53 protein-coding genes and 1 other annotated feature (2 of these 54 cut by a window edge) are annotated in these 57,671 nt (G+C 43.9%); of the genes, 7 read left to right on the top strand and 46 right to left on the bottom strand.

Annotated features, from left to right (window positions below):
* The 14 genes from MKY54_RS22045 to MKY54_RS22110 all read right to left on the bottom strand — a co-directional run.
* Nucleotides 1-87 carry the start of a DUF2273 domain-containing protein gene (locus MKY54_RS22045; protein ID WP_036682825.1) on the bottom strand. The gene continues 147 nt to the left of window position 1, outside the view, so the window shows 87 of its 234 coding nt (coding positions 1-87); it begins with the start codon at nt 85-87; its stop codon lies off the left edge, out of view.
* Between the two features lie 15 nt (nt 88-102).
* Nucleotides 103-642 (bottom strand): alkaline shock response membrane anchor protein AmaP, encoded by a 540-nt coding sequence (amaP, locus tag MKY54_RS22050; protein WP_036682827.1) that lies wholly within the window; start codon nt 640-642, stop codon nt 103-105.
* Nucleotides 643-716: 74 nt separating this feature from the next.
* Entirely contained in the window at nt 717-1,133 is a 417-nt protein-coding gene (locus tag MKY54_RS22055; protein ID WP_076129649.1) for an Asp23/Gls24 family envelope stress response protein, read from the bottom strand.
* A gap of 115 nt (nt 1,134-1,248) precedes the next feature.
* Nucleotides 1,249-2,592 carry an acetyl-CoA carboxylase biotin carboxylase subunit gene (gene accC, locus MKY54_RS22060; RefSeq protein ID WP_036682831.1) on the bottom strand — a complete coding sequence of 448 codons (1,344 nt, stop codon included), beginning with the start codon at nt 2,590-2,592 and terminating at the stop codon, nt 1,249-1,251.
* Between the two features lie 54 nt (nt 2,593-2,646).
* Complete coding sequence (accB, locus tag MKY54_RS22065; protein WP_076098642.1) at nt 2,647-3,156, bottom strand: acetyl-CoA carboxylase biotin carboxyl carrier protein; 510 nt, start codon at nt 3,154-3,156, stop codon at nt 2,647-2,649.
* A 147-nt stretch (nt 3,157-3,303) separates the two neighbouring features.
* Entirely contained in the window at nt 3,304-4,221 is a 918-nt protein-coding gene (locus tag MKY54_RS22070) for a SpoIIIAH-like family protein (protein ID WP_076278399.1), read from the bottom strand.
* A gap of 67 nt (nt 4,222-4,288) precedes the next feature.
* A complete protein-coding gene (gene spoIIIAG, locus MKY54_RS22075) occupies nt 4,289-4,933 on the bottom strand; it encodes a stage III sporulation protein AG (RefSeq protein ID WP_076134498.1) in 645 nt (214 codons plus the stop codon).
* 43 nt (nt 4,934-4,976) lie between these two features.
* A complete protein-coding gene (spoIIIAF, locus tag MKY54_RS22080; RefSeq protein WP_076303985.1) occupies nt 4,977-5,753 on the bottom strand; it encodes a stage III sporulation protein AF in 777 nt (258 codons plus the stop codon).
* 27 nt (nt 5,754-5,780) lie between these two features.
* Complete coding sequence (spoIIIAE, locus tag MKY54_RS22085; RefSeq protein WP_076218779.1) at nt 5,781-7,013, bottom strand: stage III sporulation protein AE; 1,233 nt, start codon at nt 7,011-7,013, stop codon at nt 5,781-5,783.
* A 44-nt stretch (nt 7,014-7,057) separates the two neighbouring features.
* Nucleotides 7,058-7,447, bottom strand: a complete 390-nt coding sequence (gene spoIIIAD / locus MKY54_RS22090) for a stage III sporulation protein AD (protein ID WP_036682847.1) — start codon at nt 7,445-7,447, stop codon at nt 7,058-7,060.
* Between the two features lie 7 nt (nt 7,448-7,454).
* Nucleotides 7,455-7,658 (bottom strand): stage III sporulation protein AC, encoded by a 204-nt coding sequence (spoIIIAC, locus tag MKY54_RS22095; RefSeq protein WP_036682849.1) that lies wholly within the window; start codon nt 7,656-7,658, stop codon nt 7,455-7,457.
* Between the two features lie 13 nt (nt 7,659-7,671).
* Nucleotides 7,672-8,190 carry a stage III sporulation protein SpoIIIAB gene (gene spoIIIAB, locus MKY54_RS22100; protein ID WP_076104383.1) on the bottom strand — a complete coding sequence of 173 codons (519 nt, stop codon included), beginning with the start codon at nt 8,188-8,190 and terminating at the stop codon, nt 7,672-7,674.
* Complete coding sequence (gene spoIIIAA / locus MKY54_RS22105) at nt 8,183-9,184, bottom strand: stage III sporulation protein AA (RefSeq protein ID WP_076220015.1); 1,002 nt, start codon at nt 9,182-9,184, stop codon at nt 8,183-8,185. Before spoIIIAA ends, spoIIIAB begins: the two co-directional genes overlap by 8 nt.
* 82 nt (nt 9,185-9,266) lie before the next feature.
* Nucleotides 9,267-9,509: a YqhV family protein gene (locus tag MKY54_RS22110; protein WP_036683194.1), complete on the bottom strand. Its 243-nt coding sequence runs from the start codon at nt 9,507-9,509 to the stop codon at nt 9,267-9,269.
* Nucleotides 9,510-9,832: 323 nt separating this feature from the next.
* On the opposite strand from MKY54_RS22110, the gene MKY54_RS22115 reads away from it, so the two are divergent.
* Entirely contained in the window at nt 9,833-10,699 is an 867-nt protein-coding gene (locus MKY54_RS22115; RefSeq protein ID WP_081382367.1) for a YitT family protein, read from the top strand.
* A gap of 134 nt (nt 10,700-10,833) precedes the next feature.
* Here MKY54_RS22115 and MKY54_RS22120 read toward each other — a convergent pair whose 3' ends face one another.
* The 5 genes from MKY54_RS22120 to MKY54_RS22140 all read right to left on the bottom strand — a co-directional run bounded on the left by MKY54_RS22120 (nt 10,834) and on the right by MKY54_RS22140 (nt 15,216).
* On the bottom strand, nt 10,834-12,087 hold the full coding sequence (locus MKY54_RS22120; RefSeq protein WP_036682855.1) for an aspartate kinase: 1,254 nt from the start codon (nt 12,085-12,087) through the stop codon (nt 10,834-10,836).
* A gap of 193 nt (nt 12,088-12,280) precedes the next feature.
* Nucleotides 12,281-12,829: a dihydrofolate reductase family protein gene (locus MKY54_RS22125; RefSeq protein ID WP_076302717.1), complete on the bottom strand. Its 549-nt coding sequence runs from the start codon at nt 12,827-12,829 to the stop codon at nt 12,281-12,283.
* 146 nt (nt 12,830-12,975) lie between these two features.
* The gene (gene efp / locus MKY54_RS22130; protein WP_038572538.1) at nt 12,976-13,533 is read right to left on the bottom strand and encodes an elongation factor P; all 558 of its coding nucleotides are present in this window, start codon (nt 13,531-13,533) and stop codon (nt 12,976-12,978) included.
* Nucleotides 13,534-13,579: 46 nt separating this feature from the next.
* Complete coding sequence (locus MKY54_RS22135; protein ID WP_036682862.1) at nt 13,580-14,650, bottom strand: Xaa-Pro peptidase family protein; 1,071 nt, start codon at nt 14,648-14,650, stop codon at nt 13,580-13,582.
* A gap of 74 nt (nt 14,651-14,724) precedes the next feature.
* Nucleotides 14,725-15,216 carry a YqhR family membrane protein gene (locus tag MKY54_RS22140; protein WP_076278402.1) on the bottom strand — a complete coding sequence of 164 codons (492 nt, stop codon included), beginning with the start codon at nt 15,214-15,216 and terminating at the stop codon, nt 14,725-14,727.
* Between the two features lie 156 nt (nt 15,217-15,372).
* On the opposite strand from MKY54_RS22140, the gene MKY54_RS22145 reads away from it, so the two are divergent.
* Both MKY54_RS22145 and MKY54_RS22150 read left to right on the top strand, forming a co-directional pair.
* Nucleotides 15,373-16,371, top strand: a complete 999-nt coding sequence (locus MKY54_RS22145; protein ID WP_036682868.1) for a DUF1385 domain-containing protein — start codon at nt 15,373-15,375, stop codon at nt 16,369-16,371.
* 7 nt (nt 16,372-16,378) lie between these two features.
* Nucleotides 16,379-16,717 carry a hypothetical protein gene (locus MKY54_RS22150; RefSeq protein ID WP_036682871.1) on the top strand — a complete coding sequence of 113 codons (339 nt, stop codon included), beginning with the start codon at nt 16,379-16,381 and terminating at the stop codon, nt 16,715-16,717.
* An 87-nt stretch (nt 16,718-16,804) separates the two neighbouring features.
* On the opposite strand, the gene MKY54_RS22155 is transcribed toward MKY54_RS22150, so the two are convergent.
* The 3 genes from MKY54_RS22155 to mntR form a co-directional block, all read right to left on the bottom strand.
* A complete protein-coding gene (locus tag MKY54_RS22155) occupies nt 16,805-17,734 on the bottom strand; it encodes a patatin-like phospholipase family protein (RefSeq protein WP_076129640.1) in 930 nt (309 codons plus the stop codon).
* Between the two features lie 88 nt (nt 17,735-17,822).
* Nucleotides 17,823-19,511, bottom strand: coding sequence for a family 10 glycosylhydrolase (locus MKY54_RS22160; RefSeq protein ID WP_076134505.1), 1,689 nt, complete (start codon nt 19,509-19,511; stop codon nt 17,823-17,825).
* A 262-nt stretch (nt 19,512-19,773) separates the two neighbouring features.
* The gene (mntR, locus tag MKY54_RS22165) at nt 19,774-20,199 is read right to left on the bottom strand and encodes a transcriptional regulator MntR (protein ID WP_036682880.1); all 426 of its coding nucleotides are present in this window, start codon (nt 20,197-20,199) and stop codon (nt 19,774-19,776) included.
* Between the two features lie 193 nt (nt 20,200-20,392).
* On the opposite strand from mntR, the gene splB reads away from it, so the two are divergent.
* Complete coding sequence (splB, locus tag MKY54_RS22170; RefSeq protein WP_076184169.1) at nt 20,393-21,469, top strand: spore photoproduct lyase; 1,077 nt, start codon at nt 20,393-20,395, stop codon at nt 21,467-21,469.
* On the opposite strand, the gene MKY54_RS22175 is transcribed toward splB, so the two are convergent.
* The 8 genes from MKY54_RS22175 to MKY54_RS22210 all read right to left on the bottom strand — a co-directional run bounded on the left by MKY54_RS22175 (nt 21,466) and on the right by MKY54_RS22210 (nt 30,994).
* A complete protein-coding gene (locus MKY54_RS22175; protein WP_339187953.1) occupies nt 21,466-22,179 on the bottom strand; it encodes a cytochrome c biogenesis protein CcdA in 714 nt (237 codons plus the stop codon). The genes splB and MKY54_RS22175 overlap by 4 nt on opposite strands.
* 136 nt (nt 22,180-22,315) lie before the next feature.
* Nucleotides 22,316-23,119: a metal ABC transporter permease gene (locus MKY54_RS22180; protein ID WP_339187955.1), complete on the bottom strand. Its 804-nt coding sequence runs from the start codon at nt 23,117-23,119 to the stop codon at nt 22,316-22,318.
* A 346-nt stretch (nt 23,120-23,465) separates the two neighbouring features.
* Nucleotides 23,466-24,215: a metal ABC transporter ATP-binding protein gene (locus tag MKY54_RS22185; RefSeq protein WP_339187957.1), complete on the bottom strand. Its 750-nt coding sequence runs from the start codon at nt 24,213-24,215 to the stop codon at nt 23,466-23,468.
* A 34-nt stretch (nt 24,216-24,249) separates the two neighbouring features.
* Nucleotides 24,250-25,248 (bottom strand): zinc ABC transporter substrate-binding protein, encoded by a 999-nt coding sequence (locus tag MKY54_RS22190; RefSeq protein ID WP_076277679.1) that lies wholly within the window; start codon nt 25,246-25,248, stop codon nt 24,250-24,252.
* A 203-nt stretch (nt 25,249-25,451) separates the two neighbouring features.
* Nucleotides 25,452-27,464, bottom strand: coding sequence for a methionine--tRNA ligase (metG, locus tag MKY54_RS22195; protein ID WP_076310099.1), 2,013 nt, complete (start codon nt 27,462-27,464; stop codon nt 25,452-25,454).
* 47 nt (nt 27,465-27,511) lie between these two features.
* Nucleotides 27,512-27,772: a binding site (T-box leader), on the bottom strand.
* Nucleotides 27,773-27,812: 40 nt separating this feature from the next.
* Nucleotides 27,813-28,076 (bottom strand): membrane protein insertion efficiency factor YidD, encoded by a 264-nt coding sequence (gene yidD, locus MKY54_RS22200; protein ID WP_036682893.1) that lies wholly within the window; start codon nt 28,074-28,076, stop codon nt 27,813-27,815.
* 2 nt (nt 28,077-28,078) lie between these two features.
* Nucleotides 28,079-28,540 carry a transcriptional repressor gene (locus MKY54_RS22205; protein ID WP_036682896.1) on the bottom strand — a complete coding sequence of 154 codons (462 nt, stop codon included), beginning with the start codon at nt 28,538-28,540 and terminating at the stop codon, nt 28,079-28,081.
* Nucleotides 28,541-28,759: 219 nt separating this feature from the next.
* Nucleotides 28,760-30,994 (bottom strand): copper amine oxidase N-terminal domain-containing protein, encoded by a 2,235-nt coding sequence (locus MKY54_RS22210; protein ID WP_076306153.1) that lies wholly within the window; start codon nt 30,992-30,994, stop codon nt 28,760-28,762.
* Nucleotides 30,995-31,340: 346 nt separating this feature from the next.
* On the opposite strand from MKY54_RS22210, the gene MKY54_RS22215 reads away from it, so the two are divergent.
* The 3 genes from MKY54_RS22215 to MKY54_RS22225 are packed head-to-tail and all read left to right on the top strand — an operon-like array spanning nt 31,341 to nt 35,669.
* A complete protein-coding gene (locus MKY54_RS22215; protein ID WP_339187961.1) occupies nt 31,341-33,110 on the top strand; it encodes a sensor histidine kinase in 1,770 nt (589 codons plus the stop codon).
* A gap of 12 nt (nt 33,111-33,122) precedes the next feature.
* A complete protein-coding gene (locus MKY54_RS22220; RefSeq protein ID WP_076184175.1) occupies nt 33,123-34,367 on the top strand; it encodes a response regulator in 1,245 nt (414 codons plus the stop codon).
* A gap of 18 nt (nt 34,368-34,385) precedes the next feature.
* The gene (locus MKY54_RS22225; RefSeq protein ID WP_076278407.1) at nt 34,386-35,669 is read left to right on the top strand and encodes an extracellular solute-binding protein; all 1,284 of its coding nucleotides are present in this window, start codon (nt 34,386-34,388) and stop codon (nt 35,667-35,669) included.
* Between the two features lie 73 nt (nt 35,670-35,742).
* Here the strand turns inward: MKY54_RS22225 and MKY54_RS22230 are convergent, their stop codons facing one another.
* From MKY54_RS22230 to MKY54_RS22305, 16 genes are all read right to left on the bottom strand, one after another.
* The gene (locus MKY54_RS22230) at nt 35,743-37,341 is read right to left on the bottom strand and encodes an ABC transporter substrate-binding protein (protein ID WP_076184178.1); all 1,599 of its coding nucleotides are present in this window, start codon (nt 37,339-37,341) and stop codon (nt 35,743-35,745) included.
* Between the two features lie 94 nt (nt 37,342-37,435).
* The gene (locus tag MKY54_RS22235; RefSeq protein ID WP_235219483.1) at nt 37,436-38,398 is read right to left on the bottom strand and encodes a carbohydrate ABC transporter permease; all 963 of its coding nucleotides are present in this window, start codon (nt 38,396-38,398) and stop codon (nt 37,436-37,438) included.
* A 15-nt stretch (nt 38,399-38,413) separates the two neighbouring features.
* Nucleotides 38,414-39,391 carry an ABC transporter permease subunit gene (locus MKY54_RS22240; protein WP_235219484.1) on the bottom strand — a complete coding sequence of 326 codons (978 nt, stop codon included), beginning with the start codon at nt 39,389-39,391 and terminating at the stop codon, nt 38,414-38,416.
* A gap of 253 nt (nt 39,392-39,644) precedes the next feature.
* Entirely contained in the window at nt 39,645-39,821 is a 177-nt protein-coding gene (locus MKY54_RS22245) for a hypothetical protein (RefSeq protein WP_339187964.1), read from the bottom strand.
* Between the two features lie 410 nt (nt 39,822-40,231).
* Nucleotides 40,232-41,023 (bottom strand): response regulator, encoded by a 792-nt coding sequence (locus tag MKY54_RS22250; RefSeq protein WP_036682908.1) that lies wholly within the window; start codon nt 41,021-41,023, stop codon nt 40,232-40,234.
* The gene (locus tag MKY54_RS22255) at nt 41,001-42,854 is read right to left on the bottom strand and encodes a sensor histidine kinase (RefSeq protein ID WP_076129629.1); all 1,854 of its coding nucleotides are present in this window, start codon (nt 42,852-42,854) and stop codon (nt 41,001-41,003) included. The genes MKY54_RS22250 and MKY54_RS22255 overlap by 23 nt, the downstream gene beginning before the upstream one ends.
* A gap of 28 nt (nt 42,855-42,882) precedes the next feature.
* Nucleotides 42,883-43,713: a carbohydrate ABC transporter permease gene (locus tag MKY54_RS22260; RefSeq protein ID WP_036682912.1), complete on the bottom strand. Its 831-nt coding sequence runs from the start codon at nt 43,711-43,713 to the stop codon at nt 42,883-42,885.
* A complete protein-coding gene (locus MKY54_RS22265; RefSeq protein ID WP_036682917.1) occupies nt 43,713-44,597 on the bottom strand; it encodes a sugar ABC transporter permease in 885 nt (294 codons plus the stop codon). Before MKY54_RS22265 ends, MKY54_RS22260 begins: the two co-directional genes overlap by 1 nt.
* Before the next feature lie 128 nt (nt 44,598-44,725).
* Nucleotides 44,726-46,132 (bottom strand): extracellular solute-binding protein, encoded by a 1,407-nt coding sequence (locus MKY54_RS22270; protein ID WP_076129628.1) that lies wholly within the window; start codon nt 46,130-46,132, stop codon nt 44,726-44,728.
* Between the two features lie 439 nt (nt 46,133-46,571).
* A complete protein-coding gene (gene pflA / locus MKY54_RS22275; RefSeq protein WP_036682920.1) occupies nt 46,572-47,309 on the bottom strand; it encodes a pyruvate formate-lyase-activating protein in 738 nt (245 codons plus the stop codon).
* Between the two features lie 217 nt (nt 47,310-47,526).
* Nucleotides 47,527-49,788: a formate C-acetyltransferase gene (pflB, locus tag MKY54_RS22280; protein ID WP_076218917.1), complete on the bottom strand. Its 2,262-nt coding sequence runs from the start codon at nt 49,786-49,788 to the stop codon at nt 47,527-47,529.
* A 254-nt stretch (nt 49,789-50,042) separates the two neighbouring features.
* Nucleotides 50,043-52,664: a bifunctional acetaldehyde-CoA/alcohol dehydrogenase gene (gene adhE, locus MKY54_RS22285; RefSeq protein WP_036682925.1), complete on the bottom strand. Its 2,622-nt coding sequence runs from the start codon at nt 52,662-52,664 to the stop codon at nt 50,043-50,045.
* Between the two features lie 408 nt (nt 52,665-53,072).
* The gene (locus MKY54_RS22290; protein ID WP_076129626.1) at nt 53,073-54,539 is read right to left on the bottom strand and encodes an extracellular solute-binding protein; all 1,467 of its coding nucleotides are present in this window, start codon (nt 54,537-54,539) and stop codon (nt 53,073-53,075) included.
* A 132-nt stretch (nt 54,540-54,671) separates the two neighbouring features.
* Nucleotides 54,672-55,544, bottom strand: a complete 873-nt coding sequence (locus tag MKY54_RS22295) for a carbohydrate ABC transporter permease (protein ID WP_036682930.1) — start codon at nt 55,542-55,544, stop codon at nt 54,672-54,674.
* Between the two features lies 1 nt (nt 55,545).
* The gene (locus MKY54_RS22300) at nt 55,546-56,466 is read right to left on the bottom strand and encodes a sugar ABC transporter permease (RefSeq protein WP_076129625.1); all 921 of its coding nucleotides are present in this window, start codon (nt 56,464-56,466) and stop codon (nt 55,546-55,548) included.
* Nucleotides 56,467-56,583: 117 nt separating this feature from the next.
* Nucleotides 56,584-57,671: the 3' portion of a response regulator gene (locus MKY54_RS22305; protein ID WP_076278412.1), read on the bottom strand. The gene runs 241 nt beyond the window's last position; only the last 1,088 of its 1,329 coding nucleotides appear in the window; its start codon lies beyond the right edge, outside the window; its stop codon occupies nt 56,584-56,586.

Consider the following 57,671-nt stretch of genomic DNA (forward strand, 5'->3'; position numbering starts at 1 on the left):
AATTAAATAAATCAAACCCAGACCAATGCCGAAAGTCACTCCGGCGATTCTACCCCCGTGACTTTCCCATACTTCTTTCCAAGACATAAGGGAAACTCACCTCTATTCCACTCGACTTTTGAAGCTTGGAGACTGCGTGAGGTTAGCAATATATACAGACACATCAGCAACCGGAATGCCGGTTGTCTCCTGCACGAAATCATGCACCTGACGTTGTACTTCTGTGGTAAGCAGCGGTAATGAATGCTCACCGTCCACTACTGCACGAATTGTAATTTCAAGGCCAGCCTGCGAGACACGAATACGTGACTTGAGATCTCTGATTCCCTTCACTTTACCGGCAGCCTTAAGACTCAGATTCTCAATAGTTTCCATTGAAATCTGGATATCCCCATACTCTGTACGCTGATCGACCGAAGGCAATGAAGCGCGATCACGGCGCAGAGAGATGTAGAAAAATCGGATGCTCAGAAGGAACAAGACAACTGCTACTATTATTGCTGTAATATAAGCTGCTGGTCCATTCTCAATCTCCAAAGTTCTAGGAATCGCACCGCTTAAGAGGAGGATGGCAATAACAGATAGTATTCCGATACTTAAGCTGTAGACAAACAGCAAAAGTCTGTCCAAAATTTTTGCCACGAGTCTCATAACCTCCTTAAATTAGAGTAAACCCTCGACTTTGCTGTCGGGGGTTTATGGAAGAACGATGACTGCTATTTCACACGAAGAATCGTTTCTGTTTCTTCGTTCTTGTCTACAGTGTTGTTGTTCTTGAATTGCACATCATGAATATGCACATTCACTTCCACAACAGTCAGACCAGTCATAGTCTCGATGGAGCGCTTAACATTACGTTGAATTTCAGCAGCCACTTCAGGAAGGCGATTGCCATATTCAATAATTACAGAAACATCCACCGCAGCTTCACGTTGTCCAACCTCTACTTTAACTCCTTTGGACAGATTCTTACGTCCAAGAAGTTCAACAATACCACCGGCGAATCCGCCGCTCATACCTGCTACACCTTTAACCTCAACGGTCGCCAGACCTGCAATAACCTCGATTACTTCAGGAGCAATCTGGATTTCACCGATTTCCGTCCGTTCGTATTCTGTCGGCAATGTACTCATTTTAGACTTCACACCTTTCAAGAAAGATTGTTCATGATTTCAAGCGTAAAGCACGTCTCTTATTAAACATACTATATCATTTGACGAACTTTATGACAAACAAACCGAAGTCGTCCTAAATTTCATACTCTTCAAGAAACTTAATGTCAAAGTTACCATCCAAAAATACAGGATGCTCCAACAGTTTCTGATGGAAAGGGATGGTGGTATGAATGCCTTCCACGGCGAATTCAGCCAAGGCGCGCTTCATCTTCGCAATCGCTTCCTGACGTGTAGGAGCCCATACAATCAGTTTTGCAATCATAGAATCATAGAAAGGGGAAATCGTATATCCTGGGTACGCCGCACTATCCACACGAACGCCAAGGCCTCCTGGTGGCAAATAAAAGCCGATTTTTCCTGGTGAAGGCATGAAATTACGCTCAGGATCTTCAGCATTTATACGGCATTCAATGGACCAGCCATTAATCACGATATCTTCCTGAGTGAATGACAGCGGATTGCCTTCTGCTACAGAGATCATTTCCTTAATCAAATCCACACCTGTAACCATTTCTGTTACTGGATGTTCAACCTGAATACGGGTATTCATCTCCATGAAGTAGAACTGTCCGTCCGGTCCAAGCAGGAATTCAAGTGTTCCGGCTCCCGAATAATTCACGGCAAGTGCTGCTCGAACTGCTGCATTACCCATTGCTTCCCGAATTTCCGGTGTGAGCACTGAACAAGGTGCCTCTTCAATCAGCTTTTGGCGACGACGCTGCACGGAGCAGTCCCGTTCACCTAAATGCACTACATTGCCATGTTTATCTGCAATAATCTGAATCTCCACATGCTTCATGCCTGTTAGGAATTTCTCCAGATATACACCAGCGTTACCAAACGCCTTTTGTGCTTCCTGTTGTGCAGCAGTAATCTGCTTCACTAAAGATTCCTCGTCCTCAGCAATTCGTATTCCCTTACCTCCGCCACCTGCAGTCGCCTTAACGATGATTGGGTACCCAATATCGCGGCCCAGCATGACAGCTTCCTCTACATCGCCTACAAGACCATCTGAGCCCGGGATAATCGGAACTCCAGCCAGTTTCATGGTTTCCTTCGCCACAGCCTTGTCACCCATACGGTTTATGGCATCTGGAGAAGGTCCTATGAAGATAATATTGCAAGATTCACAAATCTCTGCAAAATCCGCATTTTCAGCTAAAAATCCATAGCCAGGATGGATGGCATCACATTCCGTTAAGGTGGCTACACTCATAATATTTGTAAAGTTCAGATAGCTGTCCTTGGCCGGCATCGGACCGATGCAGTAAGCTTCATCAGCCAACCGGACATGCAGTGAATCCCGGTCGGGTTCCGAATAGACCGCGACGGTGGAAATGCCCAGTTCACGGCAGGCCCTAATAATGCGGACCGCGATTTCGCCGCGGTTGGCAATCAACACTTTTTGAATGTTCATGCGTTTCCTCCCAAAGTTTTGCGAAGCTTCCGCTCCTTAAGTAGTCTGCGGTATTTATTCCGGTTTAACCAAGAATAGTGGTTGACCGTATTCTACAAGCTGACCGTTCTCAGCAAGCACAGACACGATTTCACCTTTGATCTCCGCTTCCAGCTCATTCATCAGTTTCATCGCCTCAATAATGCAAACCGTTGATTTTTCACTTACACGGTCTCCAACATTAACAAACGAAGGCGTTTCCGGAGAAGCGGCACTATAAAAGGTCCCCACCATTGGAGACACAATTTTATGTAGTTTGCCTTCTGCAGCTGCTTGTGGCTGCTGCGCTGGAGGAACTTCACCTACTACCGGATAGGATACTTGCGGTACGCTCTGCGGCTGCGGGGCAGGCGTAAAGGGATAGGCAGCATAAGGAGTCGCCTGTACTGCTGTTCCATCAGCTTCAGGGCGATCCGGTTTGCGAATTGCAAGCTTCATTCCTTCGCTTTCGATCTCCAACTCATGTACAGAGGAGGTCTGGTCCAGCAATTTAATCAATTCCTTAATTTCGCTCAACTTGAACATATATCAGTTCACTCCTTCAGCTTTCTCTCGAAGCCACTTCTTAAGCGGACAAGATAACTTTATGTATTATATCACAATCGGTAAAAATGGAAAGAGCCCGGGGCAACCCGAGCTCTTTCGTCATTTTTCTTTTAATTATACAGCTTATTATTGCTCAGAAACGTATTGTACACTAATTTTATCTTGAGATACACTCAGTTCCTTCATTACGAGATCCACGATGCTGACCGCTTGCTTTACATCCAGTTTGTCGCTGAGAACGACTACTTTATAGCTGTCTCCAGCTTCTTCCTTTACAATCGCTTCGCCATATTTTTGTTGAAGCTGTTCTTCGATACCGGTAATTTTGGATTCTTTTTCTTCAAGATTTAGAAGTTGTTCTTGAGCGACTGCGTTATCAGCAGGTGTTTTGTCCATGTCATTAATCAAAGCAAGCAAGTCTTGTTGGTTCTTAAGATTCTTTTGCTCACGTTCATAAAGGTAGTTAGTGAACATGCTGCTCGCCGATACACTTTGAGAAGCTACTTCATCGAGAATTTCTTTGTCATTTTTAGCTGGAGTCTTGGTTGTTGTATTTGCGGCTGTATCTTTAGCAGATGTATCTGTTTTCGCGGCATCTTTAGCAGCAGTGTCGGTTGTTGCCTTCTCTGAGTCACTGCTATTTGCGGCAGCTTTACTGCTATCGTCCTTAGCAGCTGTAGTTGTACTTTCGTCCGTTTTAGCAGTAGTAGTGCTATCATCCGTTTTAGCGGTAGCAGCACTGTCATCCGTTTTGGCGGCAGTAGCGCTGTCGTCCGTAGTAGCGGCGCCAGTAGTGCTATCTACAACGCCTTCATCGGCAACAACATCGCCTTGACTAACAACTTCGTTCACAACAACACCTTTGTCACCAACCGTTGGCAACGCTGCACCTGCTGTGTCTTTCAGGGAATCAACCTGCATTGTGCCAGCCGTGTCTTTTGGAATCGAAGCACCTGAGTCTTCAGTGAATAAATAGTATGCAGAGAGGACCACCATCAAGCTAAGCATAGAAACCAACCATATCGTTTGTCTTTTGCCGTTCATTCCTAATTCCTCCTAAAATTTAATCTAGTGGCTGCTTCGGAAGCACTCACTTATTGACTTTCTCCTGCTACTCTTGTTTGCGTGGTACTACTGAAATGCGCTGGATCGGGACGTTCAAGCCTTTTTCTATAGCCTGCTCGACAAGTCCACGAACAACCTTGTTCTCTGCCCCTTTGGCAACTACCAGTACGCCGCGTACCTGAGGTTTGATTCGCTTCGTCACGATGGGTGTCTCGTCCCCTGATTGCGAGTAGGTTACGATTTCGCCATCCCTCGTATATTGTGTCGTATGACGTTTCCCCCCACTGGCATCCGTCTCTTCACTAAGCTGTTGGGAGTCATTCATATTACGCACCACGACAATTTCTTCTGTAGACTCCACTGTAACCATGATATCGACTGTACCGACGCCAACGATTTTCTCCAAAATTTCCTTCATCCGGTTCTCCATCGCTAGTTCGATGCTGTCGAACGAATTGGTCGTTGTGGTTGGATCACTCTGCACCAGCGCCGTTTGAGAGGACTGATTCACCGGCGGCTCACGCCCTGTATTCTCGTTATCAATCCTCTTCACATTGACGAAGGAATTGAATAGCATGATCGCTGCGCCCAGCAGACCCAGAATGATCAGCCAGCGAAAGGTATGGCTTCTCTTCGGACTGCCGGCCCCACCCCCAGCCCACTGCTCAAGCTTTTTCAGCCAATTGCCCACTCCCATCCCTCCTAAAAATTATAGTTTCTTAGAAATATCAAGCTCATGATTTGACGTTACTAGCCACGCTGCCATCCACCTGAATGACTTTGGGATCCAAATCCCACTTCAGTTCCAGCAGCTTTACAATGGACTCCATTTCACTCGCGGACGCGCTGTCTTCAGCTACAGTTCCGTTCACTGCTTTATTAGGTTCAGCTGATGATGTTGCTTCACTCTCTACGTTATCTGCCGGATTAGTGCCAATTTTAACTTCTACAGGTGCTACAGGAGAGATTGTAATGGGTGCTGTAGTCGCTGTGCTGGAAGCTCCGGAAGTACCCGGGGAGTTGGCTGTTGTCTGAGGCATAGAGACCCTTACATTGGAAATGACAGGAACGTCTTCGTTACCGGTGCCGCCAGACTTCCCCATGCCCAGTGTTACGGTGACATTAACTCCGCGTTTGCCGGTCTCGCTGATAATCTGCTCTTTCATCTGACCCGCCACCTCTTCGGCAGCGAGCTGCAGACTCTGTTCCTGACGGCCTTGTGCAAGCTTTTGCCCATCTGCCAGAATCTGTTCCAAGGATGGGTCTCCCTTCCCTCCGCCAGTGAACAAACCGCCCTCTTTCTCTTGCTGTCCCATAGCGACACTCAGTTCGGAGATTGCATCACCTTTCAGGAGAGAGACGATAGGGCTGAGCATCGTGAGCAGGATTAGGAGACTTAGCACCAATCTTGCATAACGCTCCATGGATTTGCTTGGGAGCAGCAATTCAACAAATGACGCCAACAGCACAACCAGGATGATCTCCCGCAGCCAACCGCCCAACCAGCTCATGGTTTCCCTCCTAAAAGTTTGGTTGCTTCACCTCATCATTACAGTCAAATTGCCCGCAGTCAGCATGATCGTAACCGCCATAAAAAACATTAAGGAAACAGCAGCCAAAGCAGCGAACACGTATACCATGCTTTTTCCAATCGTCTGGAGACAGACCACAATCGGCGTCTCTCCCAGCGGCTGCATCACAGCGGCGGCTATATTGTAGATAAGGGCAAGCACCAGGATTTTGATTGCCGGAAAAGCACACAGGAACAATATGATAATGACACCCGATAACCCGATCGCATTTTTCACCAGCAGTGAAGCTGAGATTACTGTGTCTGTGGCATCCGCGAACATTTTGCCGATGACCGGAACAAAATTCCCTGTAATATATTTAGCGGCCCGAATGGTGACCCCATCCGTTACTGAGCTTGTTATCCCTCGAACAGAAATTACACCTAGGAACACAGTTAGCAGTACACCTAACAATCCAGCACCGATGTTTCGCAGCAGATTAGCCAGCTGCGTTAGTTTATATTTCTCCGACAATGCGCTGACCAGATGCAGCACAGCCGAGAAGAACAGAAGCGGAAAAACAAGGGTGTGGATCATGGTGCCAACCGTATGAATCATAAAAACAATTAACGGATGGGTGACGGAGACCGTAACGATATTCCCCATCGAAGCCAGCAGCGCGAACAGCAGTGGAATCATCGCCATCATGAAATCGATCATCCGATCGATAGCATCCTTTGCATAACCAATAGCGATATTGAAGCTGTTCACGGCAATTACCAGCACCACCATATAACAGAGCGTATAAGCGACCTTACTGACCGTTTTTCGCTCAAAAGCGGTTTGCAGCGTCTCCAGAATCATGCTGAGCACACTGATCATCACAATCGTCACGAGCAGCTTTCCGTTGTACAGTACCTCATGCCACATAAAGCCTAGAAGCCCAGATAACACACCCTTTAAGCTGAGCCCCTTATCTCCCGGAAGCAGCATGTCCATTAGCGTTGGTGTGGCCCCGTCCGGGAAAAAACCACCATAATCCTTCATCAGCTGATCCCAGTACGACTCGACTTTATCTTTGGGTAAATTATTCACCTGGCTCTTGACCCACTGGTCTACCGGGGAGGAACTGCCGGATTCTGGTGTTGAGGAAGCTTGCACACTCTGAGCTGTACCTGCAAACCATAGAATGAAAAAGAATGGAAGCAGCAGCAGTATTATTTTTAGTTTTGGAGGACGGAAAACACTGTGCTCTTGCATAATTTCTCCTCCCGATCCGTTGCTCAGCTCTCTTCACGATTGCTTTAAGCAGGCAATAGTTTCATGACGGTTTCGATAATGATGCTGATAATGGGTACAGCTAGTACCATAATTAGCACTTTGCCGGCGAGTTCTATTTTGGAAGCAATCGATTCCTGACCGGCATCTCGTACAATCTGTGCACCGAACTCCGCGATATAGGAAATGCCGATGATTTTGAAAACAGTCTTCAAATAAATCATTTCCATCCCCGATGACTCAGCCACCCGCTCCAGTGTAGAGAGGATCATTCCGATCTTGCCGATCAGAAACATAAAAATTAGAATTCCTGTTGTAGTAGCAAGAAGGAAGGCGAACATCGGTTTTTGTTCCTTCAGTACGAGAATCAATATGGTCGATATCAGCCCAATCCCAACAACTTGGATAATCTCCATAGCACGCCTATTGAAAAAGAAAGATCGTTTTTATTTCCTGCAGCAACCCGTCCAGCATCCGAATCACCATGAACAGCACGACTACGAACCCGATCACGGTGACCCAATGTGCGAAATCCTCTTTTCCCATCTGTTTGAGCACCGTGTGGATCATGGCGATAATTATGCCAATGCCGGCAATTTGAAAAATCGCATTGACTTCAATATTCATTCCTGGCACCTCGCTAAAAGATCAAAATGACGATCAGTACTCCAAGCAGCAGACCCAGGCTTTTACTTAACTTTTCATATTTGCCTTGATCCTCTCTGGCCACCGACTCCTCCTGCTTCAATTGCTGCAATGCTAACGCGATATGAGTGCTCTGATTCGACCTATCGCTTGTGCCGAGAGTACAGCTGAGCTGGCGAAGAATCTCTCTTTCTGTCCCCTTCATAGCGGTAGACTTCCAATATGCTTCCATCGCCCGCTGGATGGCATCCTGGGCGCTTCTGTCATAGGGAGGACTCATCTCCTCCGCTGTTTTGACAAACAACGATTTCAGCGGGTCCTTCGACTGATTCCCAATCCGCCGCATGGCTTCCGGCAGTGGGGTGAAGCCGTACATGATCTCTGTTTCCAACCGCTGTAATGCTGCTATTAAACCTCTGATATGTCTGGGCCTGTCTGCATATTGACGAGCAAACTGGAGACCTGCAAGCGTACCAGCCACCACAATGAGCACAGCACCGAACAGCTTAAGCATGCAAATCACCGCCTAGTCGATCCCCGGGAGAGATAAGCAGCATTCCTCTTTTCTGGCCATCCAGAATACGAAACGTGAGGCCTGCTTCTGAACGATGGAGTATGACATATCTCTCGAACATCTTTTGTTCCAGCAGTCCTCCAAGACCCGGCCTACGAGCCAACTCTGTTACATCTTTTCCGTGAGCGGAAGCAATGACAGATATTCCGGCATGCAGTGCCTCGGTAACTGCTTCGGCATCTTCAGGACGCCCAATCTCATCCGCGATTAATACCTCTGGCGATAGCGACCGGATCATCATCATCATGCCTTCTGCCTTGGGACACCCATCAAGAACGTCTGTCCGAGGACCCACGTCAAAGGCGGGAACACCACGCCGGCTGCCAGCAATTTCAGACCGTTCGTCAACAATTCCCACCTTCAGCCCCGGTCTAATCCCTTCGCGCTTGCCCAATTCCCCTAAGGAGATTTGTCTTGCAAGATCGCGGAGTAGGGTAGTCTTGCCATGTTGTGGAGGGGAGAGAATCAAGGTGTGCATCATTCGCTGCCGCCCCTTGTCCAGTAAATAAGGCAGCACTCCATCTGCGATTCCAGGTACTTCACGAGCAATACGGACATTAAAGCCAGTGATATCACGAAGATGTTCTACACCTCCGCCACTCAGTACTGTCCGGCCAGCAAGTCCTATCCGATGACCGCCGGGAATCGTAATAAATCCTTTTCTCAGCTCTTCTTCCATCGTATATAGCGAATGGTTGCTGATCAGGTCTAGCAGTCGATGAGTGTCTTCCCGATCCGGCTTGTAAGCTTCTTCAGGCCTCTGCGTCAAACTGCCATTCACTCTTAGAAAGTGATATTTACCAGAGTAGTTAATTTCCAGCGGACGACCTTCACGGACACGAATCTCCTCCACCATTCCTAGCAGCGGAAGGGGAAGGCACTTTAACAGCGCTCTTACTTTTTCAGGAAACAATTGCAGCCAATCATCTGCCATACAAAGTACCCCCAAGCTGTCCTCTACTTAATTGCTTTATTCCATATTTATGCTTGTACGCGCCCAATATGCCTATCATCTATCATTTTTTCAAAATCCCGATTAAGAGAAAGGCTACACCGCAGCCCACCCAGCCTAATTTGCTCCATGACAGCTGCTGTGCCATCCCAGTCAGGCCAATAGCTGTCGTCAATATCAATATGGTCGGGCCTACCAAAGCCAGTCCAGAATTGACAGCCAGCGCCTTATCGACCTGATTTAATCTGAGCATTATCAGCGCAGCTATAATCTCTGCACTGCCCGAGAACAACCGCAGAGTTGCCATCCAGCTTACATACTTGTCCAATCTACTCCACTCCTTTTACTAATTCATTCATACCAAAAGAGATCTGAGGCTTGTTTAGCTTTCTATTACTCATGGATATGCGTGGCTTTTTCACTTTAGACAATGAGAAATGACAGATTTGCTGATCAGACTGTGAAAGAATTCATAGTGAGTGGGTTCATAAATAAATATAATCAGTACGATAAAATAATTTTTACGAACGCCTTCATCTGTGGTATCCTTTTTAATTGGAAATATAGTGAGTTTATATTTTCAAAAAAAGGCAAACTAAAAAGACATAAGAAAAAGAGGGGATTTGTGTCATGCACGTACGAAATTACGGGCTACCGCTCAGCATGCGGTCCGTAGTCAGACCAGTAAGAGAAGCGGCAATCATTATTTTTTCAGCTTTTTTAGTCGCCGCAGGGATGAGATTATTTCTAATTCCTCATCAACTGCTAAGCGGCGGGGTAGCAGGGGTGGCTTCAGTCATCGGGTATGTAACTAATCCGAAGTACATCTCAATCATTTATTTTGCGATAAACCTTCCTGTTCTGATCTGGGGATTTATTGCAGTGGGGAAAAAGTACATCTTACTAAGCATGCTTTCCGTTTTAGCTACCACCTGGTTCATGACAATTATTCCTGCGGTAAAAGTGACCAAAGACCCGATTTTGGCTAGTATTTTTGGCGGCGTAATTATTGCTGGCGGGGTTGGATTTTCTCTCCGTGCCGGGGGTTCATCTGGAGGATTTGATATATTAGGCTCGATTATTACACGTAAGCGGGATATTCCTATTGGGAATGTACTCTTCGTAATGGATGGGATCGTTATTCTGAGTTTAGGCTTCTTTAAAAGCTGGGACTCAGCCTTATACGCTATGCTCTGTATTTTTGTGAAAAGCAGAGTGGTTGATATGATTCATATTCGTCATGTTAAGCTAACCTGCTTCATTGTTACCAAGGAACGGGATAAAATGCTGAATCGTCTTAGAGAGCTGCCTCATGGCATCACAGTAGTCAACGCAGAGGGCGGTTACAGTCACGAGGGCAATACAATGCTGATGACCGTAACGACCCGCTATGAGCTGTCAGAGCTGCGTAAGACTATCCTTGAGACGGATCCAAGCTCTTTCGTCAATGTACTTGAGACTGTTGAAATTCTAGGCCGGTTTAGACGTTTAGGATAAATACCCATATAGATGTAAAAAGGAACGCTGCATTCAAACCTGCAGCGTTCCTTTTCATTTATTGCTGATGCCCAAAAAGGAGACCCCGTAGCTAAATAGCTGTAGGATCTCCCTTTTTATTGATTGAACGGCTCTTAACGACGATCCTTAGGACCACCAACAAAGGCCTGCTCAGTTGTATCCAGATTATAAGCAGTGTGAAGCGCCTGAATGATCGATGGCAAATTGCCGGATTCGATTACACAAGAAACCTTAATCTCAGACGTGCTGACCATCTTAATGCTTACGCCCTCTTGGGAGAGCACATCAAACATTTGAGCTGCAACACCAGGATGGCTAACCATACCCGCGCCAACAATAGAAACCTTCACAAGGTTATCCTCGGACGTTACTTCACGGTAAGGTAAAGTTTTATGGATTTCTTTAATGACTTCCTTCGCACGATCCAGTTCATCAAGTGAAACTGTAAATGAGAAGTCAGCCTGCTCATTCTGCACACCACTTTGTACTATGATATCAACGTTTACGCCTTCTTCAGCCAGCTTGCCGAAGACTTGAGCGAGTACACCCGGTACATCAGGTACTCCTAGAATACTGACACGTGCTACATTCTTATCATAAGCAATCCCACTAACTACGACTCCTTGCTCCATGCTTGCTTCCTCCTTCACAACAGTACCTTCATTATGATTAAAGCTCGATCTAACGACCAGCTTAACTTGATGACGCTTAGCATACTCCACTGCACGCGGATGTAGTACAGCTGCTCCCAGATTGGCAAGCTCTAGCATCTCATCGTATGAGATTTCGTTCAGCTTGCGGGCTGTTTTCACAATGCGTGGATCTGTAGAATAGATACCATCAACGTCGGTATAAATCTCACATACATCTGCTTGAATAGCAGCCGCAAGGGCTACAGCTGTCGTGTCCGATCCTCCGCGGCCCAGGGTAGTGATCTCACCATCCAAAGTCATCCCTTGGAAACCGGCAACGATAACGATCTGTTCGCGTTCCAAAGACGCTACTACACGGTGTGGATCAATATCATTGATACGAGCTCTACCGTGGGTTTCGTCTGTACGGAACCCGGCCTGCCATCCTGTATAAGATACTGCATTCCGCCCGATCCCATGAAGAGCTATGGACAAAAGAGCAACGGAAATCTGCTCTCCTGTTGTCATCAGCATATCCATTTCACGTGCAGGCGGCTGCCCGTTTAATTGCTTCGCCGTATCGATCAAATCATCTGTTGTATCCCCCATAGCAGATACAACTACAACGCAGCGATGTCCCTCATCCTGCTTGTCTGCGATGCGCTTGGCAACACGTTGCATGCGTTCTGTGTCGCCGACGGAGCTGCCTCCGAATTTCATAACATAAAGTGACAAAGTCCCACTCACTCCCCATATCGGTCTATGTAGTTGCTTCTAATCGGTTTCCCGCTTTAAACCAGTATAATACGAAAATAGCGTAATGCGTTAATGATTTCATTAAAAAATTATTGATTTTCCAGAAGCTAACAAAAAGATAAGGTCAGCTTCAAGACACTAGCTGACCTCATTTCACTCGTCTTCCAGTTTTTTATTGAGAAGCTGGTCGATAAGTCAAGGCCATCACTCCAGAACTGAATCTTTTGGAGTCCACTAGCTCCAAAGTCTTCTCTTCACCAACGTTTTCGAACAGGCGCTGACCGCTACCCAGCAGAATCGGGAAGACCAGAAGCTGATATTCATCGACAAGGCCAAGCTGCATCAGGCTCTGCGCAAGCGTACGACTGCCAAAAACGAGAATATCTCTCCCCGGCTGCTCCTTCAGCTTGGACACCTCCTGAGCAAGATCGCCCTTGATCAAGCTTGAATTGCTCCATGTTGTTTCTTCGAGAGTTGTGGAGACTACGTACTTAGCGTATCCATTCATCATTTCACCGTACTCACCTGTCTGCTCAACCATATTTGGCCAAGCCTCTGCAAAACCTTCGTAGGTTGTCCGTCCTAACATTAGAGCGTCAGCAGCTTTCAGTTCAGCAAACTTGAAATGCTCCTGTTCTTCACTTCCGAATGAGAAGGTCCATTGTGGATTTTCCATAACACCATCAAGGGATATGAACTCAGATATAATTAATTTTCTCATATGCGCCTCCTTCTGATCCTTTAATTCGTAAGTATAACATTCTCACCCATACTGTTCCTCATGCATCCTCGTTTATATACCAAAAACCCCCCACCGTAATAACGGGGGAGGCTGATTGGTTATAAGTTCGGCAAGTATGATGCTTCCTACGCGCGGGAGATATATTTACCTTCGCGAGTATCAATAAGCAGCACATCTCCTTCATTGATGAACAGAGGAACTTGTACAGAATGACCTGTTTCAAGCTTGGCCGATTTAGTAGCGCCTTGAGCAGTATTACCCTTCACACCTGGCTCAGTTTCAACAACCTTCAGCTCTACGCTGGTAGGCAGGTTAATCCCAAGGATTTCACCTTGGTAACTGATGATGTTTACAGTCATGTTCTCTTTAAGGAAGTTCAATTCCCATTCAAGCTGCTTGCTGGACAATTCGAATTGGTCATAAGTTTCGTTGTCCATGAAAGCATGCTCCGATCCGCTTGCATACAAATATTGCACGCCACGGTTCTCAATAATAGCACGGCCAATAGTTTCACCAGCACGGAAAGTACGCTCAACAGTGTTACCATTGCGCAGGTTTTTCAGCTTAGAGCGAACGAACGCTGCACCTTTACCTGGTTTAACGTGCTGGAAATCAAGAACGGTAAAAATATCACCGTCCACCTCTACGGTCAAGCCTGTCTTAAAATCGTTTACTGAAATCACTAAAAATCCCTCCTGAATTCGATAATTAAACTACTACTTTTCTTACTTACAGTACTGTATATTCTTTGGACGAATGGGTCAGCAGCGATATTCCGCTCTCGGTGATCACAATATCGTCTTCAATACGTACTCCGCCAATCCCCGGCAAATAGATACCTGGTTCTACAGTAACGACCATTCCCGGCTGCATGATATCGTCACTCAGCTTGGACAAACGCGGCCATTCATGAACTTCCATTCCAAGTCCATGACCCGTGCTATGTCCAAATTGATCACCATATCCGTAGCTAGCGATGATATCACGTGCCAGTGCATCACATTCCCGTCCAGTCATACCCGGTTTGATATGTGCCAACGTATGTAGCTGAGCTTCCAGCACAATATCATAGATTTCTTTCAGCTTCGGATCTGGAGCTCCGAGTGCAATGGTACGAGTCACATCTGAGCAGTATCCATCGAGTAATGCACCGAAATCAAGCGTAATAAATTCATTACCTTGAATTACACGGCTGCTTGCTACGCCATGCGGCATGGACGAACGTTCACCTGAAGCAACAATCGTATCAAACGATGACGCAGTTGCCCCGTGGGTACGCATATAGAATTCCATTTCCAAATCGACGTCTCTTTCAGTCATGCCTGGTTTGATCACATTCAGAATATGATTGAATGTAGCATCAGCCAGATCAGCTGCACGTTGCATAACAGCAAGCTCTTCAGCATCCTTGAACATACGGAGGTCTTCCACGGCTTTGGAAACTGGAACTAACACTGCCGGCTTAAGGGCTTCCGCATATGAGGTATAAGCGCTGAATGAGACATCATCCTGTTCGAAACCAACACGTACCTCACTGCCTGTTGGCAGCAACTCGCGTACTGTATCAATAAATTTAGGACCATGCTCTACAACCTTAACTCCTACCGCTTGATCCGCAGCCTGTGTCATGTACCTGAAGTCAGTTAGCAGATAACAATCATCGCTTGTCACCAATACATAACCGGACGATCCGGTAAATCCACTTAAATAGCGGCGGTTATAACCGCTGGTTATTAACATTGCTTCCAATCCTTTATCCTGCAAAACCTTACGCAGCTTGGAGACGCGCTCGTTACCCATTTTCATTCTCCTCTCGAAATAGCCACATTGTATTTTAACATAGGGATATCCCCTTGAGAAGTTTTTTCGAGCCGTTAGGCAAGTGCAGTCGCTTGCTCACGCTTTCGTTCGTCGGTATACTCAATCGCCGCTGTGTATCCAATGAACATCCCCCAAAGTAAAAAAAGGCAGAACTCACTAATCACAGTGTTCCACGGCAGCTTAAAAGGCGGCTGCATAAGAAATATTTGCGAGCCGGGAATAAATATAACTACCCACCACAAAACACCATAAACCAATCCTGGCCAAGGTCCCTTCAGCTTGCGCAGAATAAGCACATATAGCAGTGAGGCTATCACTGAAAATAAGATGAAAAACAAATAACCCACGAGATGTCCATACATTGTCGTCAGAAAAGTATGTTTAAAAAACGGCTCTGCTAAATAACCAGGACTAACCTTGGTAAAGCTGAACCAGTAGATTAACCAGTGCAGCCCTCCCCAAATCAAACCTGCGAAAAAACCTAATTCGAGCGCAAAAAACCAAATATTAGTATGATCTGATTGTTGTTGATGTGATTTGCTCATAGAATTGCCTCTCTTTCCGTATTTTTAATACCGATTTGTCTCTCCTTGTCCATATAAGGTAGTATGTGCAGCAAAAGGCGATCCAACTAGTAATGTCTTCAAAAATTAGTTACAATGTATTATATAAATCATATTAATTACGGGAAGGTGAATTGGTTGTCCCAGGAAACTCCCAGCTATGGCGGCCAAGCCGTCATTGAAGGCGTCATGTTCGGCGGCAAGCATATTAATGTAACAGCCGTGCGACGAAAGAATCAGGAGATTACATTTTTGGAGGTGCCAAGAAGCGATAAGAGCTGGGTCACTAAACTGCGCAAGATTCCGCTGCTTCGCGGCCTTGTCAGTATTATAGATGCCAGCGCCAAAGGCTCTAAGCACTTGAACTATTCGGCTGAATCCTATGCCGAAGATGAATTGGAACCCGAAGAACTGGCGAAAGAGAAAGCTAAGCCGAAGAAAAAGGACGAAGGCTGGAGCCTCGGAATGATTTTTGGCGTTGCTGTAATGGGTATTCTCTCCTTCTTATTCGGAAAGCTCATTTTTACGCTTGTACCAGTATTTGTCGAAGATTTTTTATTCAAGAATGCATTTGATAACTATGTACTGCACAACCTCATAGAAGGCGGCATTAAAATGGTTCTCTTGCTGGTCTATTTATGGGCGATTTCGCAAACACCTGTGATCAAGCGGCTATTCCAGTATCACGGTGCGGAACACAAAGTCATCAGCGCCTTTGAAGCAGGCGAAGAGCTGACTGTCCAGAACGTTCAGAAATATAGCCGTCTGCATTACCGCTGCGGAAGCAGTTTTATGATGCTGACGATTATCCTCGGCGTTATTATTTACTCCGTAGTACCCTGGGATAATCTTTGGGAACGTGTGATCCAACGGATTATTCTGCTGCCTGTCGTAATCGGTGTTTCGTTTGAGGTTCTGAAGGGTACCAACGCAGTAAGAGAAATTCCAGGTCTCAAATACTTGGGATACCCTGGACTATGGCTGCAGCTGCTCACTACCAAAGAACCAAAGGATGATCAGGTAGAAGTATCCATCGCCTCTTTCAATCGTATGCGTGAGCTTGATGCAGAGATTGAAGCCAGAGGATATACGGAGGCAAGTGTGTCAGGCGGCATATTGGATCCTGCGAAAGGATGAGTGTCCTATGATCAGGCATGCTTTAATTTTTTGGATTTCAGTAATTCTTGCAATATTCGGTTTTGTGATTGGAGTCTTGACTGAGCCTTTCTATACGCTGTCGAAGCTGATTCTCCCCTTAGTACTGTTAGCGATTATCTATTATGCTTACAAAATGGGACCAGGGAAATACGCTCGCAGCAGTAATGGATCTAGAATCAAAGTCAAACCTTCGCAGAAAACCATGACCAAGGTTGCTGGGATTCGCAAGACACAAGCAGCACCAGGCAAACGTAAAAGTTATCCCTTCCAAGTCATCGAAGGAAATAAAGGGAAAAACGATGATCAGCTTCCGAAGTACCATTAACTAAATAAAAACAAACACCAAAAAGCATCTCCACGTTTCAAAATAACGTGTGGGATGCTTTTTTTCTGATATTATAAAGCTTGCTTGTTATCTGGGGCGCCACTCCTTAAAGAAGTCTTCCCCTGCCTTCAGTCCGGCGGCATACAATTCGTCGCTTTGCATCTTCGTAATATTAAATTGGGTCGTGCCGATACCAAGCGTTGGGATGGTTACCGTGCGGACATATTTATCATCTTCAATATATTTCTCATCATGAGCAGACAGCATGGTGCTTACCATAGCTTGCAGCATACTGAACGGCCCCCTAATCCTGTGGGGCTGCGGGTCGGTTTTACCTACTGTTTGATACCCTACCGTAGGGATTCTTTTCCCCGTCACTTTACTATTCTCATTCATCCCGTCAAATAGCCATAAAGGAAAATTGCTTAATAACCCTCCGTCCACAACGTATACAAATTGCTCAATAAAAGACTTCCCTCTCGCGGACTGTCCATTTAACCTGAGCATCACTGGATCAAAAAAATAAGGAATACTGCAGCTCATTCGCACAGCCTTAGCCACCTCAAAATGTTCAGGAGAGATTCCATACTGTTCCAACCCATCTGGTAAGACCAATATCCGACCATTAGTAATGTCAGAAGCAATTATAGATAGTTTGCCTGGAGGCAGATCACGAAAAGTGATAATTCCCTTTTTTAGCAAAAGCGATCTCATCCACGATTCCAAGGCTTCACCCGAATACAATCCCTTCTTCAATAACACTCGCAGTGCAGGACCTACCCAAGCCGTATTATAGATGGGAGCTCGCTTCATAAACGATGAAAAAGAAGTTCCTTGGATCATCCGACTCATTTCCTCACCTTCATAACCCGCAGCCAGTAAAGTCGCTACAATTGCGCCTGAGGAGGTTCCAGCGACCTTTTTAAAGGTTCGCCCCGCCCTTTCCGTGGCTTCAACTGCTCCAGCGAGAGAAATCCCTTTTACTCCCCCTCCTTCAAACACAGCGTTAATCTCCATACACAAAAATCCCCCGTTTCCCATAGATTCTATTGCTTATCTATGAGCACGGGGGAGCATTCATGACTCCTTATCTAGAACAGTTATCTTATTTGGACTGAAAATAAAAGGTCAGCAAATTTGATAATCCAAACGGATTGCGGACTACAATGTCATTTGCTCTGAACATAATACTGCCTGCAACCTCTTTATATTTCTCATTATATTTAAGCTGGTTGATGATTTGGTCGCCACTTTGCCATTCTGCTTTCTGGTCACTTGCTCCAACCTTATAAGCAGCTTGCCCAATATAGAGCTTAACATTCGTATTCTCTACCTCTTTAACCCACCAATCTACTAGCTTATCGTAACGGGCAGTGCTAAAGGACAGACTCCAATAAATTTGCGGTGCGACATAGTCAATCCAGCCTTGCTTGATCCATGTCCGAACATCGGCGTACATATCGTCATAAGCGGTAACTCCAGCTGTGGTATCCGAACCTGTGCTGTCTTTTTTGATATTACGCCATACACCAAACGGACTAATTCCATAAGAAACCTTCGGTTTCACCTTATGAATCTGTTCTCCCAATTGACGAACGAATTCATTAATATTATCGCGGCGCCAATCCGCCTTAGAGGACAGGTTCTTCGTGTTATAAGTCTTATAAGCAGTATCATCGGCAAAAGATACACCTGAAGGATAGAAATAATCATCCAAATGGACACCATCTACATCATAGCCTTTGACGACCTCCAACACTGTATCGATAATGTGCTGGCGGGCTGCTGGGATCCCTGGATTGATGTATTTTTTACCTCCTGCGTCTACAATCCATTCCGGATTTGACTTAGCCACATGATTACTTGCTAATGCGGATGTAGAAGCATCCGTTGTCGCGCGGAATGGGTTGAACCATGCATGGAACTGCATACCGCGTGAATGTGCAGCGCTGACCATATAGCTCAACGGGTCATAACCCGGATTTTTTCCTTGTGTGCCGGTCAGCACCTTAGACCAAGGAACTAGAACAGAAGGGTACAGGCTGTCTGCTGAGGTTCTAACCTGTACAAAAACAGCATTAAAACCAACAGCTTTTAGCTTGTCCAGCAGATTATCAAATTCTTGTTTTTGTTTCGCTTCGTTACCTGCAGAAGCTACTGAAGGCCAGTCCAGATTAAATACTGTAGAGATCCAGGCTCCCTTCATCTCCTTGTTAGCCGACGCACCAGGAATACTTGGAACTGTTGGCGAGGTCGGTTTTGGAGTCGCTGTAGGGGCTGGGGTCGGCGTTGGCGTAACGACTGGAGTCGCTGTAGGTACTGCTGGTGTTTCCGGATCAGCAGCCTGCGGCGGCTCTGTATTAGAGTACAAAGAAATATGTTTGGTTGCCTGATCCCAGATAACCTGTAACCCCAATTGCTCACTTACAAAACGAAGCGGCACCATAACCCGTCCCTGCTTAATCTGTACTGAGGTGTCGAGGGCTACAGAAGCATTATTAACTAATGCACTTTTCTGGCCACTGGTCAGCTTGATCTCTGTATCTCCTTGCGTGATTGTTACTGTCTTACTGCTTTGATTCCAAACTACTCCAGCATTCAACCCTTTACTAATGACGCTAATTGGCACCATCGTTACATTCGAAGCTGTGATATACGGCGGCACATCGCTTGCCAGCGCCTCGCCATCCAGTTCAATGGTAATCTGCACAGCTGCCGCACGTGCCCCAGGAGACCATAAAGGCAGAAACAATACTAATACTAGCAATCCCAACATCCATTTACGATAATTCATAATTCCTCCCCAAATCTAAATAATATGTATCCTATAAAAAAAGAAAAAACGGATCAATCCTCCAAGTGGATGTACCGATTCCCCCCTTCAAAAGAGCGGTATCAGTCTCAGCCAGAAAAAGGACTTATCCGTTTTGACGCTAAAAACTGGGAAAGGTTGCACTAAACAAAATAGAAACGGCTATACCATCAAGTAGTTTATGCTCACCAAAGCCTTGCTGGGCATAACTTTAAGGACGGTATCCGTTTCGGGAAAAAACATTTCAAGAATCGCTTGCCAGTTCATTGTGAATAGCATATAAAGTCTGCAGACGTTCTTCATCGCGGCGGAAATATTCCACCAACGTTTCGATACGTGTAATCGAATCCCAACTCAGGTGGTGCTCGATCCCTTCAACATCATTATAGATAAATTCCTGCTGTACTCCGATCAAACCGAGGAATTCTTCCAATAGTTGATGACGATCAACAAGACGTTTCCCTACTTTTTTCCCTTTGTTGGTTAGGACAAGCCCACGATATTTCTCATAGATGAGATATTCGTCCTTATCCAGTTTTTGGATCATCTTGGTCACAGAGGAGGGGTGTACTTCCAGTCCCTCGGCAATATCCGAGACCCGCGCATAACCTTTCTCATCAATGAGCTTATATATGCGCTCCAAATAATCCTCCATGCTGGGTGTTGGCATTAAAATTTACCTCTTTTCTATAATGAACCTGGCGCCGAGCCAAACCTTGCTCTAACAATGATACATGTTTCTAACGCCCCTTGGCAAGTCCTTCAAGAGAACATGGGGAGGAGTTACCCATGATTGCCATGCTTCTAATGAGACTCAGTTAGGCATAATAAACGTACTCATCTTTCAGAAGGAGCGTGAATTCATGACTATAGTGACACCTGAGACCCCTCCCGTAAAGAGAACCAGAAAAGCTACAGCCCTTTTTGTCCCCGAGCTTGTTTTCTTCGAGCCGGATGCTTTAAATTACCCGAAAGGTGAACGAATTATGGAATGGGTGAAGGCTAACAATATTCCCTATCGCATGACTACATCGCATAACCGTATAATGAATTTCCCGGGTGACACAGAGGTCGAGCAATATAAAATTGCCAAAAGAACACTTGTAGTCGGCCTGCGCAAAACCTTAAAGTTTGACCAATCCAAACCCTCCGCAGATTATGCAATTCCAATCGCAACTGGCTGTATGGGCCACTGCCATTATTGTTATTTGCAGACTACTTTAGGGGCAAAGCCTTACATTCGTGTATATGTAAACACCGATGACATCATTGACGCCGCCAAAAAATATATCGAGGAGCGCAGCCCTGAAATCACGACTTTTGAAGCAGCCTGTACCTCAGATCCGTTAGGACTGGAGCATATTACCGGGTCTCTTTCAGAACTCATCACATTCATGGCAGCGGAGCCCCTTGGCCGCCTGCGCTTTGTGACCAAATACCAACATGTTGAACCTCTACTCGATTTGCAGCATAACGGACATACCAGAATTCGTTTTAGCGTGAATGCTGACTATGTGATCAAAAATTTCGAGCCTGCTACCTCGCGGTTTGAAGAGCGAATTGAAGCGGCTGGAAAGGTTGCCCGCGCCGGCTATCCACTGGGCTTCATCATTGCCCCAATTATTTGGTATGACGGCTGGCAGGAAGGCTATGCGGAGCTGCTGGCCAAATTAGCCAAGACCCTTCCGCCAGAAATCGGAAAAGGTCTAACCTTTGAAATGATTCAGCACCGATTCACCAAAACAGCCAAGACTGTAATTGAGAAACGTTACCCGAAATCTAAACTAGAAATGGACATGGAGAAACGCAAAAAGAAATGGGGCCGCTGGGGACAGAACAAATATGTCTATCCGGATGAACAACAAACCGCCCTGCGAGAATTTATCACAGAGCGGATTTTTGAGCATTTTCCGGAAGCAGGTATTGATTACTTCACCTAAAAAATCAGCCAATCCGGCGTTATTCCTTGTAGCCACACTGTGATCCGGAACATTTGATCCGTGAACAGCAAAACACCCATAAATACCATAAGTATGCCGCCAATTTTCATCAGCAGATTCGAATACTTGAGGATACGCTTCACTCCGCCTAAGAAAAAGGCTAAGAGAAAAAATGGCAGAGCAAATCCGATGCTATACGCGGTAATCAATGTAAACCAAGTGCCCGGGTCACTTGCCGAAAGAGCAATAATTGCCGTCAAAATCGGTCCGATACAGGGTGACCAACCCGCAGAAAAACCAATCCCGAAAATAAAGGAGCCCACATAACCCGCCGGTTTCCATTTTAAATCAAGCTTACGTTCGCGAAGTAAAAACTGCGGCTGAAAAATCCCAAGCAAAAACAAACCCATTACAATAATTAGAATCGCCGACAATTGCCGGATCAGATCACGCTGGCCATTAAAGAATTGCCCGAATAACCCAGCCCCAAAACCAAGTGTGTAAAAAACTGCAGAAAAACCTAATATAAATGCCAATGTATGAGTCAGGGTGCGTACACGAACCTCTTTAGAGTTGCTGCCTGATTTTAATTGTTGAACGGATAACCCGGTAATGTACGATAAATAAGAGGGGTACAGCGGTAAACAGCATGGCGATATAAACGATGCCACCCCTGCGGCTAAAGCAATTCCTGCATTGATATTAGACAAAATAGCGGCTCTCCTTCCGGCATTCGAGTCACTTCATGGAGCTGCTTATGGCTCCTTTTTTTCGCTTATCGTCCTTACAAGGACACCGAAGGCGTTTATGCTTGCCTAATGCGATACCGATTACTTAATTCGCTGTTTATGCTGGCAAACCCTTTTTACCGATCAAGGTTAATATCAATAATGATATGAGCAAAAGCACAATAGTTGCACCGGGAGCCAAATTCCAGACTCCAGCTACCACTAGTCCGCCTACAACGGCAATCTCCGAAATAATAACCGCCAGGATGACCGAGGATTTAAAGCTACGGGATAGCAATAAGCTGATTGCAACCGGAATAGTCAACAAAGCAGATACCAACAGGGAGCCTACGATCTTGATGGCTGTGCTAATCACAAGTGCTGTCAGAATGGTGATCAGCATGTTAAGCAGTTTCACCGGAAGCCCGCTTACACTTGCTGCATCCTCTTCAAAGCTAAGTAAAAAGAACTCTTTAAAGAACATCGAAACTAACACTACAACAGCTATAGTCACTATGCCTACCACGATCAAATCGGTATTATCGAGCGTATAAATGCTGCCGAAAAAATAACTCATTACGTCCGCATTATACCCTTTTCCTAAGGTGAAAAAGAGTGAAGCCAACGCCACTCCGCCCGACATTATAATGGCAATCGACAGCTCCGCATAACTCTTATAAGCCTTGCGAAGCTTTTCAATCGCGAAGGACGCTACCACTGCAAAGATAAGGCCTGCGCCCAGCGGATAAAATCCTGTTAGAAAACCGAGTGCCACCCCCGCTATAGTAACATGAGCCAGCGTATCACCAATCATAGATAATCGTCTAAGCACAAGAAAAACGCCTATAAGCGGCGCTGTTATACCAATCAGCAGTCCGCCCGCAAGCGCCCGCTGAAAAAAATCGCTAAATAGTATTTCCAACTTAAACTCTCCTTCATACAAAACTCAAACCATTTTAAAGCCTTTTTCAAACCTTTTTCAAACCTTTTTCGATCCCTCCCAAACCCTCCCTTCCAAGGGAGGGCCCCAAGGGCTCTGCCCTCTGGACACCCGTTAAGTGCAACTAGCGTAGGAGTTAGTGTTACTGAACATAGTTAGGTCGGGGAAAGATCGCTTTCGTCCCTAAAGGGACACGCTTGCAGACTGGGCGGTGCTTAGATAAGAGAAAGATTAAGATCAACTAGAATTGAGTCCCCGACTTCCACACTCACACACTATGTATAGCTCTAATCGCAGAGAAAGCTGCGATTCAGAGTTTAATTATGACTTAAGAGAGCGTGTGCTGCAGATTCTCTTCTGTGCAATTCTGGAGATCATGTGAGTGGCGGGAGTAAAAGTTGATTTTACCATTCGTCTGCACGGGCTCATGACCTAAATAATTTTTGATCATGTCGATATCATGCGACACCATCAGGAAGGTCATATGATGATGAGCATGCATATGGGTAATTAATTCAAAGAATCCCGCTTGCGATTCGGCATCAATACCCACCGTAGGTTCGTCCAAAATCAGCAGGTCAGGATGGTTAATCAGCGCCCGAGCCAGAAAAACACGCTGCTGCTGACCGCCTGACAGCTGGCCTACTCTTTTCTCCGCGATATCTTGTATCCGCATGACTTCAAGTGCATCCTCACATTGACGATGCTGAGCCTTAGATACTCTGCGGATCAGATTCTTGTTATTATATAGACCTGACAGAACTACTTCACGCACCGTTGCTGGAAACAATGGGTTGAAGGCATTCTTTTGCGGAACATACCCGATACGTTTCCAGTCTTTAAACTTGCGGACAGACGTTCCGAATAATTTAATTTCACCACTGCTCGCTGGAAGCAAGCCGACGATCATTTTCATCAATGTTGTTTTACCAGCACCATTAGAACCAATGATACCAAGGAAATCTCGTTCTCTTACACTATAGTTAAGATTCGATATCACCTTCTGTTCCCCATATGAAAAAGAAAGATCCTGTATATCGATGATATGCTGATGGCAGTCCAAGGATACCGATTGCATGCTTAAGTACCGCCTTTCCCTTATACTTTCCTTATTATTGTAAGGCCATAATCAGATTTTGCAAATTTTTCTCCATCAGAGTGAAGTAATTGTCGCCGTTCTTCTCTTGCTCCGCAGTAAGTCCCTCTACCGGATTAAGCACCATAGTGGAAACGCCCGCTTCGGCGGCCAGAGTCTTAGCCAGTTTATCGGAGACAAGCTCTTCAAAAAAGATATACTTAATCCCTTCATCTTTTACCATTTTCGCAAGCTTCACTAAATCCTGTCCGCGCGGCTCAGCGTCTGGCGAAAGTCCCATAATCGCATGCTGATCCAATCCATAATCACGGGCAAGGTAAGAAAAAGCCTGATGTGATACTACGATCTTATGGTTGGGCAGCTTAGCAAGCTCCTCTTTGAATTTACTGTCTAACGCCTGCAAACGTTCCGCAAGCTTATTGTAACGCTCTTCATAACCTTCTTTATGCTCAGGATCCACGGACTGAAGGCTTTCTTTAATATTCTGAGCCATGACAATGGCTGATTTTGGACTTACCCAAGTATGCGGGTCTGTATGCAGGCTGTCTCCTGAGGCATTACTGTTATGATCCGTGTCCTCATTTTGATGAGACTCTTCCTCACTTGCCCCATGATCATGCCCGTCATCTTCATCGGTCATGATATAATCAATACCTTGACTTACTTCAACCGCCTTAACTTTACTGCTGCTATCAAGGCCTTTTAAAAAGTTAGGAACCCAGCCTTCTAAGCCTGCACCGTTATATAGAAATAGCTGTGCCTTAGAAGTGTTGATAATATCTTGACTGCGCGGTGTCCAATCATGTGGCTCCACACCCACTGGAAGCAGGTTAATAGCATTGATATCTTCCCCGCCAATCTCCTTAGCAAACTCGTAAATAGGATAAAAGGTTGTAACTACATTTACTTTCCCTTCAACTATACTTCCACTGCTCTTAGGTCCGCATGCACTTAGTGTAAATACAAGTACCAGTGCAAGGACGAGCAAACTTATACGTGATTTCATTGCCGCCATTATATTGATCTACCCCTCAAATCGTAAATTTTACTATTAGTAGTATAATAGTAATCGTTACGATAAGTCAACAAAGAAACCTCACTCAGAAGAAAGACGGTATCGTCCTTTATAAAAAAGAAATGCTCCCGCAACCAACCCGGCTGAAGGAGCATTCCCTTGTTCAAGCAACCTCATTAAAAAATTTCTACAACAGTATTGTCTTATTTCACTACTGCTCCGTTTGGCATACTGTCCGGCACGGTAGCGATCGTTAGCTGGTCATCTTTAGAAGCCGCCAAAATCATCCCTTGGGACAACTCCCCACGCAGCTTCACCGGTTTAAGGTTTACGATACAAATCACTTTACGTCCCACCAGCTCTTCCGGTGTATAGAATTTCGCGATACCAGAAACCACTTGACGTTGTTCATAACCCAGATCCAGTTGCAGCTTCAGCAGCTTGTCAGCTTTTTTCACTGGCTCTGCAGCAATAACCTGAGCTACCCGCAGCTCTGCTTTAGCGAAATCGTCAATGCCGATTTCCTCTTTATGCTCTTCCACTGGCTCGGAGTCCGCAGCAGCAGGAGCAGCCGCTTCCGCCACTTCAGCCGCAGCTTTACCAGCGCCCATAGCCTCGGCAATATAAGCTACCTCTTGCTCCACATCTAGACGTGGGAAGATTGGATTGCCTTTCACCAGCTTTGTTCCTGCCGGAATCAGGCCAAAGGTCTTACCGCTATCCCAAGTCGTTAACTCACCAGGCTCAATACCCAGCTGTTCCCAGATCTTTGCTGGTGTTTGTGTCAAGAACGGCTGCAGCAGGATTGAAGCGGTACGCAGACCTTCCACCAGATGTCTCATCACAGAAGCCAGCTCGGCGGTTCTATTTTCATCTTTGGCAAGCACCCAAGGTTGTGTCTCATCGATATATTTGTTGGTGCGGCTAATGAATATTCCGATAGCTGTCAGCGCCACGGAGAACTCCATTTTTTCCATAGCTTCTTCTACTTTGGCATAAGTATTCTCAGCCGCAGCTTGAAGCTCACCATCAAATGCTGTTACATTTCCTTCATATGCCGGAATCTCGCCTGCAAAATACTTTTCAACCATAGCCCCTGTACGGTTCAACAGGTTACCAAGGTCGTTGGCAAGATCATAGTTAACCCGGTCTACAAAGCTTTCCGGTGTGAACGTGCCATCCGAACCAAACGGTACTTCGCGCAGCAGGTAGTAACGTAATGCATCCAAGCCATAACGATCAATCAGTGTCACAGGATCAACTACGTTACCTTTAGATTTCGACATTTTTCCATCTTTCATGAGCAACCAGCCATGGGCAAATACCTTTTTCGGAAGGGGTTCCCCAAGCGCCATCAGAATGATCGGCCAGTAAATCGTATGGAAACGAACGATTTCTTTACCAACGATGTGTACATCCGCAGGCCAGAACTTGTCATACAAGGTGCGATCCTCGGAACCATAACCCAGCGCAGTAATATAGTTAGTCAAAGCATCAATCCACACGTACACGACATGCTTCTCGTCGCCCTTAACTTTTACGCCCCAATCAAAGGTTGTACGGGAAACTGCAAGGTCTTCCAGTCCGGGTTTGATGAAATTGTTAATCATTTCGTTCTTACGGGATTCCGGCAAAATAAACTCTGGATTCTCCTCGTAAAATTGCAGCAAACGATCCGCATATTTACTCATCCGGAAGAAATAACTTGCTTCCTTCACCAGCTCAACCGGGTGGCCGCTATCTGGGCTTTTTGCACCAGTAATCACACCGTTGTCATCACGCACTATATCAACTAATTGCGTTTCTGTGTAAAAGGTTTCATCTGGGATACTATACCAGCCTTCATATTCACCTTTATAGATGTCTCCTTGCTGCAGCAACCGATCAAAAATATCCTGTACCACTTTTTTATGACGCTCTTCCGTAGTACGGATGAAGTCATCGTTCGAAATGTCCAGCTTACGCCATAGCTCCTTAATACCAACAACAATGTCGTCTACGAACTGCTGAGGGGTCTTTCCTGCTTCCTCTGCCTTCCGCTCGATCTTTTGTCCATGTTCGTCTGTACCGGTTAGATAACGCACTTCGTAGCCGCGCAGACGTTTGTAACGGGCCATTGCGTCTCCTGCCACGGTTGAATAAGCATGTCCGATATGTAGCTTGTCACTTGGATAATAAATTGGTGTCGTTAGGTAAAACGTTTTTTTCTCACTCATTCAGTAATCATCCTTTCTTATTAAAAAACAAAAAACTCCCGCCCCCATAATGGGGCGAGAGTATAACTCACGCGATACCACCCAAATTTCCTGTCTCTTCACAGAGCGCAGGCTTCGCCAGTTCCCTCGCGGGAACTGTCCATTAACGCTGGATCACGCTGTTATCTTACGTGAACCACAATTGCAGTTCCCGCTCGAACACAGTTCCTCCCGGACCATATTCAATCTAACGCTCCATACCGGATTTCAGCATATTCCGGCTCTCTGTAATGGACGTAACGATTTACTTATCCGTTCTTCGGAATTCATACTATTACTTGTGAATATACCCAATGGTAAGGCCCCATGTCAAGTCGCAGGGGCAGAATCCTTCTCAGCAGATTCATCTTGAAGAGGCGGCACAGGATCAAGTCCTCCAGGATGAAAGGGATGACATCTGGCAATCCGCTTAGCTGCAAGCCATGAGCCTTTCAATGGACCATGGACTTCAATGGCTTCCAGGGCATAGGCAGAGCAGGTTGGATAGAAGCGGCATGTTGCAGGTTTAATAGGGGAAATGTACCTGCGATACACCCGAATAGGCGCCTGAATCGTTCTGCGTAGGGTCACCATTTCTAAAGTCCCTTTTGTTTATCTGATGCTGCAACTAATTCTTCTTCCCGGTTCTCTTCACATTCTTTGCAATAACCGAACACCTCAAATTTATGCTTGACTACCCGGAATTGATCGGGTGTATCCGTTAAATTCATCGGGCAGAAATTAATCGGGTAGGTCTTTTGGCATTGAAGGCAGATCATATGATGGTGATGATCCTGATGATTGCAGCTTCCCTTGAACTTCACTCCGTCTTCAAAGACAATCTGTTCAAGCACACCAAGCTCTTCCATTACACGAAGATTGCGGTACACCGTATCAAAGCTAAGTCCGCTATACTTACGGCCCATATGCTCATATACATCCTTCGCTGACAAATATCCCTTATTCTCGCCGAATAACTGGGCAAGCGTTTTGCGTTGGTCGGTGATTCGCAGTCCTTGCCCCGACATGACTTCTAATATTTGTTCTGTCGACAGCATACGCTCATCTCCCATAAGATCAGTTCATTTATATTTCACTCTCTTAATAATGCCCCAAAATAAATGCCCCGTCAATGAAGCACCATGATGCGCCCCTACGCAACCTCTGAATTATTATATTTAAACAAAAGCCCGGCTGCGTATTCCTTTACGGAATATTCAGCCGGGCCTTTATTGTAGATAATTCCCCAATAGAGCTTATAGGGATATTCCTATTTGTTATTTCTTTGCTGGAAGTGGAGTGATGAGGAAATTGACCGGCAAGTTACTGCCTGAAGCTGCTGTGAACAAAATCTCCACAGAACCTCCATACTCACCACTACGATAAACCACACTGTTCATGTCAGCGTTCGAGAGACTTCCCACGCTTGGCATATGCACGATTTGGTTATTAACCATAACCGGCCCCATATAGTTACCGCCACGTGGATTAAACGTAATCAATGAGTTTGGTGCAACATTTTCGAATCTGATCTTGTATAATACCCCGAAATTACCGGCATTGGATGCTTCCGTACCTGCCATTGGGTCTACGCCAGCCAGGTTCTTATCACTGTAATTATCGCCTAGCAGAAGTTTTGCAGGAGTTTTTCCTACCTCATCGGTAACCGTGATAATACGAGTAGAATCTTCGTAAGTTCCCCGATTATGCACTCCGTCTCGATCCAGAACTGGAAGTGTTGGAAGTGTAGTCAGTGGATCTTTATTCGCATCAATCAACATGACATTATAATCGATTGGATAATCACTAAATAAGTCCGCTTGAAGTGAAACAATTTCACTTGGTTTCATAGCAATTTGGTTTAGATCGGTCAGAATTGAGACACTTTCCCCTGGTTGCAGAACAATCGTTTTATAATGCTCATTTGTAAGCATAGATTTCCAATAACGTTCTACAGACATTTTACCAGTACCTTCAGGATATGTGCTTGGGCCTGCAAAGCCCACATATTCGGTTGTAAGCGTCGTTGGGTACAAATTGTTATTCGTAGCAATCACATACACTTTAGCTTTAATATTCAGGTTATTCTTGTGGTGAATCAAGAAGCGGGTTTTACCCAAAGAAGTCTCACGGTAAGTAACACCTTCTGTATACACCGTTTCTGGGCTGTTGCTGCGAATTAGTTTATAAGGCTCGGAAGAAAGATTATAAGCTACTTGCTGCCAAGTAGGAACCATCGATCCATCGATGCTAAACACACTGCCCGGAGATGCAAATAATCTGTTGAAATCTTCTTTACTGTACAAGATTTCATCCGAAATATTAACGGTTTTCTCAAACGTGCTGATCGCGCCATGTGAATCTTTTACTTGGACAGCAATTGTCGCTGGACCCGGAGTAAAGAAAGCCTCGGCCTTGTTCGTCCAAGTTACGGTAATTTCATCACCATCAGGATCGCTACTTAGATCGGTATAAGTAATCATTTCACCCATCTTGTATGAATCCTTGTCTGTAGTGAAATTAGCAACTGGAGGTGTATTAGGTTTAAGCACTGTGATGGTCATGGTGTAAGGATCACTCCACTGTTGATTCGCATCCATTACGGAATAGGTTACTACATAATATCCTGGTTGATCATAGATATCCTGCTTGTTACCTCCCCAGCTTTCATCCACAATAGCTACACCATTTGGTGACGAGCTGGAGGTTACGAAGGTCACTGGTTCACCGGCGTAAATTTCAGTTGGCACTGTGAAGGAAGCTTTAGGTTTGTTGTTTAATGTAAGGATTACTCGTTTTTGCACATTATCAACGGTATATGGAATGCCCAGTGCTCCAGTTATGGATGTCAATGGAACCATGAAAGTCCCCTTGTATTGGTAAGCTGGACCTTTCATCGTCTTCTTCTCACCATTAACTGTATAGACCTTGCTGTCGGTCTTAAAGCGCATAACGTCGCTTCCCTTGGTAACAATGGTTTCTTTCGTTTTATAATCATAAACGTATTTCACGCCTACACGTTCTACCATAGCCCGGATCGAAACGTAGGATACGCCGTTTTTCACTGCCATAGGCTGATTAGCTAAATATTCCTGGCCGTTCTGATACATTTTGTTGCTGTTCATCATAAGAATAAGCTGACTGTTAGCCGCAGCACGAGCACCATCTGTTGTTGTAGGTTCTGTAGTAACTCCAGGTGTTGCAGTCGGAAGCGGTGTTGCAGTAGGTGCAATTGTTGCTGTAGGTTCAACAGTAGCCGTAGGATCAACTGTCTCTGCAGGAATTGGAGTAGGTGTTGGTGTCGGTGACACTACTCCTCCTGGCGTCTCCGTCGGCAATGGCGGCAATGGATCAGTAGATTCTGGCATTACCTCCGGCGCAGCTGAAACAACTGTCCCAACTACAGTAGTATTACTTGGGGTATTATTGACAGCTTCAGCAAAAGCCGGCACTGCCGCGGCGGCCTGAGATACGGCCAAAACAGCAACTAACGTTAACTTTTTCAAATCCATGATATAACTCCTCTGCTCCTATTTGTAAATATAAGTAGGTCTCTGTCTTTTTCATACTCCTCTTATATTCCCCGCAAAATGCTGCCACCCACGGTAGGGCGGCAAAAAGCTTTTGCCACGATCGTCATAACAAACATAGTATTAGACGCATGCCACCATAAAAAGTTTCATTATTAAGTAAAGAAAGATTAACGCTGTATTAAATATTGTTGGACAACCACGCTGTTTCCCCTGAAAAAAATGAGATTTTTTCTATAAATATGTTTATTTTTCGTCTGACTATATTCGCTTTCATTTGCTTTTGTTACAATGTATGGAAGAATATCTTTTACATGCGAGGGATAACATGTCCAAAAAAATCTCCATCCTCGTTCAATTAATCATGGGCTTCTCTCTAATCATCTTCACCATCGTAGGATTCACCATTTTTTTGTCCTACCGCTCTTCCTCTCAAGCTGTTCTAAACCGCTCCAATCAATATATCCTGGAATCCGTCAAGCAACTTCAAGGTAAAATGGATGCAATTCTTCAGGATAACGATAAGCTTTCTTCTACGATCATGTTCAGTCCCTTGATTCAAGAAACCTTGGGAGACTTAGCGTTGTCACGTTCACCTCGTACAGACGCCATGGAAATTACTCGTTACATAGATCAACAGACACGTTCCATAAACTCTGACATCCAGTTCAAGCTGCTCGGTCTGTCCGATGATCAGGTGTATACCAACAGCAGTTCCTTAAAGGTCATCTGGGACAGCGAAAAGGAAATCCGCGATGCTTATTGGTTTCCGGCTATAGCACAGAATAAAGGCCGAATGGTCTGGTTCGGTGTAGATGTATGGCAGAACGGTAATATCCCTGTGGTGATGGGAGCCAGACAAATTAATGATTGGAATGATCTAAACCGGTTAGGAACCCTGTTTCTTGTCCTCCCTGTCGAGGTTATCCATAACGCTGTCAGCCAATTTCACCTCGGCAAAAACGAGAAAATCCAAGTTGTTGATTCATTTAATACCATTGTCTATTCCACAGATCCAAAAGAAATTGGACTCTATATGAACGACGGGCTTCTAAAACAATTCAGCAATCATAAAGCCAGAATCGTTCCACAAAAAATAAACTCACGCAATCTGTTCGTATCCTATGCCTATTCCGACTATAGCGAGTGGAGCATTTTTGCTTACATTGATTCTAAAGACGCTGTTAAAGATTTAAATACGATTCGCCGGAATATTATTTTAATTGGCCTGCTGGGGATGGGTGCTGCCCTACTATTCACTTTCTTTTTCTCTTGGACCCTATCCAAGCCCCTTCGTAATCTGGCAACCAAGCTGAGCAATGTCGAACGGGGAACTACTTTACCTTTTGTAAAAACAACCATGAACAAAGAAATGGCTATCCTTTATTCAAGCTATAATTCGATGCTCCAAAACCTGGATCATACTATAGCTGACCTATCCAGCAAACAAATTAGTGAAAAGCAAGCTCAGATCGTAGCACTCAAAGCGCAATTCCGCCCGCATTTTCTTTATAACACTTTGAATACAATCTATTGGTCGCTCGCCAACAAGCGCATGCAGGAAGAGTCCCAAATGGTACTCGCTCTAAGTGATCTGCTCCGCTATAGTATTGACCGCGGATCCGAATTCGTTACAGTTGAGGAGGATTTAAAGCAATTAGAACGATTCATTTTTCTCCAGAAGCTGCGCTACGAGGACAAATTGCAGATTGATCTTTTTGTAAATCCTGAGGTTATGAATGGCCAGCTTATGAAATTAACCCTTCAGCCACTTGTCGAAAATGCCATTACTCATGGACTTGAACCCACACTTCGGGAAGTATGGCTAATTCGCATACGCGCCTATAGTGAAGGAACATCTCTGGTGTTAACTGTAGAAGACAACGGGGACGGCATGAGCGAGGAAAGTATGGCAGACGCATTAGTCGGCGGTGAGGTTAATCCGGAGAAGCTGCTTCATACCGGAATTGGACTATCTAATCTAAATCATCGCATAGAGCTAATCTACGGACAGGAATTTGGTCTACAGCTATCAACAAGCGAGCTTGGTGGCTTATTTGTGAAGGTCACTGTTCCATTACAGTATGATCAAAGTTAAGGGGGCACAACGATGAATGTGTTAATCGTGGACGACGAAAGTTTTGTTCGCCGTTCTCTGTCAGAAATGCTGGGAAGTGCGAATCACAATTTTAGCATTATTGGCTCGGCAGAGAACGGTTTGGAGGCTGTGCAATTGTTAAAAGAGCATATGGTTGATCTGGTGATATCCGATATCCGAATGCCCGGCATGGATGGGCTGGAACTCGCAAAGCATATCCATGAATGTTATCCAGACACTGAAACCGTGCTGCTCACAGGTTATCAGGACTTCACCTATGCCAGTCAAGCCATCCGTTATGGTGTAAAGGAATATTTGGTTAAACCAAATTCAGTAGAACATATTCTTGAAGTCGCAACAGGCGTATATGAACGTCTTCAATTGAAGAAACAGCAGAGGCAATTAACGCAGCTAAGAGAAAAAAACCTTCGGGAGAAACGCTTATCTGATCTTCTTTACGGCATCCCGTTGCCCTATTTTGAAGAACAACTTATTCCTCCTTTTCATTCCTTTGTAGTCGTAACCGTAAACCATCTTGGAGTGGGCATGCCTCAGAACTGGTCGGAACAAGCCATGTATGCAGCAGTTATAAATATATTAGAAGAATGTTTTGCGCTGTACGCCAACGTTGTTGGCATTCAAGAGGAGCAGGAAGCCATCATGCTATTATTCTATCCTCTTGAGCAGCCTAACGGCGTTGATGAGGTATTGACACAAGAGCTGCTGCATAAGCTATCAGGCATTCTGAAATCGCCATTTTGTGCAGGGGTCTCCAACCCTCACTATCAATTGGGGGCGCTCGCAACCGCCTATCATGAGAGTCTGGAAGCTTGTCAGCAGGTCAAAAAAGAGAGTACGCCATCCGTTATCTTTTTCAGAGACCTCTCCATGCATTCGGCTTCTCCACAGCTCACTGAACAACTACAAGTAAAGGCAACGCGCAGGGTAATCTCTATGATGATTGAGGTTATGAATTCCCGGCTCCAAGAAAATCTCTCCCTCAAGATGATCGCAGACGAACTGTATATGAATCCTACCTATCTCGGCCGATTGTTTAAAGATGATGTAGGGGAGCCTTTCTCTAGCTTTCTTACCAAACTTCGTATTCAAAAAGCTACTGAATTATTAGAGAATGTTACTCTCAAGGTATATGAGGTTAGCGAATTAGTAGGCTTTAAGGATCCTGCATATTTCAGTCTCATTTTCAAGAAATATATGGGGATGACTCCTCAGGAATTTCAGAAGCACAACAAATAAAGCAGAGGTGTGTTTCTCTTGAATGTAAATGGTAAGTTGATTACTGTCCTATTAACATTTGGCTTGTTACTTAATACAAGTGGTTGTCAGCTCTCCCCTTCCAAGGAAGATACCGCTTTACAAGACCCGATACAGCTGAACATCTGGCTCACTGCTGGATCAGGTCTTGAGTCGCTCATTGACCAATATCAATCCCAGCATCCCGAGCTAGAGATTCATATTCAGACCTCCACCTCCACGCAGCTTCCAGCCAAGCTACAGACCTCGTTCGCAGCTGGATATAGTTCGCCGGATGTGGCTGCCATTGATATTAGCTATTTAGATCGCTTCAAACAATTTCCTGATTATTTTTATAATCTAAAAACCTTTGAAGCTGACAATCTGAAGGACCAATTTCTGAATTGGAAGTGGCAGGAGGTGCTGGGTAATGATTTTATTTTCGGATTACCAACGGAAATTGGACCCTATGCCATGTTATATCGAACGGATATATTCGCATTATCAGGCCTCCCTACTAAACCAGAGGAAGTGGCTAAAGAAATTCAAACTTGGGATCAATTCCTTGAAGCGGGCACCAAAGTACAGGAGAGAACAGGAAAAGCTTTTGTAAATGACTTGGAGAACCTCTATCTCACCCTTCTACGTCAGTCCAAGCTTCAATATTACAGTCCCACAACACAAGAATTGATCCTCGACAATAATCCAGCGGTCAAACGAGCCTGGGACTTCTCAATTCAAGCCCTTAAGCTAAATCTGTCCGCCAGTATTGCAGTGGATACCCAACGCTGGGGTGCAGGCCTGCTCAACGGAGATTTTGCAGTCATGCTCTGTCCGGCTTGGATGATTGGTCATATCAAGAGCAGTGCTCCAACTGCCAGCGGTTTATGGAATGTAACACAAATCCCAGAAAACAGTGCTAATCGCGGAGGCTCCGTTCTGACCTTACCAAAGACAGGTAATCATCCTGATGAATCCTTTGCTCTTATTAAATGGCTAACCGAACCAACGCAGCAATTGGTTTCTTTCAAGGTACAAGGGGCTTTCCCTTCCACCCCCGAAATCTATGATGACCCAGAGATCCACGATCTGCACGATCCCTATTTTCCTAATTCAGAGCTTGGTCTGACCCTTTCGTCAGCAGCAAAAGCAGTAATTCCGACCTACTACGGCCCTCATCACGCTGACGTGGAGACAAGCATGCTCGAATACTTGACCAAAGCTGAAAAAGGCGAGCTAACTCCTAAACTGGCTTGGACCCTTGCTGTTCAAGCCGCAAAGCAAATAGACAGCTCCTTCCGCTAAGTACTATCATAAAAAGGCTCTCCCCGGCTAAATTAACCTGCCGGGGAGAGCCTTTTTTGAATTCATTTTCGCTTTATTTTTGCGCAGCCAGGAAAGCATCCAGCTGTTTTTGTTTCTCTGCAATAATCTTATCGAGCCCTGCCTTTTTCAGCTTATCAGCATACTTAGTCAGTACGGTATCAGGATCAACAGAACCCGTATCCAAGCTGATGTCGTATTCATCCATTACAGCTTTACAAGCAGCCATTTCAGTCTTCATTGAGGAGGCATCGAAGTTGAAACCAAGCGCTACAGAGGCTTTACCTTTAGAGTTAAAGGCTTTGAATTGTTCCCATTTGTCTGGAGCTTCACTTTCCCACACGGGGTTCAGGAATTGACTTCCAAGCATCCAAGCTGCAGCCGTATTATAATCAGCTGTTTTATCTGTAGCTTTGATCGTATCACCACTTACGACTTCATAGTGCACACCTTTTATACCGAAAACAAGCAGATTGTTGATATCTTTATCTGTGTGCAGAATATCTAGCACCATCATGGCCCGGGCCGGATCACCAGAGGAAGCGGAGATCGCAAGCATAGATCCAGCAGCATCACTTGTAGAAATCGTTGGATCATTGAATGCAATTTGTTTCAGCTTGCCAATCAAGCCGGTAGCGTTAGCCAGCTCACTATCTTTACCCGGTTTAAGCGATTGCACTGTCATAAAGACATTGCCAGCCTTCATTGCATCCTGAGTCGAATTCGTAGCAACAGCTGCGTCTTTGTTAATGTAACCTTTTTTCATATACTCACGAGTAAGTTTAATGATTTCTTTATAACGATCCATCTCAATCATCGATTGAATCTTAGTATCTGAGGAATCTTTAAGCAGAACACCAGGAATGGCAGCATCACCAAGGGTATCGTATTGTGCCATGTATTGTGAGTTAAAGGTCTCACCTTGTTTGAAATACAATGGAGTCAGGTCAGGTCTTTTCTCCTTCACTACTTTGAGAACTGCATCCAGATCTTGAATGGATTTCACATTCGACATATCGATGCCCAGTTCATCCGCAATATCGGAGCGATAGACAACCCCACCTTGTGCAGCCAGCTCCTTGTTTGTAGGAACAGCATAATTCACACCATTGATCGCTGAACCTTTTAAGAATTGTGGATCCAGATTTTTTAGAATCCCTTGGCCGTATTCATTTAGGAGATTACCATATTTGCCGCTATCGTCATTAATCGGGAGATAAGCGCCTTTAGCTGCATTCGTTACGTAGTTCTTCCATTGAGCTGTAAAGATGATATCGAATTTTTCCTGACTCGCAATTTTCAGATTGACATCATTGTCCCACGGACCCCAATCGATCGGTGCGATATCCAATTTGGCGTTGATTTTAGGTTCCAATAACTTATTGATTTCATCTTCTACAGCTTTTTCATCCTTTTGCACGGCACCGACATAAATTAACTTGACGGTATAAGGCTCCAATTCTTTTGCCGGTTCGGCAGTAGGATCCGCGGCTGGCTCATCCGTAGCAGCAGCATTGGTAGCGGTTGCATTTTCGCTTGGAGCAGGTGAAGCTGCTTCATTATTCCCGTTATTCCCACCGCAGCCTGCTAAACTAAGACTCAGTACCATCGTTAGCAATAGTGTCATTAGTGCGCTTTTTCTAACAGCTTTCATATACACCATAACCTCCCTCAAAATATTTATATATGCTGAATCGGCCGTTCACACCTTAGCATAAAGCGGCCGAATTAAGCCATTACAATCATCCTTAACCTTTGACAGCACCCACGGTAAGCCCTTTAATAAAATACTTCTGAAAGAAGGAATATACAAACACGATAGGTCCGATACCAATAACAGCCATCGCCATTCTTACCGTTTCTGTTGGAATATTGATTTCTACACCCTGTGCAGCCAAGGCAGCCATCGCCTGAGGACTTGCTGTCAGGAATTGAACATTCAGCATCGTCTTATACATTAGGTATTGTAAATTGACATGACCTTCGGGTGAGATAAAGATCAAACTAAGGTACCAATCATTCCAATAGGCCAGGGTCTGAAACAAACCTACTGTAGCTAACACTGGCATAGACAAAGGCAAAATAATTTGAACGAAGATCCGGAATTCTGGTGCCCCATCGATCTTAGCAGATTCGATTAAAGCTGGCGGTATGGTATTGGCAAAAAAGGTCCGTAAGATGATAACAAAGAAAGCAGAAACCAGCAGCGGCATAATTAGAATCCATAACGTATCCTTCATATGCATCATTCGCGTGTAGACCAGATACCAAGGCACAAGGCCCCCATTAAACAACATTGTAAAAAACATAAAAAATGAGAAGAAATTACGATGTGGAAAATCTCCACGTGAGATAGGGTAAGCGTACATAGCCATAATGATAAGACTCAGAATCGTGCCTACCACAGTCACAAATAACGAAACGGAAGCTGCATCGATAATTTGCCAATAATCTTTTAACAGAAATTCATAAGAAGAAATATCCCACTTGTTAGGAAAAAAGCTGTAGCCGTTCTGAATAACGGAATTCTCGTCCGAAAACGATACAATAACTACGAGGATCAGCGGCACCACACAAATCGCTGTGTATATCCAAAAGAATATATTAATTAGCAAATTAGATATATTAGATATTTCATTGGGTTGTCTTTGCCGTTTTGTGCGCTTTCCTGTACGCCGTGACGACCCTATTGCTGTTTCTGTCTGGCTCAACACTCCCACCTCCCTTTAGAATAAAGCATCATCTTTACTGATTCGCCGCACTGCTAGATTCGCTAAGAAAATCAATAGAAATCCTACAACAGATTGAACGAGACCCGCGGCTGAAGACATTCCTATATCACCGATTGCGAGGAAGGTTTGATATACATATGTGTCGATAACCTGCGTCGTCGAGTATAACGCTCCTGCATTTCTCGTAACCTGAAAGAATAATCCGAAGTCTGCGTTAAAAATCCTGCCTATCTGCAGCAGCGTCATTACTATAATAACTGGGCTGATTAGCGGCAGTGTGATTTTTCGAATCTGCTTCCATTTAGAAGCTCCATCAATAAGTGCAGCCTCATAATATTCATTATCTATTCCAATAATAGCGGCCATATAAATAACCGTTGTATACCCAATCTCTTTCCATATCTTCACGATTACTAGAATCCCAGGCCAATATTTGGACTGTGAATACCATTCGATAGGATCTACCCCAAAGAACGGGAGTAATGTCTTGTTCATGAACCCATGCTCTGCACTCAGAAAGCCGTATACTAAGTAACTTACGACGACCCAAGAGAGAAAATAAGGGAGAAACATAGCGCTTTGATGGAATTTCGATAGCCATCTGCTGCGCATTTCGTTAAACATAATTGCGAAAGCCAGCGAAAAAAATAGCGTCAGTATAATAAACGCTGTATTATACAATAACGTATTCCTCGTAATGATCCAGGCCGTCTCCGTCGAGATTAAATATTTAAAGTTCGCTAACCCGACCCAATCACTACCCAGAATCCCTTTTTGGTAATTGATATCCTTAAATGCAATTACCGTCCCTAACATCGGTATGTAATTATTGATGATTAGAATCACTATCGCAGGTAACATCATCAAATAGAACACCCAATATTTCTTCATTACTCTAAGAAAATTCGGCGTTCTTCCCCTGCCTGGTTTCTTTACTTCTGACAAGCTGACGGAAGGATTCGTCACACTCATTTTTGGTTCCCCCATTCTCCATCATCCCATTCTTAAGCCCCAATTACTCTTGCTTGCCTAACGTTTTGTGTATCCTCCTTACACTTTAATTAAAACATATGATAATTTATGGGAGTATAGGGAACATATTATATTTCTATAAAAAAAGAGACGATTATCCTCGAAAATCGAGGAAAACCATCTCTTCAGCCTCTAATAGAGGCAAAAAATTTAATTAATCATAGCTTATGTACCTTAATCGCATTTATCACAGCTAAAGGCTGGTTGATAATCTTTTCTCTTCATCACAGCCAAGGCTGGTTGATAATCTTTTCTCTTCATCACAGCCAAGGCTGGTTGATAATCTTTTCTCTTCATCACAGCTAAGGCTGGTTGATAATCTTTTTTCTTCATCACAGCCAAGGGCTGGTTGATAATCTTTTCTCTTCATCACAGCTAAGGGCTGGTTGATAATCTTTTTCTCTTCATCACAGCCAAGGGCTGGTTGATAATCTTTTTCTCTTCATCACAGCCAAGGGCTGGTTGATAATTTCTGCCTTAGATTAACTAGGCAATCAGTCCTTGTGTTCCCAGAGAGGCCCACATCCGCAGGTGTGGGACGGCCCCTATACTACTACGAAGAGGGGTGAGGGAGAAGGAACGGAAAGGAAGTTTGGAACTGTAGGAGCGTAGCGTTCGCCTTTATCCTCGGATTTCAACCGCTAATAGCGGTTTCTAATCAAGAAATCTGAGGATAACAGCGACCGGAAGTCCAAACATTCCTTGGAGCGACGCTAACCTCACCACTCAGCAACAAACATTCCTTGGAGCGACGCTAACCTCACCACTCAGCAGCTAACCTCACTGCACTTCGGTCCGGCATCGGTCGCGATACTCCTTAGGCGACATCCCTGTCTGCTTCTGAAATACCTTGGTAAAATAACGCCGCTCCTGATAGCCAACTCCCGAGCCAATCATCGTAATACTCTTATCGCTGTTAGTTAGCATAAACTTAGCAGCTTCAATTCGTTGTAGGGTCACGTATTCCACGAAAGTCATAGCAAAACGATTCTTAAACAAGAGACAGAAATAACTGCCACTAATCCCGATCTTATTCGCCACTTCCTCAATCCCAATATCAGAATGGAGATGTTCTGTGATGTACTTAGCTGCTTGGTTCATCAGCTGATCCGGTGTTTTTTTGCCAGAATCATCTTCACCTTCAGGGATTTCCTGAAAAATTGGAATGCTATTATACAGTTTATTCTTAAACTGCTTACTACGGATCTTAGCCCCAATCTCCCGTACCTTATTGCCAAGCTCTTCATAATGTATCGGCTTACAAATATACTCTTTAACACCTAGCCGAATCGCTTCCCGTGCATAATCAAACTCCTGATATCCGGTAAGAAGCAGCACCTCGCTATCCAATCCCATCTCCCGCAACTTACCGATAAAAGTTAACCCGTCCATCACTGGCATACGGATGTCACATAACACAAGATCAGGCTGTTTCTCCTCGGCAATACGCAAAGCATCCATTCCGCTTCGCGCCATACCGACAACCTCCATCCCCATCTCCTGCCAAGGCAACACCCTGTTCAGATTATTCAGAATTGGGGCTTCGTCATCAACCAATAATACTTTTAGCATAATGATCTTCCCCCTGCTCGTATTTAGGTATGACACATTGGATAATAGTACCATGACCTGGACTAGAACAGATAAATATTCCGTACCTGTCACCGTATTCAATGCGGATGCGATCTGCTACACTGCGAATACCAAGACCTCTGCGTTCAAGATTCATCCGGTTATCCCGTTCAGCCTTAACTTCTTGCTCCACAGGATCATTCACAATATATTGAAAAATAGCCAACTGAGAAGGTGTAATACCAATACCATTATCTTCAATACGTAAAATCAAATCCCCCTGCTTCTCCCAAACCTTCACAGAAACATGACCTTTGTAATCAATGCCCTCAAATCCATGTTGAATGCTGTTCTCTACAAGCGGTTGTAACGTGAGTTTAAGGATACCGCAACTCATCAATTCATTCGGAATATCGATCTCGTATTCGAACAAATCTTCAAAGCGGAATTTTTGTATATCCAAATAATTGCGTAAATGTTTAACTTCTTCATCCAGCGTAATCTCTTCCCGATCCTGAATGCTGATTCGCAAAATACTAGCCAGCCTGTAGACCATCTCACTAACTTTTTTGCCTTCATTCTGAATAGCGAGAACATTGATTGATTCTAATGTATTGAATAAAAAATGTGGTTTAATCTGTGCCTGCAGAACACGCATCTCAGCTTGATTCTTGCGACGCTGCTCCACATGAATTCTGTTAAACAATCCATTGATTTTATCCATAAGATCATTAAAACCCTTAGCAAGCAGCGTTAGCTCATCATTCCCTTTAACTTCTACCCTAGTGGTCAGATCTCCGTCTTCAACCCGGCGCATAAAACGAACAATGACAGCGATGCCGCCGGTAATCCGGTTCATAAAAAATAAATTGAAGATCACAGCTGCCAATAAGCAAAGGAAAATCACAGCGACGAACCAGCGAGCAAATACTGTAACTTCATGAGACAACGTATCCCAAGAAGTCACAGATACCAGACTCCATGGATAGTCCTTCAAATGATACATGGAAAGAATGCTTTTCTCCCCGTTGTACTCTGTTTTGAAACTCTGAAACCCTTTTTTAAAGGTAATCTCTTTATCCGCGAAAGACTGGAAGTCCTGTCCATCCAGCTTTTGATCTGGGTCAAAAAGAATCATTCCATCATCATTTACAAGCATAAAGGAAACATCCTGATTGCTATCCCCAATTTTTAAATTGCGAAATATGGATTCGAACTCCCAATTCTTGATCTGCACAACTAGGATACCTATGTTCTGAAAGAAGCTCAATTCCTTCACTAGCCGAATTTGTGTAAACACAGGTTCAGTACCCGTAAGCTCGGGATACTCGTGAGGAGCCAGCCATTTCGGCACACCATTTAAGTCCATAACTTCCTGGTACAGATCACTTTTTTTGAATGTATCATAGGGTAGCGTTCGGAAATTTTCCTTGTTAAAAAGCGACACGATTTCAGAGTTACCTCTACCGTTAAAATTGTACAAAAATGCATAACTGATCGATGGATGATTAAACAACAGACTACGGAAATTGCGCTGGCTCGCATTCAGATTCAGTTGCTCAGCATCAGTCAAATCCTGGTTGTTAGGATCATCTGCACTAAGGGCCATATGAAACACCGAGGTAGCAATTCCGTTGTCTGTAACGTTATCCATATCTTTTAATACATTAGAAATACTGTAACTAATCGCTTTAAGTGAGTATTCCGACTGCTGGCTGTACTTTTTTTCAATAGAATTATAAGTCACAAAAAACATAAGCATGCCTAGAATAAATAAAGGAATGATAATCAGGCCCAAAAATGCCGTAAATAATTTATAGCGCAAATTCATCGGCTAGTGCTCCTGACTGAGAATAAAGTTATCCTTTTACGCCGCCCGCTGTCACACCTTCAATAATCTTCTCCTGAAGAATTGCATAAATGATAATTACCGGCAGTACGCTGAAGACGATACCGGCTGACATTTGTGCATAGTTCATCTGGTATTGATCCCGGAATTGGACCATACCTACTGGAAGCGTTCGCAGCTCGTCATTCGACAGGAAGTAGTTAGCTAGCAAGAACTCGTTCCAATTTCCCAGGAAATTAACAATGAATACAGTAACCATAGCCGGAACCGTTAGAGGTACAATAATTCTAGCAAAGATACCCGGTGCCTTCAAGCCATCCATGACCGCAGCTTCTTCTATTTCTCTAGGTAAATTTCGCATAAATGCTGCTAAAATAATGATGGTAAATGGAATCGCATTGGCGATATAAGGAATGATCAACGCCCAGTGGGTGTTCAGTATTCCTAACTTACGTACAATCGTATAAATCGGCAGCATTAAAGCATTATTCGGGATGAGCATTCCTACTAAAACCAGTGAGAACAAAATAGTATTCCATTTCCCCTGACGCATCCGCGTAACCGCAAAAGCAAACATAGACGCAAGCAGAATGGACACTACAGAGGCAAGGATCGAAATGTACAAACTGTTGAAAAAGTAAGTACTAATCTTGGCATTTACCCAAGCCTCCACGTAGTTATTGAAGACGAATTCCTTTGGGATGCCAAAAGGATTAAGCGCAATCTCATTATTATCCTTTTTCACAGATGAGAATAATACGAATAGGAAAGGAAACAGGATCACTAACAAATAGAATAAAAGGGCAATATGTGGCAGACTCTTTTTCAGGGCGCGTGGCATCAGTATTCAATCCTTTCTGTACGACGTGCAATCAGCAGCTGATAAAGGACTGTAACCACCAGTGTAAACGCAAAGATCAGGACAGCGATGGCATTTCCGTATCCATACTTAAAGTTCGTGATCGCATATTTAATCATGTATGTTGCCATTACATCGGTTGAACCTGCCGGTCCACCTTTAGTCATAACAATGACGATATCCGCAGCCTTCATTGCTCCAGCAATCGATAGCATAATTACAACCGAGATGATTGGTACGATTAGTGGAAGCGTGATACGAGTAGCGCGTTGAAATCCAGTTGCGCCGTCAATGGCTGCAGCTTCATCCAATTCACCAGGAATAGCTAGAATCGCCGCTAGGACCATAACGATATAAAATCCAGTCCACTGCCAAGCATTCGTCAACAAAATAGAAAGCATTGCAAATCTTTCATCTGACAGCCAGTAAATAGGATTAATTCCTACTAGACTAAGGAGCTTATTAAAAAGTCCAATGTTGGGCTCATAGATAAACCCCCAGAGAATACCGATAACCGCTGTAGACATAATGGAAGGCATAAAGACTGCTGTCTTATATAAGCCCTTTAACTTCTTCACATTAGAAATTAATAACGAGAAGAATACGATCAACGGTACCTGTATACATACGGAGAAAAGAATAAACCAACCGTTGTTTTTAACGGATATCCAGAATCGTTCATCTCCTAGTGCTTTCTCATAATTACTTAATCCGGCTGATTTAACCGTCTCCGATACACCGTTCCAACTAGTAAAGCTGTAATAAATAGAACTAAAAATGGGGTAAATGAAAAACATCGTGAACAATATCAATGCTGGAAGAACGAAAAGGAAAAATACCACTGGATTTCTTAATGCTTTATTCATGACTACCTCCGGTTGCTTTGACATCTGGCGAATAGTGAATGCTTCAGATCAAGTGCAAACACATATTTTCTTTGATTTTAAAAATGTACCCTGGATTTAGCACCAGGGTACATTCAGTTTGCAGCTATTTATTCAACTGCTGCGTTTGCTTCTTCTTGTACCTTTTGCAAAGCTTCGCCCATTTTCTCAGGAGTCGTCTGATCGCCAATCAGTTTTTGAATTTGAATGTTACTGATTTCTGTAGTTACATCAGCTTGAACAAGAGAGTCAAATGCTGGGAACGAAGATTGTGAGTTGTTAAGTACACCTACGATTTCGCTCATCAGATCATCAGTAATATTCTCATTCAATACGTTTTGGTCAATCTTCATTGCTGGCAATACACCATCTTCAACAAGTCCGCGCAATTGCATTTCTTCATTAAATAAGTTTTTAATAAAAGATTTCACAGCAGCCAATTGACGTGGATCTTTCTCAGCAGATGCAGAGAAACCATAACCATTGTTCACATCGCGCATCAATGCAGTTTGGTCACCCGCTCCGCCTTCAACTGCTGGGATGTTGAAGAATCCAACTTTACCGATCAAACCTTCGCCAGATTGGCCCGTTTTAAATACGGAAGATTTCCAAGTACCATCATACAGCAGGATCGCTTCACCACTAGTGAATTGTGTTGTGTATTCAGCATATTCAAAGCCAAGTTCGCCTTTTTTGAAGTAGCCTTTATCAACCCATTCTTTGTATTTCGCAAATCCTTTTACTACATTTGGATCAGACCATTTAGCTTCGCCTGTTGCAAATTTAGCAGTTACATCCGGACCTGCATAACGTGACCACAGGTGGTTAGCTAACATAAGTGGTACCCAACCAGCTTTGGATGCACCAGCCAAAGGTACTTTTCCATCAGCCTTGATATCAGCCAATTGTTGTTCCAATTCAGCAAATGTTGTTGGAGCCTTCCAGCCCTTGCTTGTATAGTATTCTTTGTTATAGAAGAAACCTTCACCAGAACCACCGATTGGCAATCCATAGATTTTTCCTTCATAAGTGAAAGGATCAAGATTTGAGAATTTATCCTTAATTCCAAGTTCCTCAAGGATTGGAGTCAGGTCAAGTAATTTACCTTCTTTAGCATAGATCTTGGAGTCAGGGCTGCCGAACAGATCGAAGATTTCCGGTGGATTACCCGCAGCCATTTCACCACGCAATTTTTCTTTACGGTTTACATCTGAATCTACCCCATCGAGTTTAAAGGTCAGACCCGGTACATCCTCTTGTACTTTGTTAACTACTTCTTCGAGAATAGCCAGACGTTTCTGCTTGTCTGCACCGATTTGAGTGTGACGAATCGTCATTTCAAATGGCTCGTTATTTACCGGTTCTTCTGTTGCTGGAGCATTTGTAGCGGCTGAGTTAGTCGCGGTAGCGTTTCCATCTCCTTTGTTAGAAGACGCATTGTTGTTGCCTCCGCAACCAGTCAGTAAAGCTGATGATACGAAAATCAGGGACAATAGCAAAGTCATACTTTTTTTCATTTCTTGTGACCCTCCCTATATATTGATGTGCTTTACACTTCTTATTATAGAAAACAGACTTCATTATCGTAAGGTTAAGATTCATCCACTATAGGGATAAAAATCTCTAATGTAAGCGGAATCAACTACACGATAAGTTATATTTTATAACATTAAAATGTTAATTCGCTTTATTCATTTGTTTTTCTCATCACAAAAGTTTGTTTCTCTTTAAAAACATTTAATTAAAATATAAAATTAGTCATATTACCTGACATATTCATTTATTATCTACCCCATAAACCACGTGTAACTATAGCATGTCTTTATTAGGAATAATATAAAATCCCCCCTCAGAGGAGCTTTAACCCCTCCCTTTTTACTTCCTCATAACAAAAAACCGCACCTTCAGTGATGATCAACCACTGAGGGTACGGTCTCTCTTAAAAATAGATTTCTATTATACCAATGCCGTTTGCTTACGACCTTCTTCGACCAAGCGGTATGCCCGTTGCACTTCTTCTTCTGTTGGAGAAGGTACTCCATCCAGTTCATAAGCTTTGCCGAGCATTTCCCATTTATAGATACCCATCTGATGATAAGGTAAGATTTCGAATTTCTCGACGCCATTTAAGGTTCCAATATAACGACCTAAGTTAATGAGATCCTCTTCACGATCATGAATACCAGGAACATATACATGTCGGATCCACATCTTACGATTATGGTCTGAGAGCCAGCGTGCAAGCTTCAAAGTTCGATCATTGGATTTACCGGTTAATTTGATATGCGCTTCTTCATCAATATGCTTCAGATCAAGCATAACCAAATCTGTTACATCCAATAAGTCATTAATCTTGTCACCTTCGTTGTAACCATTACTGTCTAATGTGGTGTGCAAATTCCAACGCTTCTTCACTTCCGTAAATAACTGCTTTACAAATTGCGCCTGCAAGGTTGGTTCTCCACCGGATACAGTTAACCCGCCACCGGATGAACGATAGTAGTTTATATATGGCTCGATTTCCGAAAGCACTTCTTCTAGAGTCATTTCTTTACCTTCATCTAAAGCCCAGGTATCAGGGTTATGGCAATACTGACATTTCAGCAAGCAGCCTTGCATAAATAAGACAAATCGAATACCAGGTCCATCAACGGTTCCAAAGGTTTCCAAAGAATGTATGCGACCTTTAATCATAGGATGTCATCCTTTCGCCACGCCAGACTAACAGTCCCTTTTTCAACGATGAAGATCCCTGTCCTTGAGACTGTCATATCCCTATATCGCGGCAATAAAATTTAAAATTTTAACAATTCTCAAACAAGATATTACCGCCCTTGAGACAAGGGCGGTATCTTCCTTGCAATTATTTCAATAGTAGTACTAATTCAAAGATCTTCATGACAGGAACAAATTACATCGAACCGTGGAATGTACGGTTGATTACATCCATTTGTTGTTCACGAGTCAGCTTGATGAAGTTAACTGCATAACCGGATACACGGATAGTCAATTGTGGATAGTTCTCTGGGTGCTCCATAGCGTCCATCAGCTGTTCACGGTTAAATACGTTAACATTCAAATGCTGAGCGTTGTTATGGAAGTATCCATCCATCATGTGTACCAGGTTAGACTTACGGGAATCCTCGTCTTTACCAAGTGCCTTAGGTACGATGGAGAACGTATTAGAGATACCATCTTGTGCATCGGAGTAAGGCAGTTTAGCTACAGAGTTCAGGGAAGCCAAGGCGCCTTTCTTGTCACGTCCGTGCATTGGGTTAGCACCTGGTGCGAAAGGTTCACCTTTCTTACGTCCGTCAGGTGTAGTACCTGTCTTCTTACCGTACACTACATTCGAAGTAATGGTCAGTACCGATTGAGTCGGCACAGAATCACGATATGTTTTGTTTTTACGGATCATAGTCATGAAGGTTTCAACCAATTCTACTGCGATGCTGTCAACAGCATCGTCATTGTTACCGTAGCAAGGGAATTCGCCTTCGGTTTCGAAATCGATCGCAATACCTTGTTCGTTACGAATAGGTTTTACTTTGGCGTATTTAATTGCGCTTAGTGAGTCAGCTGCAACGGACAGCCCAGCAATACCACAAGCCATCGTACGCAGAATGTCACGGTCATGCAGCGCCATTTCGATACGTTCGTAAGAATATTTGTCATGCATATAATGAATGATGTTCAAAGTGTTAACATAAGTCTTAGCCAACCACTCCATCATCGGTTTGAAACGTTTCATTACTTCGTCATAATCCAGATATTCAGAAGTGATCGCTGGGAATTCCGGTCCAACTTGTGCTCCGGATTTTTCATCTACACCACCATTGATAGCATACAGTAATGCTTTTGCCAGGTTGGCACGAGCACCGAAGAACTGCATTTGTTTACCGATACGCATTGGAGATACGCAGCAAGCAATCGCATAATCTTCACCCCAGTATGGACGCATTACATCGTCATTTTCATACTGAATTGCACTAGTTTCGATGGAAACCTTAGCACAATATTTTTTGAAGGCTTCAGGCAATTTTTCGGACCACAGTACAGTTAAGTTTGGTTCCGGAGCTGGACCCAAGTTGTACAGGGTGTTCAAGAAACGGAAGCTGTTCTTAGTAACACGAGTTGTTCCGTCTTCAGCCATACCACCGATGGATTCAGTTACCCATGTTGGGTCGCCGGAGAACAGATCATTATAGTCAGGTGTACGCAAGAATTTCACGATACGCAGTTTCATTACGAAATGATCGACGATTTCTTGTACTTGTTCTTCAGTCAAAGTACCTTCAGCAATATCGCGTTCTGCATAGATGTCCAGGAAAGAGGACACACGGCCCAGGGACATCGCCGCACCATTTTGCTCTTTAACTGCTGCCAGATATCCGAAGTATACCCATTGAGTAGCTTCTTTGAAGTTGGTCGCTGGTCTGGAAATATCCATACCATGAGCAGCTGCCATTTCTTTCAATTCGCCAAGTGCACGAATTTGTTCGGACAGCTCTTCACGCAAACGAATGATATCTTCAGTCATGGAATCTACTTCAAGCTCAGTTTGTTGTTGTTTTTTGTCTTTAATGAGGAAATCAATACCGTACAGAGCAATGCGGCGGTAGTCGCCGATGATGCGTCCGCGTCCGTAAGCATCAGGAAGACCTGTAATTACGCCGGATTTACGCACAGCTCTCATGTCTGGTGTATATGCATCAAATACGCCTTGGTTATGCGTTTTGCGAATGTTCGTAAACATGTCAACGATGTTTTGTGGAAGCTCGAAGCCATAAGCCTTCGTAGCATCAACCATCATCTTGATCCCGCCGAATGGCTGGATGGAACGTTTGAAAGGAGCATCAGTCTGTACGCCTACAATTTGTTCCTTGTCCTTGTCAATGTAGCCTGGAGCATGTGAAGTGATTGTGGAGACAGTATCTAGGGAAACATCCCATACGCCGCCTCTTTCTCTTTCTTCCTTGCTCAATTGGGAAATAATCTTCCAGAGTTCAGTTGTGTTACTAGTAGGTCCTACGAGGAATTCTTCGTTTCCTTCATAAGGCTTAATGTTGCTTGCGATAAAGTTGTTAACGTCAACTTTTCTGGACCATTTACCTTTTGTAAAACTTCTCCAACCGGATTTCACTTCTTGTACATCTTTTTCAATCACCGACATGCTAAATCCCTCCATCTATATTTATATTATATTTGTAGAGATCGCGGGCTTGAAGGTTGATCCCGTGTCTCGTGATCCCAAGAAAAATATGGTTGTTCGAAAATTCACAATCATTGTTCCATATATGGGACCGTTGTTTATATAAACATTTTAGTTTATTTTCTATAAATAGACTGTGACAAATATCACCTTTCCGGTGATATTTGTCACTTATATCTAATCCACAACCATCCTATTATCTACTTAACCAAATATTAATTATCAAATCTTCCGTAGAAAGCATTACGATATACATCTGCAAGTTCAGATACCAGCGGCAGCTTAGGATTGGCAGTTGTACATTGATCTTCAAATGCACGGTCAGCCAAGTAATCTACATGGGATTCAAAATCCTTAGGATCAAAGCCCAATTGTTGGAAGGATTCTTCGATACCCAGTTTTTTGTTCATGTCGCGAATAGCATTGATCAGGCTAGTTACACCTTCTTCAGTTGTGCGAGCTGGCAATCCCAGAATACGGGCGATTTCTGCATAACGCTCGTCAGCTACGAAGTGTGAATATTTAGGGAACGAAGCGAACTTCGTAGGTTTCTTAGCATTGTAACGAATAACGTGTGGCATAAGGATCGCATTAGTACGACCGTGAGCAGTGTGATATTGACCGCCCCATTTATGCGCCAAGCTGTGGTTAATACCCAGGAAAGCATTAGCAAAGGCCATACCAGCAAGTGTTGATGCGTTATGCATTTTTTCACGGGCAACTCTGTCGCCTTCAAGAGCCGATTTTTCAAGGTATTGGAATACCAATTGGATTGCTTTAATTGCCAGACCATCCGTGTAGTCACTCGCCATAACAGATACATAAGCTTCGATGGCATGTGTCAATACGTCCATACCTGTATCAGCTACAGCAGTTTTTGGCAAGCTATATACGAACTCTGGATCAATGATAGCTACGTCTGGAGTTAGCTCGTAGTCAGCCAAAGGATATTTAGTGTGTTGTTCAGTTGTTTTATCGGTAATAACTGCGAAAGATGTTACTTCCGAACCCGTACCCGAAGTAGTTGGAATCGCTACAAACTTAGCTTTGTTTCCAAGTTTAGGGAATTTGTAAACCCGTTTACGGATATCCATGAATTTTTGTTTCAGACCATTAAAGTCTGCGTCTGGATGTTCATAGAATAACCACATTCCTTTTGCAGCATCCATTGGGGAACCACCGCCAAGTGCGATGATGCAGTCCGGTTGGAATCTGTTCATCATTGCTGTACCTTTTTCAACTGTAGTTGTTGATGGATCTGGTTCAACTTCCGAGAACACTTCGATTGCTACAGGAGTTTGGCGTTGACGCAGGTAATGTTCAACTCTTTCAACATATCCAAGCTTAACCATCATTGGGTCAGTGATAATTGCGACACGTGTGATATCAGGCATTTTGGTCAGGTACTGAGTAGCGCCTTTTTCGAAATAGATCTTGTCAGGTACTTTAAACCATTGCATATTCACGGTACGACGATTCACCCTTTTCACGTTGATCAAATTAATTGCTGTAACGTTTTGCGACACGGAGTTACGACCATAAGATCCGCAGCCCAGCGTCAACGAAGGGATGTTAGTGTTATAGATATCGCCGATCGCACCATGAGTGGAAGGCGAGTTAACGAGAATACGTCCTGTTTGCAGACGGTTAGAGAACTTCATGATTACTTCTTCGTTGTTGGAGTGGATAGCCGAACTATGGCCCATACCACCAAATTCAACAACTTGTGCTGCGCGTTCAATACCTTGATCTGCGTTTTTAACTTTGTAGCAAGCAAGCACAGGACTCAATTTTTCAGCGGACAATGGATATTTAGTGCCTACACCTTCAAGTTCTGCTACCAGAATCTTAGTGCCGGCAGGAACTTGAATGCCGCACATTTCAGCAATTTTCACTGCGGATTGTCCAACGATTGCTGGATTAACCGCACATTTATCAACGTTCATAGCGCCGCTAGTAAGTTTGGCAGCTTCTTCTTTGTTAACAAAGTAGCAGCCATTAGCGATCATTTTCTTTTTCACTTGATCGAAGATTGGTTCTTCGATAATAACAGCTTGCTCGGAAGCACAGATCATACCATTATCAAATGTTTTGGAAAGAATGATGTCCGTTACGGCTTGATCGATATCCGCGCTCTTTTCGATGAATGCAGGTACGTTACCGGGACCTACGCCAAGAGCTGGTTTACCACAGCTATAAGCTGCTTTTACCATTGCAGAACCGCCTGTTGCAAGAATAAGTGCAACGTCAGGGTTGTTCATCAAAGCGTTTGTTTTGTCCATCGTTGGCATTTCAATCCATTGGATACAATTCTCAGGTGCGCCAGCTTTTACAGCCGCATCATGAAGAATTCTAGCAGCTGCTGCACTACACTCTTGCGCAGATGGGTGGAAACCGAATATAATAGGGTTCCGTGTCTTAATCGAAATCAACGCTTTAAACATCGTGGTGGATGTAGGGTTGGTTACCGGTGTGATACCCATTACAATTCCGACGGGCTCAGCAATTTTTTGGAAGCTTTCATAAGCATTGTCTTCAATAACGCCTACTGTTTTATCGTATTTAATTCCGTGCCAGATATATTCTGTCGAGAAGATGTTTTTAGTAATTTTGTCTTCGTAAACCCCGCGGCCAGTTTCTTCTACAGCCAATTTAGCGAGGTACATATGTTTGTCGAGTCCAGCCAACGCCATTGCATGAACGATTGTGTCAACTTGCTCTTGATCCAGCGCCATGAATGCCTCATGTGCTTTTTTCGCTTTATCCACCAAAGTCTGAATATACTCTTCAGCGGTAGTTTGTTTAACTTGGGCGGCGACTTCGTTCTTAACTGCCATCTCCCTCGTCCTCCTGTCAATTTTTAGGTTGTTTTTCTCTACACATTTATCTTATCACATCATTTCCACCTTGTATAGTGAAATCTTTCACAAAGTATAAAGTTTTTTTGATTTGTTTTCAAAGCGCTTTCATTCGATCATTTTATAGGTTTTTTACCATTATTTATGCTGTAATATCCCTTAAATCTAAAGTTTATGTTTAAAAAGACAAGAACCAATACCCATTTTCTACCTTTCCGCTCGCAAAAATATTTTAAAAATGCAAATCTAATTTTGTTGACACTCTATTTTTCCCATGACCCTCTAAAAAATAGTCGGAAACCATCCGTTGGGTTGATTTATAAAAATATCAATAATATAAACATAAAAAAACCGACTCCTAATGGAGCCGGTTCTGTCCTTCCTTGCCTATTCTACTTTAATTGTATCGAAGAATTTCTCCTGCACTGTTTTTGCAGCAGCTTCAAGCTGTGTCTTGGAATCTGTTCCTTTTTTGGAGAACAGCTCTTGAATTACATTGGACATGGTTGCGTAGTAGTCCTGTGTATTGTATTGCGCTTCCGGTTTACCGTCCAGCAAGCCTAAAATATCAGGGCTGTATTGATATACATTTGTATATTTATCATACACAGCTTTTGTTTTCTTACCGAAGTCAGAATCTGCAGAATAGTAATCTAAGAGCGGCGGAATAAAGTATTTGCCATCCGTTGTACGTTGTTGCAGAACCGCATCCAGTGCTTCTAGACCTTTATCGGAGAAGTAATCAAATGTAATATAACGGAATGCCATTTCTTGCTCGTCTGGTGTTGCATTTGGATTGATTACAAGGTAGTCACCACCAAGTACCCCAGTGTGTTTTCCGCCTTTTTCCATCGCAGGCATTGGATACGTAAGTACATCTTCTGGTTTCAGACCGCCTTGATTCAACGCTTGCTCAATAACACCGTCAGATCCAGCCATTACCATTGCTGTACGACTTTGTTGGAATGCGCCTACAGCATCACCCCAGCCCAGTGCCCAGTCCTGAGGAATCGCGTTTGCTTCCCATCTAAGTTTCTTGTAGAAATCCAGCGCTTTAATCCCAGCCTCAGAATTAAAAGTAGCTACAACCTTACCGCCTTCAATCTTCTGAATTTCACCGCCAGCCTCGAACAGGAAGTTGGTCCAGTTCCAGCCTGCTTCATTCCCTTTACCCATTGGAGCAATACCGGAAATCCCTTTTTTGGTATCAGCTACACCTTTCGCGGTATTCAGCATATCATCCCAAGTCCAATCCATAGATGGAACAGCAACGCCTTTTTCATCCAGCATTTTTTTGTTGATCATTGTGGTTGTTACATAACCCTTTTGAGTAACGCCGAATACTTTTCCGTCAATGATAAATTGGTTTTGGAGAACCGGGTTAATTTGATCCTTAAATTCGTATTTATTCCACAGATCCGTAATGTCAGCTACCCAGCCTTTTTCAACTAGGAATTTTGCTTCTGTAGCGTAAGTGTTAAAGAAGGTTGGAGCTTCATTCGCTGCCATTTTGATGCCGATTTCACTTACATTGTACTGCCAATCGTCTTTGACGATTTCAACATTCGGATACTCCTCTTGGAAACGTTTGATCTTGTCATCTTCCTGTGCTCTAACTTCGGTTAGGTCAGGGGTTGGATAGTGAATTTTGATGGTCACTTTTCTTTGTGTGATATCATCAGTTGGCGCTGCTGTAGCACTGCCAGCATTATCTGTTGCAGCATTCGTTGGCGCAGTAGTCGCTTCCCCTTCCTTGTTTCCTGTTGTGTTTCCGTTATTGTTGTTACCGCCGCATGCGGTTAACAATGATCCGGCCACAAGGAGGCTTAGTAGCACGCTAGAGTACTTACGCATTGAAACTCCCCTTTTCAATTCATAGTTATCTTACATATCGATCATAAAAGAGAAATCGTTTACAAACGAGGTGCATTTATATTCCTTTCATGTGCATGTTTACGATCCGTGACTAGATTCGTCGATCCGCGCTTATCCCTTAACTGCTGATAATGCGACGCCACGCATAATGAACTTTTGGAAGATCAGGAAGACAAGGATCGGCGGCAACGATACGATAAATAGGATAGCGAATTTAATATTCGTATTAAGTGCCTTTACATTAATAACGTATTTATAGATTGCTGTCGCGAGCGTATATTTCTCTTCACTGTGCATAACCAGAGATGGCCAGAACCAGTCATTCCATGCAGTAGAAAAGATAAAGATCGCCAGCGTAGCAAATATCGGAACCGACAATGGCACTGCAATGGAGAAAAAGCTTCTCGGCTCAGAGGAGCCGTCAATCCGCGCGGCTTCAAAAATTTCAGGATGTATCCCATCAAAAAAGTTCTTTAAGAGTAGAAAATAGAATGTATTCGCACCAGCCGGCAGCCAAAAGGCAGCGTACTGATTCAGTAATCCAAGCTCTTTTAGATTGACAAAGTTGGGAATCATGTAGCTGGTCGCCGGAATAAACAATGTCATCAGGAAAAAGAAATAAATTGCCTTTCTGTAAGGAACATTCATACGAGAAATGCTGAAAGCAGACATTCCCAATACGACTAGTGTCACGACCATATTCCCCACAAAAATATAAATAGTGTTCTTAAGGAACATCAGCAGATCAATGTAGTTCATCGCTTCTTTAAGGTTGCTGAAGTGCCATTCCTGCGGGAAAAAATGCGGTGGGAATGAGTTCACCTCTTGATTCGATTTCAGTCCGTTAAATAACGTCATACAGATCGGATACAGCATGCTAAACACCATAATCAAAATAACCACGCACATCAAGCCATAAACGATCTTATTGCTTGTTTTTTTCAAATCATGTTCTGAGAGAATCCCTCTATCTGCGCTCTTCATCTTAGTTGTCCTCCTTGTTAAGCTTGAACTGTAAAATGCCCAAACCACCTAGGACTATGAACATTAGCATGCCAAGCGCAGTCGCTGTTCCATAATCGAGTCGCGTAAAAGCATATTTTACGATCAGCAGCGCATAGGTAAGCGTAGTATTATTCGGTCCACCATCAAGCAGCGCCATTTGTGACTGATACCCTTGTGAAGTCCCGATAATCTGTAATATAAACATCAAAATGATCAAATTACGCAGCGAAGGCAATGTGATGTACTTTATACGTGCCCACACACCCGCCCCATCAATCTCAGCTGCTTCATACCAATCCCGCGGAATGCTGAGTACAGCAGCCAAGTATATTAACATCCCTGATCCAAACTGCTGCCACGTCTCCATAAAAACAAGGGAAATCATCGACCACCTTGTATCTGTCAGGAAGGCAACCTGGTCCACACCAAGCGAGCTTAATACTGCATTGATTGGGCCCACAGGATCATAAAGCCATCTCCAGAGTCCATATAGCACCACACCAGGCATTACAAAAGGTAGGTAAGCCGCTACCCGTACAAAGCCCCCAAACCTTCTCAGCTCCGAGATCATAATAGCAAAAGCAATCGGAACCCAGAACCCGATAATAAGACATAGAAGCATGTAATACCCTGTATTTTTTAACGCGGTCAAAACATCCGGATCACTAAGGGCTCTAGCATAGTTCTCAAAGCCAACAAAGCTATTCCCTTTTACAAAATCAACATGGTAGAAGCTGTACAACAAGCCTTTAAAAATTGGCACCCACAAGAACATTACAAAAATAATCACAGCAGGTACGAGGAACATATATCCCCAAAAGTTTTTCTTCCAGCGGTTTTGCTTGTAAGGTGTACCCTTCAGCGCCGGCGGATTTTCGGATACAACTGCGGTTTGATTCATCAGGCTCCCTCATTCCATTTTTCTTTCAGCATTTTTCGCAAAATGCTTCCTACCTTAAATTGTAGAAAATGAGGGTTGTACTGAACATGTCTAAATCTACCGAAGTAGTATGTGTTTTTACTTCTTCAATTCACTGGGGCTAATCCCATAATATTTTTTGAAAATTTTACTAAAATGCTCCGGTGATTCATAACCTACACGCTCGGCGATTTCGTATCTGCGAAGATCTGTGTTCAAAATCATCTCCCGGCTTTCTTCCATCCGCAGCTTAATTACATATTCCCACAGGTTGTAACCTGTATTTTTCTTAAACAGATAGCTCAAATAATTGGGGCTGACATGGTTTTTCTTAGCCACTTCATGGATGGTTAATCCTTTTTGCGCATAGTTCTCGTCAATATACTCTCTCGCTTTCTCTACAATCAGATTGCTGCGTGTATGAAGCTCTTCTACTGAAGGATCGGTTGTGTAGCTGTTCCAATTAAAATCCCCGTAGTAAAACACATAATGGTCATTGTGTTCATTATTCCAGAGAATGGCTTTGGAGGCTTGACGGTTCAATACAGCCATAAAAGAAAGACCCTTGAGAATCTGGCTGATGCCGATAACTGCATTTAAGTGCAGATATTTTTGAATATTAAAATGAAGACTACGGCCAAGGATATCTAGCCTATTAATTTGGCTGGCAGACGAATCTTCATAGCTTTTTTCATCCCACTGAATAATGATCGTAATCTCTTCATCCTCTGCGTAAAAGGCTGTCGAGTTCCACTCCTGATCCATCAGCTCTTTGGCGATATTCAGCGCGGCATAACAAAGAAGCCGTCTGTCCCGCAGGGTGTAGTGCTTCTCCTGATTCGTTCCAGCCAGAGGCACCTTAATTTTTAAGACGGAAAAATACGGCCCTTGCAGCTTCAGGTTATCCAGCTTTTGCAAGCGTTCTGCATCACACAGTACACCTTCAGGCTCAATGAGCAGCTCATTCAATAACTTGCTGTATTCCGGAAGCGGCTCTTCCAGCCGAAAGCTTTCGTTAATTCCTGACATGAAAATATCCAATTCTGGTGATGGTTTCCCCATCTTAAGCAGCACATTTCGCACCGAATCCAGAAATTGCTCACTGTTCAAAGGTTTGATCAAATAATCCTTCGCTCCAAGCCTAACGGCCATTTGCGCATATTGAAACGTCTCGTGTGCAGAAATCA

The organism is Paenibacillus sp. FSL P2-0121 (genome assembly GCF_037975345.1).
In the GTDB taxonomy this organism is placed as follows: Bacteria; Bacillota; Bacilli; order Paenibacillales; family Paenibacillaceae; genus Paenibacillus_AQ; species Paenibacillus_AQ odorifer.

Excerpts from the sequence above, each read along its gene's own strand:
- MKY54_RS22250 (WP_036682908.1), bottom strand. The coding sequence starts at position 41,023 with ATGCTAAAAGTATTATTGGTTGATGACGAAGCCCCAATTCTGAATAAT.
- MKY54_RS22110 (WP_036683194.1), bottom strand. The coding sequence starts at position 9,509 with ATGGCAACTCTGCGGTTGTTCTCGGGCAGTGCAGAGATTATAGCTGCG.
- MKY54_RS22245 (WP_339187964.1), bottom strand. The coding sequence starts at position 39,821 with ATGAAGAGAAAAGATTATCAACCAGCCCTTGGCTGTGATGAAGAAAAA.
- MKY54_RS22240 (WP_235219484.1), bottom strand. The coding sequence starts at position 39,391 with ATGAGTGTGACGAATCCTTCCGTCAGCTTGTCAGAAGTAAAGAAACCA.
- mntR (WP_036682880.1), bottom strand. The coding sequence starts at position 20,199 with ATGCCAACACCCAGCATGGAGGATTATTTGGAGCGCATATATAAGCTC.
- MKY54_RS22300 (WP_076129625.1), bottom strand. The coding sequence starts at position 56,466 with ATGAATCAAACCGCAGTTGTATCCGAAAATCCGCCGGCGCTGAAGGGT.
- spoIIIAA (WP_076220015.1), bottom strand. The coding sequence starts at position 9,184 with ATGGCAGATGATTGGCTGCAATTGTTTCCTGAAAAAGTAAGAGCGCTG.
- MKY54_RS22115 (WP_081382367.1), top strand. The coding sequence starts at position 9,833 with ATGCACGTACGAAATTACGGGCTACCGCTCAGCATGCGGTCCGTAGTC.
- MKY54_RS22255 (WP_076129629.1), bottom strand. The coding sequence starts at position 42,854 with ATGAATTTGCGCTATAAATTATTTACGGCATTTTTGGGCCTGATTATC.
- splB (WP_076184169.1), top strand. The coding sequence starts at position 20,393 with ATGACTATAGTGACACCTGAGACCCCTCCCGTAAAGAGAACCAGAAAA.
- MKY54_RS22190 (WP_076277679.1), bottom strand. The coding sequence starts at position 25,248 with ATGGCGGCAATGAAATCACGTATAAGTTTGCTCGTCCTTGCACTGGTA.
- spoIIIAB (WP_076104383.1), bottom strand. The coding sequence starts at position 8,190 with ATGCTTAAGCTGTTCGGTGCTGTGCTCATTGTGGTGGCTGGTACGCTT.
- MKY54_RS22160 (WP_076134505.1), bottom strand. The coding sequence starts at position 19,511 with ATGAATTATCGTAAATGGATGTTGGGATTGCTAGTATTAGTATTGTTT.
- MKY54_RS22055 (WP_076129649.1), bottom strand. The coding sequence starts at position 1,133 with ATGAGTACATTGCCGACAGAATACGAACGGACGGAAATCGGTGAAATC.
- MKY54_RS22125 (WP_076302717.1), bottom strand. The coding sequence starts at position 12,829 with ATGAGAAAATTAATTATATCTGAGTTCATATCCCTTGATGGTGTTATG.
- MKY54_RS22220 (WP_076184175.1), top strand. The coding sequence starts at position 33,123 with ATGAATGTGTTAATCGTGGACGACGAAAGTTTTGTTCGCCGTTCTCTG.
- spoIIIAF (WP_076303985.1), bottom strand. The coding sequence starts at position 5,753 with ATGAGCTGGTTGGGCGGTTGGCTGCGGGAGATCATCCTGGTTGTGCTG.
- MKY54_RS22210 (WP_076306153.1), bottom strand. The coding sequence starts at position 30,994 with ATGGATTTGAAAAAGTTAACGTTAGTTGCTGTTTTGGCCGTATCTCAG.
- accB (WP_076098642.1), bottom strand. The coding sequence starts at position 3,156 with ATGTTCAAGTTGAGCGAAATTAAGGAATTGATTAAATTGCTGGACCAG.
- MKY54_RS22215 (WP_339187961.1), top strand. The coding sequence starts at position 31,341 with ATGTCCAAAAAAATCTCCATCCTCGTTCAATTAATCATGGGCTTCTCT.
- yidD (WP_036682893.1), bottom strand. The coding sequence starts at position 28,076 with ATGGTGACCCTACGCAGAACGATTCAGGCGCCTATTCGGGTGTATCGC.
- pflB (WP_076218917.1), bottom strand. The coding sequence starts at position 49,788 with ATGTCGGTGATTGAAAAAGATGTACAAGAAGTGAAATCCGGTTGGAGA.
- MKY54_RS22290 (WP_076129626.1), bottom strand. The coding sequence starts at position 54,539 with ATGCGTAAGTACTCTAGCGTGCTACTAAGCCTCCTTGTGGCCGGATCA.
- MKY54_RS22265 (WP_036682917.1), bottom strand. The coding sequence starts at position 44,597 with ATGAATAAAGCATTAAGAAATCCAGTGGTATTTTTCCTTTTCGTTCTT.
- MKY54_RS22260 (WP_036682912.1), bottom strand. The coding sequence starts at position 43,713 with ATGCCACGCGCCCTGAAAAAGAGTCTGCCACATATTGCCCTTTTATTC.
- metG (WP_076310099.1), bottom strand. The coding sequence starts at position 27,464 with ATGAGTGAGAAAAAAACGTTTTACCTAACGACACCAATTTATTATCCA.
- MKY54_RS22230 (WP_076184178.1), bottom strand. The coding sequence starts at position 37,341 with ATGAAAGCTGTTAGAAAAAGCGCACTAATGACACTATTGCTAACGATG.
- accC (WP_036682831.1), bottom strand. The coding sequence starts at position 2,592 with ATGAACATTCAAAAAGTGTTGATTGCCAACCGCGGCGAAATCGCGGTC.
- MKY54_RS22135 (WP_036682862.1), bottom strand. The coding sequence starts at position 14,650 with ATGGGTAACGAGCGCGTCTCCAAGCTGCGTAAGGTTTTGCAGGATAAA.
- MKY54_RS22155 (WP_076129640.1), bottom strand. The coding sequence starts at position 17,734 with ATGGAGATTAACGCTGTGTTTGAAGGAGGGGGAGTAAAAGGGATTTCT.
- MKY54_RS22270 (WP_076129628.1), bottom strand. The coding sequence starts at position 46,132 with ATGAAAAAAAGTATGACTTTGCTATTGTCCCTGATTTTCGTATCATCA.
- adhE (WP_036682925.1), bottom strand. The coding sequence starts at position 52,664 with ATGGCAGTTAAGAACGAAGTCGCCGCCCAAGTTAAACAAACTACCGCT.
- spoIIIAD (WP_036682847.1), bottom strand. The coding sequence starts at position 7,447 with ATGGAGATTATCCAAGTTGTTGGGATTGGGCTGATATCGACCATATTG.
- spoIIIAE (WP_076218779.1), bottom strand. The coding sequence starts at position 7,013 with ATGCAAGAGCACAGTGTTTTCCGTCCTCCAAAACTAAAAATAATACTG.
- MKY54_RS22185 (WP_339187957.1), bottom strand. The coding sequence starts at position 24,215 with ATGCAATCGGTATCCTTGGACTGCCATCAGCATATCATCGATATACAG.
- MKY54_RS22140 (WP_076278402.1), bottom strand. The coding sequence starts at position 15,216 with ATGAGCAAATCACATCAACAACAATCAGATCATACTAATATTTGGTTT.
- MKY54_RS22295 (WP_036682930.1), bottom strand. The coding sequence starts at position 55,544 with ATGAAGAGCGCAGATAGAGGGATTCTCTCAGAACATGATTTGAAAAAA.
- pflA (WP_036682920.1), bottom strand. The coding sequence starts at position 47,309 with ATGATTAAAGGTCGCATACATTCTTTGGAAACCTTTGGAACCGTTGAT.
- MKY54_RS22070 (WP_076278399.1), bottom strand. The coding sequence starts at position 4,221 with ATGAACGGCAAAAGACAAACGATATGGTTGGTTTCTATGCTTAGCTTG.
- MKY54_RS22205 (WP_036682896.1), bottom strand. The coding sequence starts at position 28,540 with ATGCTGTCGACAGAACAAATATTAGAAGTCATGTCGGGGCAAGGACTG.
- MKY54_RS22150 (WP_036682871.1), top strand. The coding sequence starts at position 16,379 with ATGATCAGGCATGCTTTAATTTTTTGGATTTCAGTAATTCTTGCAATA.
- spoIIIAC (WP_036682849.1), bottom strand. The coding sequence starts at position 7,658 with ATGAATATTGAAGTCAATGCGATTTTTCAAATTGCCGGCATTGGCATA.